The organism is Ramlibacter sp. (genome assembly GCF_029866045.1).
GTDB lineage: Bacteria > Pseudomonadota > Gammaproteobacteria > Burkholderiales > Burkholderiaceae_C > Ramlibacter.
In genome coordinates, this window is the sequence record NZ_JARXAB010000054.1 from 1 (window position 1) to 44,955 (window position 44,955).

Here is a 44,955-nt window from a genome sequence, read left to right on the forward strand (position 1 = left end):
ACCACCCCGTAGGGCCGGGCGAGTACCCGCAACCGGTGCACGTCGATCAGGGTCTGGGCCTGCGCCGGCAGCTTGCCGAAGCGGTCGACGATTTCTTCGAGCAGACCATCGATCTGGTCAGGGTTCTTGGCGGTGGCCAGCTTCTTGTAGAACGACAGCCGCAGGTGCACGTCGCCGCAGTAGTCGTTGGGGAGCAGGGCGGGGGCGTGCAGGTTGATGTCGGTGGCGGCCGCGAGCGGTGCCAGCAGGTCGGGTTCCTTGCCTGCCTTCAAAGAGCGCACCGCTTCCGAGAGCATCTCGTTGTACATCTGGAAGCCCACCTCTAGCATGTTGCCGCTCTGGTTCTCCCCCAGCACCTCGCCAGCGCCGCGGATTTCGAGGTCGTGCATCGCCAGGTAGAAGCCCGAGCCGAGTTCTTCCATCTGCTGGATGGCGTCCAGGCGTTGCGAGGCCTGCTTGGTCAGGCCCTCGATCTCGGGCACTAGCAGGTAGGCGTAGGCCAGGTGGTGGCTGCGACCGACCCGCCCCAGCAGCAGGTGCAGCTGCGCCAGGCCAAACTTGTCGGCGCGTGACATCACGATGGTGTTGGCGGTGGGCACGTCGATGCCCGTCTCGATGATGGTCGAACACACGAGCATGTTGAAGCGCTGGTGCACAAAGTCGCGCATCACCCGCTCCAGGTCACGCTCGGGCATCTGCCCGTGGGCCACCGCGATGCGGGCCTCAGGCAGCAGCTCCTGCAGCCGCTCGCGCCGGTTCTCGATGGTTTCCACCTCGTTGTGCAGAAAGTAAATCTGCCCACCGCGCTTCAACTCACGCAGCACCGCCTCGCGGATGATCCCGTTACCCTCGTTGCGTACAAAGGTTTTGATGGCCAGACGCCGCTGCGGCGCGGTGGCGATGACCGATAGGTCACGCAGACCCTCGAGCGCCATGCCCAGAGTGCGGGGAATGGGCGTCGCGGTGAGCGTGAGTACGTCGACCTCGGCGCGCATGGCCTTCATCGCCTCTTTGTGACGCACGCCAAAGCGGTGCTCTTCGTCGATGATCAGAAGACCTAAGTCCTTGAACTTCACGCTTTCCGAAAGCAGCTTGTGGGTGCCCACGACGATGTCGATGGTGCCCTCGGCCAGCCCCTTGGCCGCAGCGGTAATTTCCTTGCCTGAGCGAAAGCGGCTCATCTCGGCCACCTTCACCGGCCATTTGGCGAAGCGGTCTACCAGCGTCTGGTAATGCTGCTCGGCCAGCAAAGTGGTTGGCGCGAGAAAGGCCACCTGCTTGCCGCCGGTCACCGCGACGAAGGCGGCGCGCAGGGCGACCTCGGTCTTGCCAAAGCCCACGTCGCCGCAGACCAGACGGTCCATCGGCTGGGGCGAGATCAGGTCCTGGATGACGGCGTGGATGGCAGCGCGCTGGTCGGCCGTCTCCTCGAAGCCGAAGTCCTTGGCGAAGACCTCGTAGTCGCCCGCCGAAAAGCGGAAGGCGTGGCCGGTGCGGGCCGCGCGCCGGGCGTAAATATTTAAGAGCTCCGCGGCGGTGTCGCGCACCTGCTCGGCGGCGCGGCGCTTAGCCTTTTCCCACTGCCCGGAGCCAAGCTTGTGCAGCGGCGCCTCGTCGGCGGAGACGCCGGTGTAGCGGCTGATCTGGTGCAGCTGGCTCACCGGCACATAAAGCGTGGCCTTGTCGGCGTACTCCAGGTGCAGCATCTCCTGCAGCAGGGGCTTGCCCTCGGCGTCAGTCCCTTGGCCCAGGTCCATGTTCACCAGGCCCCGGTAGCGGCCGATACCGTGCTGAGCGTGCACCACCGGGTCGCCCACGTTCAATTCGGACAGGTCCTTGATCAGGGCCTCGACGTCGCTGACCTGCTCCTGCTTGCGGCGCTTGCGCACGCTGGCGCCCGCAGCAAAGAGTTCGGTCTCGGTGACCAGGTCGATGCCGGCTTCCAGCCAGGCAAAACCCTGCACCAGGGGTGCGGTGGCAATACCCAGTGGTTCCTCGCTGGCCTCAAACTCGGCGAGAGAGTCAAAGGCGGGCGGTGACAGCTGGCTGGCGCGCAGGAAGTCCAGCAGGCTCTCGCGCCTACCGTCGCTCTCGGCCAGCACCAGGGCGCGGCGGCCCTGGGCACGTGCCTGAATCAGGAAGTCCTTGAAGCGGGCCAGGGGCTCGTCGGCGCCGCGCGCGGCGGAGATGCCAGGCAGGGGCTCGGCCAAGCCATCGGGCACGGCCTCAGTGGCAGCGGCCACTGCATCTGTCTCCAGCCCCGTGGCTGAAGGACGGATGGCCAACTGCGGCAGGGCGTTGGCGCGGGCGTAAAACTGTTCCTCCGAGAGAAACAGTGCCGCAGGCGGTAGCACGGGTCGCTCCGGGTCGCCCTGCACCAGGCGATGACGGTCGCGGGTGTCCTGCCAGAAGCGGCCGAACGCCGGGCTCAGGTCGCCGTGCAGCACCAGGGTTGCGGCCTCGCCCAGGTAGTCGAAAACGGTGGCGGTGTCCTCGAAGAAGAGGGGCAGGTAGTACTCGATGCCGGCAGTGGCTACGCCGTTGCCCATGTCCTTGTAGATGCGGCTGCGAGTTGGGTCCCCGTCGAGCAGCTCGCGCCAGCGGCTGCGAAAGCGCGCGCGGGCATCGTCGTCCATCGGGAACTCGCGCCCCGGCAAGAGGCGCACCTCTGGCACCGGGTAGAGGCTGCGCTGGCTGTCCGGGTCGAAGGTACGGATGGAGTCGATCTCGTCGTCGAACAGGTCCACCCGGTAAGGCACCGGCGATCCCATGGGGAAAAGGTCGATCAGGCCGCCGCGTACCGCGTACTCCCCCGGGCTCACCACCTGGGTGACATGGCTGTAACCCGCCAAGGTGAGCTGCGCCTTGAGCTTGCTGTCCTCAAGCTTTTGCTTGACCCGAAAGTGGAAGGTGTAGCCCGCCAGGAAGGAGGGTGGGGCCAGGCGGTAGAGGGCGGTGGTGGCCGGCACCAGCACCAGGTCGGCTTCCCCCTGCGAGATGCGCCACAGCGTGGCCAGGCGCTCGGAAATCAGGTCCTGGTGCGGCGAGAAGCTGTCATAGGGCAGGGTTTCCCAGTCGGGGAACAGACAGGTGCGCAGATCGGGGGCGAAAAAGGCAATTTCGTCGAGCAGGCGCTGGGCGTCGGTCGCGTCGCTGGTGACGATGGCGGTGCGCCGGCCGGCAGCGCGCTCCCGCTCGGCCAAGCGGGCGAGCAGCAGGGCGTCGGCCGAGCCGGTGGGCCGGGGGAGGGTGAAGCGCTTGCCAGCGGAGAGCTTGGGCAGATCCATGAATAGGGCAGGAAATGTTGCGGTGAACGTCTACGGTGACTTGGGGCGCTGGGAAGGGGCGGCGTGCGGGACGGGGTTTGCGAGCTCAAATGGCAAACACCCCGCGCGGACCGGCGCGGGGTGTGAACCAAGAGATTCTAGAATGGTCGGCAGCGCGTAAGGCTGTCTGCGGATGGCCCGACCCGAACGCTGCCACCGCCAAATCTCCCCATGCCCTCTGCCTCGACCTCCGCTCCCCGCCTGCACGCTCTGGTGCCCTGTGCCGGCAGTGGCAGTCGCGCCGGCACCGCCAGCCCGAAGCAATACCAGCCGCTGGCGGGGCAACCCCTGGTGCAGCACACCTTGCTGGCCCTGGGCGCGGTCCGTCGCCTGTCCACCGTCCTGGTGGCAGTGGCCCCAGGGGATCGCACGTTGGAAGGCATGGCGGGCTTGCGGGGCCTACCGAGGCTGGTGCGCGCCGAGTGCGGCGGCCCCACCCGTGCCGCTACCGTCACCGCCGGCCTGCGGGCCTTGCGCGAGCACGGTGCCTTGGACAGTGATTGGGTGCTGGTGCACGACGCCGCCCGCTGCCTGGTCACCGCCGAACTGGTGGATCGTCTGATTGACGCCTGCCTGCCCGACCCGGTGGGCGGCCTGCTGGCCCAGCCCGTTGCCGACACCCTCAAGCGCGGCTTGGACGGCCGCGCCGAGGCCACCGTGCCGCGCGATCACCTTTGGCAGGCCCAAACCCCGCAGATGTTCCGCCTCGGCCCGCTGCTGCAGGCCCTGGAGGCTGCCGGTAACGCCGTCACTGACGAGGCCAGTGCGATGGAGGCCGCCGGCCACCGCCCGCGTCTGGTGCCCTCGTCGGCGCTCAATTTCAAGGTCACCTGGCCGGAGGATTTCCGCCTGGCCGAGGCCGTGCTCTCGCAACGCCAGGAGGTATCCGCATGAACATCCGCATCGGCGAGGGTTGGGACGTGCACGCCCTGGTGGAGGGGCGTCCTCTGATTCTCGGTGGGGTTCACATCCCCTACGAAAAAGGCTTGTTGGGTCACTCGGACGCAGACGCGCTGCTGCACGCCATCATCGACGCCCTGCTGGGCGCAGCCAGCCTGGGTGATATTGGCCGGCACTTCCCCGACACCGACCCGCAGTTTCGCGGCGCTGATTCCGCCGTACTGCTGGCCGAGGCGCTGCGGCGGGTTCAGGCAGCCGGCTGGCGTCTGGTCAATGTCGACTCGACCATCATCGCCCAGGCGCCCAAGCTCGCCCCGCACATCGAGGCCATTCGCGCCCGCGTCGCTGCCATCCTGGGGGTGGATGCTGGCTGCGTGAACGTCAAAGCCAAGACGGCCGAGAAGATGGGGCCGGTGGGCGAGGGCCGCAGCATCGAGGCGCGGGCGGTGGTGCTTTTGCAGGCTACTTGAGGCAAGCCACCTTTCCCGCGCAAGACTGACGGCGTCGTGGCCCTGGCCCACAAGGGTGTGGGTTCAGTAGTTGAATTCGCTCCGAACTCCCGGAGCGGCGCACATGCCACAGGACGACCATTCACCTCAGGGCCGGGCCATCCCGGCGGACTATGGCGGAGTCCATGCGGACATCGTTTCTTTGCTGGAGGCCGCACGCCGTGCCAGCGTCCGCAGTGTCAATGCGGTGATGACTGCGACCTATTGGCAAATTGGACGGCGGATTGTCGAATTCGAGCAGTGTGGGCAGAGCCGAGCAGACTATGGGCGGGAACTCGTCGCGCGGCTGGCAGAAGACCTGTCCTGCAGATTTGGCCGTGGCTTTGGTCGCCGGAACCTCTGGCAGATGCGGCAGTTCTACCTGTGCCGGCCAGAAGAGCAGATTCTGCAGACAGCGTCTGCAGAATCTGCTGAAGGGAAACCCAGGCACACCTCGCCTTCCCTGGAAGCGCTGACTCGGGTCTTTCCCTTGCCTTGGTCCGCCTACGTTTGTCTTCTCTCAGTGAAGAATCCTGCCGCTCGAGCTTTCTACGAAACCGAAGCCCTGCGCTGCGGCTGGTCGGTCCGTCAACTCGATCGTCAGATCAGTAGCCTGTTCTACGAGCGCACCGCGCTGTCCCGTGACAAGGTCCGCATGCTCGAGCGTGGCCAACAGCCTGAACCCGGCGACCTGATGACGCCAGAGCAAGCCATCAAAGACCCCTTCGTCCTCGAATTCCTCAACCTGAAGGACGAATACTCGGAATCAGAACTTGAAGAGGCCATGATCCATCGCCTGGCCGACTTCCTCCTGGAGCTCGGCGACGACTTCGCCTTTGTCGGAAGGCAGCGCCGCTTGCGGCTGGACGACAACTGGTTTCGCGTCGACCTGCTGCTCTTTCACCGGCGGCTACGGTGCCTTGTCATCATCGACCTCAAGGCCGGCCGGTTCAGCCATGCCGATGCGGGCCAGATGCACATGTACCTGAACTACGCCCGCGAGCACTGGACGAAGCCAGACGAAAATCCGCCTGTAGGGCTGATTCTCTGCACCGAAAAAGGCGCTGCAGAGGCTCGCTACGCGCTGGAGGGTCTACCCAACCAGATTTTGGCCGCTCAGTATCAGACCGTCCTGCCCGACGTGGCGATGCTGGCCAACGCGATGGACACCAGCCGCCGGGAGCTTGAGGCCCGGCGGATCGGGCGCCCTCAGGCGCGAGAGGCCGACTGAGGCCCCGCTTCAGGCCCGAAAAGCCACGACTTCCTGCCGCTGGGCGCCCAGGCCTTGGATTCCCAGGGTCATCACGTCGCCCTTCTTCAGGAAGCGGGGCGGCTTCATGCCCATGCCCACGCCGGGGGGCGTACCGGTGGTGATGACGTCCCCCGGGTACAGAGTCATGAATTTGCTCACGTAGCTCACCAGCTCGGCGGCGCCAAAGACCATCGTTCGGCTGTTGCCGGTCTGCATCCGCTGGCCGTTTAATTCGAGCCACATGTCCAAACGCTGCGGGTTGGGCACTTCGTCCGTCGTGACCAGCCAAGGTCCGATGGGCCCGAAGGTGTCGCAGCTCTTGCCCTTGTCCCATTGCGGGCCGCGTTCGAGCTGATACTCCCGCTCGCTCACATCGTTGACGACGCAGTAGCCGGCCACATACGAGAGGGCGTCCTTGCGCGTCACATAGCGCGCAGTGCTGCCGATCACGATGCCCAGCTCCACCTCCCAGTCGCTCTTGACCGAGCCCTTGGGCAGCATCACCGCATCGTCGGGGCCTTGGATGCAGCTGCTGGCCTTCATGAAGATGATGGGCTCTTTGGGAATCGGCATGCCGGCCTCGGCCGCGTGGTCGGAGTAGTTGAGGCCAATGGCCACAAACTTGCCGATTCCGGTGAGGGGGCATCCCATGCGCGGCTTGCCACGGACGGCCGGGGCCTTGCGCGCCGCGCGCCGAATCTTTTCCAGCGCGGTCGGCGAGAGTTGGGCCGGACCGATGTCCGCCACGACAGCGCTCAGGTCGCGCAGCACACCCGCTTCATCAATCAGGCCGGGCTTTTCTTTGCCTGGGCGTCCGTAGCGAACCAGCTTCATGTTTGTCTTCCTTGTTTTGTTTTGTTTTGAATGAATGGAGAGCCGTCTGCCCCGCCGGTCAGGCCGCGACCTGCAGGACGACATTCCCGATGACCTGACCGCTTTCGATGGCTTCATGCGCGCTCACGATATCTTTCAGAGAAAACCGGGCCGCGATGTTGTGCTGCAAGACACCGCGCTCCAGCATCCGCGTCAGCGTGGCGACCGCGCGGGCGCGGTCGCTGGGGGACAGGTGGTACACGATGAAAAACTTCAGCTGGATGTTGCTGTGAAGCAGGCGAGAGAAGGGCAACTCGAGTTTGTCCATCCCGTTGCCGTAGATGACGCACTCACCGCCCGTCTTGAGCATGTCGAGATTAGCCCCCACGTTCGCGCCGATATCGACCTCAATCACCCGGTCGACTCCCTCGCCCTGCGTGATGTCGAGCACCCGCTTCGCGAGCGGCTCCGATTTGTAGAGAACTACCTCGTCCGCCCCAGCCTGGCGGGCAAGTTCGGCCTTCGCAGGGCTGCTGACGCTGGCGATCACCCGCGCCGCGCCGAGCAGGCTGGCAAACTGCACGGCGTAGTGCCCGACCGCCCCGGCGCCACCGGCCACTACCACCGTCTTTCCAGCCACACCCCCGTCCATCAGAACCGCATGCAAGGCGGTGAGGGCCGGAATGCCCATGCAGGCGCCAGCCTCGAAGCTGGTCTGCTCGGGGAGGGCCACGGCCTGCTCAGAGGGCAGACACAGGAACTCGCAGGCGGTGCCGTGTGGACGCCCCCGGGCGGCATTCCACACCCATACCCGCTGGCCCAAGCGATGCGTTGAAACGCCCGCGCCCACAGCATCGATCACGCCCGCGCCGTCGCTGTGGGGAATCACCCGCGGAAAGGGCATCTCCGTGACCCGCCGTCCCATACGGGTTTTCACGTCGGAGGGGTTGATCCCGGAACTCTCGACGCGCACACGCACCTCGCCGGGAGCAGGTTCGGGCAGGGGCAGATCCTCTAACCGTAGGACGTCTCTCGCGGGTCCCAAGCGTTCGTAGAAGGCGGCTCTCATGTCTTTGGGTTGTTTGGAGTCGTAGCGGCAGGCCGCAGCCGCCGCCACAGCCTCACTGAACCTTGATGTTGCCCGTCTCCACCACCCGCTTCCAGCGGACGATGTCGTCGCGCACGATCTGCAGCATTTGCTCGGGGGTGCCGCCAACGGGCGTTGTACCCTCAGTCGAGAACTTTTCCTGCACGCCCCGATGCGCCAGCACCGCATTGAGCTCGGTGTTCAGGTAGGCAACGATTTCCGGCGGGATGCCGCGCGGGCCGGCAATCGCCTTCCAGTCCACCACGTTGTAGCCGGGGGTTCCCTGCTCTTCGAAGGTAGGCACATCCGGCATGGCAGGCGAGCGTTGCGCGCCGGCAATGCCCAGCGCGCGCACACGCCCCGAGCGGATAAAGGGCGCGGCGTAGGTGGCGCTTGTGAGCATCATGTCCAGGCTGCCCCCCATCAGGTCGCTCATGGCTTGCGAGGAGCCCTTGTACGGAATGTGAACGAGCTTCAGGCCCATGAGAAAGGCCAGTTCTTCCATGCCCAGGTGCGCGATCGAGCCGACGCCCGCAGACCCGTGCGTGAGCTTGTCGGGCGTGCGCTTGGCCTCCGCGATCAGGTCGCGGGCATTGCGAAGCTTGGAGTTCGTGTTGACGATCAGCACGACGGGGTCGCGCGAGACCATCATGATCGGCTGCATGTCGCGGATCGGGTCGAAGGGCAGGGGCCCCACGGCGGCCTGGATCGGGTAGGTGCTGGACATGTTCAGCAGGGTGTAGCCGTCCGGGGCGGACTTCATGACGAAGTCTGCGCCGATATTGCCCCCTGCGCCGACCCTGTTCTCAACCACCACCTGGATATTCGAGCGCTCAGTCATTCGCTGGGCCAGCATCCGCGCCACGGTGTCGCCACCGCCGCCCGCAGCGAAGGGGACGACGAACCTGATGGGTTTAGCCGGGTACTTAGCCGGTTGTGCGCCAGCCTGCATGGCCCAAGGCGTGAGCGCAGTGGCAAGCGTGAATTGACCAAATGTGCGTCTTTTCATGGTTTGTCTCCGTGGTTTTTCCCGATGGTATGTGAGTCTCGGCGTCGGGCTCAGCGCGATATTAGCGCGCAATTTTCAGCGCGCGAGACTCGTTCGGTAGTACACCTCGCCCTTGAACAGCCTGCGGGCGGTTCGATAGGCCGACGCATGGCGGGCTTGGAGGGTCTCGCCCTGGCGCTCCACATGCGCCGCCACGACGATCACGCCTGAGGGGTGTCCGATGCGGATGTCTGGGTCTGCGCCGGTGGTGGCGACCACCTGCGCCGGCAGGCTGCCGGGAACGCGGCAGGCCACGGCCAGGCACAGCGCGCCGGTCAGGGGCACTGCGCGATGTGGCTGCCCTGTCGACATCATGCGCACCAGGATGTCGGTTTTTGCCGCGCTCTGGACAGCGCCCGACAACAGCGGAGCGTCGGCGGGTGATGCGACCAGCGCCACGAGTGGCAGCGACGCCTTCAGGCCCGCCGCTTCGGCGTCCGGCGCCAGTCCCATTGCGACCGATGCCGCACGCCGCACCGCCTCGAGCTTGCGCAGCAGCTCCGGGTTGCTCTCGATCTCCCCGGGCAGTTCGATGCCGGTGGCGCCCAAGGCCCGAGCCTCGACGAAGACGCAGGGGTTGGCCGCGTCGATCAGGCTGGCGTTGACCGGTCCGAGGCCGGGTACGTCAAGCGTGTCGCACGCATGGCCGGTAGGCAGCAGTCGGCCGGTGCTCGGCCCGCCAGGGTGGAGGAAGTCCAGCCGGATGGGGGAGCCGGTTCCAGCCACGCCGTCCAGGCTCATTTCGCCGTCGACCGCTGCAGCGCCACCCTGCACGTTGAATTGCGCGTGGATGATCTTGCGGGTGTTGGTGTTGTGGATCCGGACCGTGGTCGGGCCGTCTGGCGGGCAGGGCACCAGACCTTCGTCGATCGCGAACGGACCGATGGCGGAGGTCATGTTGCCGCAGATCGCCGAAAAGTCCACCCGGTCGTCCTTCACCGATACCTGCGCGAAGGTGTAGTCGACGTCCGCATCCGGGTGGGTGGAGGGGCCGACGATGCAGATCTTAGAGACCGAGGAGACACCGCCGCCCATCCCGTCAAGCTGGCGAGCGTAGGGGTCGGGCGAACCCATCACCGCGCGGAAGATCGGCGCCCAGCTTGCCTGGTCTGCCGGGAGGTCTTCACGATGGAACATCACGGCCTTGGAGGTGCCGCCTCGCATGAAGACGGCGCGAAGTCTGGACTGCTGCACGTTCACCTCGATTCAGCCGCGGAGTTGGGCCACGCGTTCGTTGAAACCTTTGAGAACTTGCTCGTAATCGTCTACCACGCCCCAGTTGGCGCGCTTGAAAATCTCAGCACCGGCTTCGGTGTTGATCGCCACCACCATCTTGGCGCCGGTGATGCCCGCCAGGTGCTGCGGCGCGCCGGAGATGCCTACCGCGATGTACAACTCAGGCGCCACCGTGGTTCCCGACAAGCCCACCTGATGCCGGGAGGGGACCCAGCCAGAGTCGGCCACCGGACGCGAGCAGGCCACCGAGGCGCCTAGGGCGGCAGCGGTCTCCTCGATGCGGTGCCAGTGCTGCGGGCCGCCCACGCCACGGCCGCCGGCCACGATCTTCTTGGCGTCCTTCAGACGGACACCCTCGGCGCTTTGCACCTCTTCGCTGAGGACCTGCACCGGTGCATCAGGCAGCGCCGTCACTTCGAGGTGACTAGGCGTCACCGCCTGGCCCGTGGGCAGAGGTTCAAAGTCGCCCGCGCTCACAGTCACGATGCGCAAATCGCCAAGCACTTCAAATTGCGCAAGGACGCTGCCACCGTTGACCGGCTTGGTGGCCAGCAGCTGGCCGTCTTCCACCGAGACGGCGCAGCAGTTCATTACCAACGCCGCCTGCAGGCGAGCGGCCAGAATCGGCGCCCACTCGCGTGCCACACCGCCGTGGGGGATGACCACGGTGGAGGCACCGCTGGCTTCAATCGCCGCTTGGGCGGCCCGCACATAGGCGTCCGCTGTGTAGGGCGCGAACTGCGTGCCTTCGGCCAGATAGAGGGCCGACAGGCCGCATTGCATTGCCTCTGCGGCTGCGGACAGGCTCGGGCCGATCAGGGCGCCCATGAGGGGAGCGCCCATGGCATTCGCCAAAGGTGCGGCTGCACCTGCGGCTTGAAGCAGGGAGCGGTCAAACTCGCCTTCAGTGAGGCCGCCCAGTACGAGTACGCCAGCCATCAGAGTAACCCCGCTTCGTGCAAGCGATCGGCCAGCGCGGCGCCCTTGGCTGCCGCGGTGTCGCCCTCGATCAGGCGCGCCGAGGAGGTACGCAACTGGATGTCCTGCTTTCGCATTTTGAGTTTGGGCTGGACCGGCGGGAGGGCGAGGTCACTCGCCGTCCACGTGGGGGCCAAGGCCCTCGACGCGATCATCGTGCCCTTCATGGAAGGCGCGCGGGGGTCGTTCATCTCGCTGGATACGCCGAGCACCGCCGGCAGACGGACGCGGACCCGCTGGTAACCGTCGTCAAGCAGGCGATGCACCAGCAGCGCTTCTTCGCCGCTTTCTTCCACCCGAGCCACAGGGCAGACGGCAGGCATGCCCAGTTCCTGGGCGATCCAGAACAGAACCTGCCCGGCGTCGGTGTCGGATGCCTGGCGGCCGCACAGAACCAGGTTCACATCACCGATGCGGCGGATGGCGGCGGCCAGCACACGGCCTGTCCCCGCGCTGTCCAGATCGGCCCAGGCCGGGTCGGACAGCAGCACCACCGCGTCTGCGCCCATCGCATGGGCCCGCTTGAGTGTGTTGCGGCTGGCACCGTCACCCAGGCAGATGACGGTGACCTTGCCGCCATGGGCTTCGCGCAGCTTGAGCGCGGCCTCCAGTGCGTTCGCGTCGTAGCCATTCATCACCGGCGGCAGGCCATAGGTGGAGACGATGCGCTGGCTGGCCGGATCGACGCTGATGAAATCGGCCGGCAGGTTGGGGTCGACCACCTGCTTGACGGTCACGACGATGTTCATCGTGGACTCAGGCTTTGTCTGCCAGTACCGCCAGGGCTGCGCTGCTGCCGGCCAGGCGGCCGAAGGTCGAGCCCGCCATCATTCCCGAGCCGGAGGCATAGTTGCCGACCCACAGGCCGCCCACCATCTCGCCGGCGGTGTAGAGGCCCGGAATGCCCCAGCCCGCGTTGTGCTGCACCTGCGAAGTTTCCGGGTCGACCCGCAGGCCGCCGAAGGCGAAGGTCATGCCGCAGCGCACCGCCCAGCCCTCGAAGGGGCCCTCGGAGACCGACAGCGCGTAGTTGCTCTTGTTCACGCGCAATCCCTTCGTGCCTTTGCCGTCGACCTTGTGCCGGTTCGGGTTGAAGTCGCCAGGTTGGATGGCGGAATTGAACTCGGACACGGTCCTCACGAAGTTGTCGGGCTGGATTCCCAGCTCCTGCGCCAGCCCTTCGAGGGTGTTCGATTTGGCACCCGTCGCCCCGGCGTAGTTGGTCGGGTAGAGATTCATCTTGCGCGCCTTCGCGTCCAGGATCTGGAACGCAATGCCGCCGGGCTGGGCGAGGATGGCCCGGCCCATCTTGGCGTAGGTGCGGCCGCGGGTGTCCTCACCCTCGTCGACAAAGCGCTCGCCGTTGGTGTTGACCATGATCGAGTACGGATACACGTAGCGATCGGTGCTGTCGCCACCCGAGAGCGCGTGTTGCGAGGGCAGGGTGTGCTCGCTGATGTTGATGTCCTGCGGCGAGGCGTGGCAGGTGGTCCAGCTGCCATGGGCCATGCCACCGATGTCCATGGCCATTTGCAGACCCTCGCCCGTGTTGTAAGGCACGCCGCGGATGCGGACCGTGTCCCACCCGGAGCCCAGGTAGCGCGCGCGCATCTCTGGGTTGGCCTCGAAGCTGCCGCAAGCCAGGATCACGGCGCTGGCGGTGAACTTCACCATCCCGGTCGGGGTGCGGGCCCAGACCCCGCAGACCTTGCCGCCTTCCAAAATGAGTTCTGCCGCGGCATGCTGGTAGTGGATGGGGACACCCGCCTTGTCGAGCGCCGCGTAATAGCGCTGCTGCATGCCGTAGCCGCCGCCGTTCATGATCAGGATGTTGTCGCCCAGGGCTTGCATGCCCGTGGCGGGGACCCAGTCCTGCCCCTTGGATGCCAGCCACTGCATGGTGTTGCGCGACTGGGTGACATGCACGCGCAGCAGCTCAGGGTCGCACTGCCCCGAGGTGACACGCATCACCTCGTCCCACGAATCGTCCTCGGTCCGCCGCGGGAGGCGGTCGATCAGGCCCTGCAGCTCTTCTTCGTTGGTGTTTTTCACTAGGGGGCGCAGATCGTCGATGCCCTGAAACACAAAGCGCATGTGCCCGGTGAGTGCGCTGTTGCCCCCCCGATCCTGCTTAGGCGCCTTTTCCAGCATGCCCACGCGCACATTCTTCTCGAGCGCTGAGAGGGCGGCGCAGCAGGCCGCGTTTCCGGTACCGACGATCAGTACATCGTAGTGAATGGAGTTGTTCGACATCGTGGAAAAGGTGAGTGGTCTAAGGGTGAACCCGCGGTTCGCGTTTCGTGGTTTGACAGGGGCGAGGCATTGCCCTAAATTAATTCTGCATTAGTTTTTGCATGCAAACAAGAGAAAGATTCCAAGCCATGTCGCTTTCCCCCAGCAAGGAGCTGCGCCGTATCTTCGTCCCGGGCGCGGGTCTGGTGATGCCCGGTGCGGGCAATGCGTTGACGGCGCGCGTGATTGAAGCAACCGGTCACAAGGTCATGCTGGTGAGCGGGGCGGCGATCGCCAACAACTACCTGGGTCAGCCAGACATCGGACTGACCTCACTCAATGAGCTGGTCAATCACGTGGCCAATATGCGCAACGTGGTCAACATTCCCCTGATCGTCGACTGTGACACCGGCTTTGGCAACGCGATCAGCGTCCGCCAGACCGTGCGTGCCGTCGAGCGCGCAGGCGGTAATGCGGTGCTGATTGAAGACCAGAGTTTTCCCAAGCGCTGCGGCCACTTCAACAACCACGAGATCATCAGCAAGGATGAAATGGTGCAGAAGGTCAAGGCGGCTGTTGATGCGCGAATCGACGGTGACCTGATGATCGGCGCGCGCACCGATGCGCGCGGGATCGACGGTCTCGAAGCCGCATTCGATCGCGCATGTGCCTACAAGGAAGCCGGAGCAGACTTCCTCTTCATCGAGGCGCCGCAGTCGGCGGACGAGTTGGCTGCGATCACGCGCGAGGTGCCCGGCCTGCATCTGTGCAATATGGTCATTGGTGGCAAAACCCCGCTGCTGCATCGCGACCAGCTCGGCGCCATGGGTTACGGCATCGTGGCCTATGCCAATGCAGCGCTCCAGGCCGCCTTGCTGGGGATGCAGTATGTGCTTCAGCACCTCAATGACAAAGGGTCGATTGAAGGCGCCGAAGAAAAGATCATGATGTTCAAGGAGCGTCAGGCGCTCTTGAACGGCGACTTCTATGCCGACCTGGCCACGCGCTACGGCGGGAGGCCCCAGCAATGAGCGGCTCTCACGTACAGCCGCAGACCTTCTTCGACAAAGTCTGGGACGAACATGTCGTCACCATGCTCGGTCAGGACACGGCGCTGGTGCAGATCGACCGCCTGGTCCTGCATGAATTGAGCGGAAGCCAGGCGGTGCGCGCCTTGGACGAGGCCCACCGCACGCCCGACAGCCGCGCCCAGGTCTTCACCGTCATCGAGCACCTGATTTCCACCCGCCCGGGGCGTGGCCCCCTCGACTCCGTCTCGGTGAGCGGGCCGGCCATGATCGGCGGCACGCGCGCGGCGTCCAAAAAATGGGGCTTTCACTTCATCGACTACGACGATCCTCGCCAAGGCATCGCCCATGTGGTGGCCCTCGAGTTGGGCATTGCCTTGCCTGGATCGACCTACGTCTGCTGCGACAGCCATACGTCGACGGTAGGCGCCATTGGTGCGGTGGCCTGGGGCATCGGCGCATCGGAGGCCGAGCACTGCCTGGCGACCCAGACGCTGGCACAGGCCAAGCCGCAAAGGATGCGGGTGAATTTCGAAGGCGAGTTGCCCCTGGGTGTCTATGCCAAGGACATGATTCTTGCGCTGATTGGCAAGATCGGAGCCAATGGCGGCATTGGTTACGCGGTCGAGTACGCCGGCAGCACGGTGCGCTCGCTGCCCATGGACGGTCGTGCCACGCTGTGCAATATGGCGATCGAGTTCCAAGCCAAGTACGGATTCGTGGCGCCCGATGACATCACGATCGAGTACCTCAAGGGCCGCGACTACGCGCCACAAGGGGCTCTGTGGGACCAGGCGGCCGTGCATTGGCTTTCGATGCGCAGCGACGAGGGCGCCAGCTTCGACAAGGAAGTCCATATTGACTGCTCGCAACTCAAGCCGCAGGTGACCTGGGGCACCAGCCCCGAGCAGGTGATGCAGATCGACGCACTGGTGCCCGACCCCTCACTACAGCCCGATGCGCAGTCGCGCCTGGAAGCCGAGCGTGCCCTGGAGTACATGCAGCTCAAGCCAGGCATGTCCCTACTGGGGCTGCCGATTGACGTGGCCTACATCGGCTCCTGCACCAATGCCCGCCTGTCAGACCTGCGGGCTGCGGCGGAGATCCTCAAGGGCCGCACGATCAGTCCCAACGTACAGGCCATTTGTGTGCCGGGCTCGACGCCCGTCAAGCGCGCCGCCGAGGCCGAGGGGCTTGACCGCATCTTCATCGACGCGGGCTTTGAATGGCATGAATCCGCATGCGGAAACTGCGGTCATATCGGCGACAACCGCTTTGCCAATCTGCGCACGATCAGCACCACCAACCGCAATTTCAAGGGGCGCCAGGGGCCCAGCACCCGTACCCACCTGGCGAGCCCGGCCACCGTCGCAGCGTCGGCGCTCGCGGGCCGTATCACCGACGCAGTCAAGGACTGACCATGGAGCAATTCGTTTCTGTCCGGGGCATCGCGGCGCCGCTGATGCAGATCAACATCGACACCGACCAGATCATCCCCGCCCTCTATCTGGGCGGCACGGATGCCAAGGGCTACGGTGCGCACCTCTTTGCCAACTGGCGCTTCAAAAGCGATGGCAGTCCCAACCCGGACTTCATCCTGAACCAGGAGCCCTATACCCAGTCGGCGGTCTTGCTGGCGGACCGCAACTTCGGCTGTGGCTCTTCGCGTGAGCGTGCGCCCAAGGCCTTGCGCGAGTTCGGCATCCGGGTGGTGATTGCGCCCTCGTTCGGTGGCATCTTCTTCAACAATTGCTTCCGCAACGGCATGGTGCCAGTGAACCTGCCCATCGAGCAGGTTCGCGAAATCGTCGCCCTGGTTGAGGCCAGCAGCGGGCAGGCGCAAATCGTCGTGGACCTTGAGCGCAAGGTGGTCGAGTTGCCCGATGGACGGCAGTTCCCCTTTGACGTGCCAGAGACGCTGCGCCAGATGCTTTTGCTGGGTGTCGACGAGATCGACCAAACCAAGTCTCATCAGCCCACCATCGATGCCTACCGCGAACGCGACCGCGCGCGCCGCCCCTGGATCTACATCGACCCGGCGCCCCAGCCCGGAGCGCGCTGAGTCGTACGCCGGCGCAAATTGACAGCATTGAAACCACTGACCCCACTGGCCCCGCTCACCCGTTGAGCCAACATGCAGGAGAAAGAGTGATGAAAAACGATCCGCAACACGGTCGCCGTTCCGCCCTTGCGGCGATGCTCGCGGGCATTGGAGGCGTGGGGTCTGGTTTGGCCCTGCCTGTACTGGCACAGGGCACCGGGAGCAAGGCTGCTCCGGCTCCAGCCGCAGGCCCAGCCTGGCCTGTGGTGGAGGCCGCCGGCAAGAAGGAAGCGAAGGTCGTTTTCTATCACAACATCACGCCCCCCGGCGGCGAGCTGGTGGTCAGGGAATTCCGCAAGGAGTTCCCGGGCATCGAGGTGGAGGCCACCCGTTTTGCCAGCGCGGCGCTGATCGAGCGTTTCTCGACCGAGTTCTCGGCCGGGCGCCATCTGGCCGACGTGGTGCTCACCGTGCCAGACGAACGCATTTTCGATGGCACCAAGACCGGCTGGATGGCGAGTTGGGTGCCGCCCGAGGCCAAGAACTATCCTGCGAGCGTGAACTGGAACAGCCGCAACATGCTGTTTCACATTGACACGGCGCGCGAAGCCATCATCTGGAACAAGCGGCGGGTCCGTCCCGCCGACGCACCCAAAGATTGGACAGACCTCTTCGACCCGAAGTGGAAGGGCCGTATCGGCATGAATCCGCCCTGGCGCTCTGTCGGGCCCCAGGCCGTGGTCGCGCTCTGGGAGAAACTCGGCTACGGTGACACGGCGGCCAAGCTCAAGGCCAACGATGTCCGCTTCTTCGAAGGTTCCGGTGGGCTGCTTCAGGCGGTGCTTCGCGGCGACATCGATGTGGCGCAAATTTCCGACCTGCCGCTCAATGTGGCGTTGCAAGATGGCGCGCCGCTCGGGTTTGTCTACTCCCCCACCGCGAACGTGATGTCGCTGGGCTGGGCCTATGTGGCGGCCAAGGCGGCGAGGCCCAATGCGGCCAAGGTGTTTGTCAACTGGCTGCTGTCAGCGCGTGGGCAGATCATGATCCAGGCCTATGCCGGTCTGCCAGGCTCGCGCCCTGGGATTCCGCCGCTGTCCCACTTGCCGCCGACGGCCAACCTCGCCAACCCCATCGACGGGCTCACGCTGATCCCGCCGGCCAAGCAAAAGCAAATCGTCGACCACTGGCGCTCCACCTTCGGGGTGCTGTGATGCACAGCGGGGAAATGTCGTTGTGTGGCTGCGAGTTTTCCCCACCTGTCCATGGATCCGCCCCCGCCGCCGGGCCCAATGTAATTTTGAGGTGACGTTTTGAAGGCAATCACCGTGACGAACCCTATTGCGATGGCAGGCCGGCCGGTCTCGCTGGGAGAACGCCTGTTTGGCTCTGGCAAGGTGCTGGGGACCCTATACCTAGCCTGTTTTGTCGTCGTTGCACTTCTCGTATTGATCCCGCTGGTCGCCCTGGTGATTGGCAGTCTGCGAGATGCGGCGCCTGGGCTCCCAGGCAGTTGGACGCTGGCCAACTGGGCGGGGTTGATGTCAAAGGGCGTGATCGGTACGTTTGCGACGACCATTGGCATTGGTCTGGCTTCCAGTATTGCGTCGGCGGTTGTTGGCACCGCCATCGCTTTCATTCTGCATCGCACCGACATGCGTCTGGCCAGGTTGCTTGCCGCGCTTGTGAGCCTGAGTTTCTTCTTGCCCTCATTCATCTTGGCGATGGCCTGGATCATCATCGGTTCTCCCGGCGGACTGATCAACGGTCTGCTGCAGGACGTGCTCGGGATCGAGAGCTTCAAGGTCGACGCTTATTCCCATTTCGGCATCGTCTTCGTGATGGCGCTGCACCAGGTGCCCTTTGTTTACCTGATGATGCGAGGCCCCATCATCGGCATGGATGCGAGCTTCGAAGAGGCTGCCCGCGCCGCGGGCGCGTCCCAGTTGTCGGTGCTGCGGCGGGTGACGCTTCCTTTGCTTTCGTATTCGCTCACCTCGAGCGTGGTGCTGTCCTTCATTCTGGCGATCGAGCAGTTCGCCATTCCCGCCCTCATGGGAATTCCCGGCCACATCACGGTGCTGGCGACCCAGCTGTACCTGCTCGTACGCTTCCCTCCGCCCAACTACGGTCTCGCTGCTGCCCTTGGGCTGTCGCTGTCGATGCTGACCGCCTTGGCGCTCTGGTTGCAGCGGCGCATCGCGCGCAAGAATCGCTTGGCCGTGACGACCGGGAAGGCCGGGCGACTGGCGCCGGTTCCGCTGGGACGCTGGCGCTGGTTGGCGAGCCTCTTTTGCTGGAGCTATGTGATGCTGGCACTCATTCTGCCGGTCATCATCCTGGGCTATGTGTCGGTGATCAAGTACTTCAACGCCAACCCGTTCGAGGCTGCTTACACCCTGCGCAATTACCTGTTCCTGCTGGATTCGAGCGCGACGATGCGCTCGTTCTGGAATACGTTGGTCGTCTCTGGTTTCGGCGCTTTGCTCGGGGTGGTACTTGCCACCTTGATCAGCTATTTCACCCTCCGACTCAAGCCGCCGGGTCATACCGCGCTGGATATGGCGGCTAATCTGCCGTTTGGCGTGCCGGGTGTCGTGCTGGGCTTGGGTCTGCTGTGGGCCTACGCCTATCTGCCGGTGCCCATCTACGGCACCGTCACCATCCTGGTGATTGCCTTCATTACCCGTTTCCTGGCCTACGCCACCGAAACCATTGGTGGTCGCCTGGTGCAGATCGACAAGAGCCTCGAGGAGGCCGCCTGGACCGCCGGCGCAACCCGGCTCGAGGGCATCCGCAGGGTGCTGCTGCCACTGGCCGTGCCGTCGCTGCAGGGTGCCTACTTCCTCTTGTTCATGGCTTTCTTCCGCGAAATTGCCTCCGCCGTGCTCCTGTACACGGCCTCGTCTAATGTGCTTTCGACCTCGATCTGGTCTTCGTTCGAGCAGGCCAACTGGGGCCTGGCATCGGCGTTGTCCCTGGTCGGGATGATTGCCGTCTTCATCTTCATGTACGCACTGATGCTGCTGACCCGCGGCAGCCGCAAGGGTGAGAAGTCCGGCATGTTGCCGGGCGTCTAGACCCCCATCCCATTCCACCAATTACTGCGAGCATCATGGGCATCCGCATATCCAATCTGGTCAAGATCTACGGGTCGACCCTCATCGTCGATCAAATCTCGTTTGACGTCGCCGACGGTGAATTCGTGACGCTCCTGGGCCCCAGTGGCTGTGGCAAAACGACGACCCTGCGGTGCATCGCGGGGCTGGAGCGAGCCGATGGTGGCAGCATCGAGATCGACGGCACGGTGGTGTCGGACGGATCTCTTGGCATCCATGTGGGGACCCATGAGCGAAACCTGGGCATGGTGTTTCAGTCTTACGCCATCTGGCCGCATATGACGGTGGCGCGCAACGTCGCTTTCCCGCTTCAGGTGCGAGGAGCCACCCCCAGTGCTGCGATCGACGAGGCGGTGCGCTGGGCACTGGACGTCGTGGGCCTGGGCGCGCTGTCTCACCGGCATCCCTCCGAGCTCTCTGGCGGGCAGCAGCAGCGCGTGGCGCTGGCCCGTGCCATTGTGGGCAAGCCCAAGGTGCTGCTGTTCGACGAGCCCCTGTCCAACCTGGATGCGCGGCTGCGTGACCGCACCCGTTCTGAAATCAGCCGTATTCAGAAGGAACTGGCCATTCCGGCGGTCTACGTGACCCACGACCAGGCCGAGGCCCTGTCCATGTCAGACCGGGTGATCGTGATGAATGGCGGTGTGACCGTCGAGGAGGGTGCGCCGCGCAACCTGTACCAGCGGCCACGCAAGCGCTTTACTGCCGAATTCATCGGCGCGGCTAACTTTATCGGCATGACCTGGGACGGCCAGTTGTGGAAGACCGCGGACGGCGCCTCTGTGGCGATCCCGGGGCATTCCGCGGCAGGAGCTGGCGATACGCGGCAGGCGGTCCTTCGCTCTGAAGTGCTGCATGTCGAGCCGGCCGACGCACCGCTTAGCGCGGGCTTCGCCGCCCTGCGGGGGACGGTGCTGGGCCACCAGTACATGGGTCCCTATACCGAGTATTCGATCGATGTCGCGGGCACCGCCATCATGGCCCACAGCGCTGCGGAGTTCCCGGTTGGCAGCCCTGTGCATGTCACCTTCCGGCCGCAGGACATTCACCTGCTGCCCCCGGATGCCTGACGACAAACATTGGCTCGGAGCACTATGAACGACAACACCAAAGCGCACCTCCTGGAGCCGGCCATCGCGGCCCGGCTGGCCGACAAGATTTGCAGCATCACCTCCGACCAGGTGAGCCCAGAGGCCCTGCAATGGGCGGTGATTGCCGTCGTGGACACCCTGGCGGTGACCTATCTCGGCGCGCCAGAGCCTTGCACCGCCTTGCTGCTGGACACTCCCGGCATCGGTGATGCGCCTGGGCCTGCACTTTTCTTCGGGACTTCCAGGCGGGGGAGCATGCTGGACGCTGCGCTGGTGAATGGCACCGCCGCCCACGCCCTGGATTACGACGATGTCAGTGGGACGGTCGGCGGGCACCCGTCCGCGCCGATGGTTGCGCCCCTTTTCGCCATCGCAGAAGCCGAGCACCGTTCAGGGCGGGACCTGCTGGTGGCCTTCATGGTCGGCGTGGAGGTGCAGCACCGCATTGGGCGAGGCGTTAACTTTCATCACTACACCAAGGGCTGGCACCCGACGGCGACCTTGGGCATTTTTGGTACCACTGCGGCTGCCGCTCACCTGCTGCGTCTCGACCGCCAGCAGGTCGCGGTGGCGCTTGCTATTGCGGCCTCTTTCGCGGCCGGCATCAAGGCCAACTTCGGGACCATGACCAAGCCTCTGCATGTGGGGCACACCGCCCGCAGCGGTCTGCTCGCGGCCCTGCTCGCCCAGCGCGGTTACACGGCCAACCCCGCCGCCATCGAGCACAAGCAAGGCTTTCTCGAGGTGTTCAACGGGCAGGGCACCTATGACATCGACAAGATGTTCACCGACATCGACGCGCCGATCGGGCTGGACCCCTCACTGGGTCTCAAGCAGTTCCCCTGCTGCGGAAGCACACACCCGGCCATCACCATGATGCTGCGTCTGGTGAAGGAGGAGGGGATTACCGCCGCAGATACAGCCAGGATTGAGATCTTGGCCCAACGCAACCGACTGCCGCATACCAATAACCCTGATCCGCGCAGCGGGCTCGAGGCGAAGTTCAGCATTCAGTACACCACGGCCCGTGCGCTGGCTGATGGTGCAGTGCGTCTGGAGCATTTTGAGGTCGAGGCGCATCTGGACCCGCACGTGCGGGCACTGATGGCGATTACCGACACGCGCGAGCACCCGGACATGCCGGCCGACGGCCCCAACCAGTTTGGCTCGGAAGTGATCGTCACCACGCGGGACGGAAGGCGGCTCGCGCGGCGCATCGACCATCTGGTCGGGCGGGGACCGGACAACCCCATGTCCCGCGAAGAGCTCCGCGAGAAATTCACCGATTGCGCCAAGCGGGTGCTAGCGCCCAGCCAGTGTGGTGCGCTGTTTGAGGCGCTCATGGATCTGGACGCCGTCGACGACATCGCCACTTTGTCACGCGCCTTGGAAGTGCACTGACCGCGCAGGCGGACAGTTACCTCCCAGGCCACCTTTCACGAAAATCCAAAAGGAGATCCCTCATGCAATGCAAACCCCGAGCACTTTCATCTGGGAAGGGACGGCGCGCCCTCCTGTCAGCGTCGATCGCCCTGGCGGCTGGATTCGGCGCTCTCCTGCCAGCTGCGTCCTGGGCCCAGGGGGCAGCCCCCGCCTGGTCCACCGTGACCGCTGCTGCCGCCAAGGAAGGCAAGGTGGTCCTGTATCACAACCTCAGCCCCGACGGGATGGAGGTGCTGGCCCGGGAGTTCCGCAAGGATGTGCCCGGTGTCGAGGTAGAACTGGTTCGCCTTGGCAGCGCCGCCCTCTCGCAGCGCTTCTCGACGGAATACAGTGCGCAGCGTCACATCGCGGATGTGGTGGTGACCACGGTGGATCCGAGCATCTTTGCGGGCATCGCTGGTGGCTGGGCCGCGGCCTGGACGCCCCCCGAGCTTGCGGCCTATCCCAAAGAGGTCAACTACAAGGGTCAGAACATGCTTTTTCATGTTCTGACGGTGCGGGATGCCATCGTCTGGAACAAGCAGCGTGTCCGTGAGGCTGATGCGCCCAAGGAATGGGCCGATCTGTTCGACCCGAAGTGGAAGGGCAAGGTGGGCATGAACCCCCCGTGGCGTTCGGTGACCCAACAGGCCATCATCGCCTACTGGGACAAGTTGGCGCTGGGTGATACCGCTGCGCGGATGAAGGCCAACGACGTCCGCTTTTTCGAGGGTTCCGGTGGCGTGCTGCAGGCCGTCATTCGAGGCGACGTGATGGTGGCCCAGATGCTCGACCTGCCACTGAATTCGGCCATCGCCGATGGCGCCCCGATCGGTTTTGCCTACCCGAAATCGGGGACGACCGTGTCGCAGGTCTCGACCTTCGTCTCGTCCAAGGCGCCGCGGCCAAACGCCGCACGGGTTCTGACCAATTGGCTGCTCTCGGTCAAGGGCCAGACCAACCTGCAAATTAACGGTGGCCTCGCGGGCACTCGCCCGGGCATCCCGCGCATGGCGCACCTGCCCCCGACCTCCACGCTCTCGAACGTGGTGGACAGCCTTGACCTCACGCCTCCTGCCAAGCAGAAGGAAATCGTGGAGCATTGGCGCAAAACTTTTGGCGTGCAGTAAGCCCGTTCCTTCTCCTATTTCCTCACTGAGGAAGCCACCATGGCCTCACTGACGCTCGCACCCAACCCGACGCTTCCCGACCCCGCCGGGCCGACCATCGCCCAGCAGCTGTCGGCATTTGCCTGTGGCTTCAGCTACGAGGGCATCCCCGAGCGGGTGCGCGAATCGGCGAAGGACTTCATCCTCGACGCTGTGGGCTGCGCGCTCGCATCGTCGGGGTACGACTTTTCCCACCGGATCCTGGCGGGTCTGCGCGGGATCGACGAAGCAGGTACCTGCACCGTCATCGGCTTTCCGGACAGGCTGCCCATGCGCGACGCCGCGCTCATGAACGGCACCTTGATTCACGGCCTTGACTACGACGACTCTCACCTGGAGGCAGTGCTTCACCCGGGTGTGACCTCGCTGGCCTGTGCGCTGGCACTCGGTGAGAAAACTAACCGCAGCGGCCGTGACCTGCTGGCCGCCTATGTGCTCGGGGTGGAAAACGTCATTCGCATCTCCCGGGCCTCGCGCGGCGGCTTTCATCATTTTGGCTACCACCCGACGGGCCTGATCGCGCACTTTTCTTGCGCGATCGAGGCGGCCTGGATGCTCGGGCTGTCTGAGCGGCAGATGACCATGGCGCAGGGCTTGGCCGGTAGCACGGCCGCGGCCACCCAGGAGTTTCTGGCCGAAGGCGCATGGAACAAGCGGCTGCACCCGGGCTGGGCGGCAGCCGCCGGCATCACTGCGGCTTCACTGGCCCGTGGCGGCACGATCGGCCCCACCAAACCCTATGAGGGGAGGCTGGGCATCTACAACACCCACCTGCACCATCTGGCAGAAAAGGTCGACTACAACCTCATCACCCGGGGCCTGGGCGTCGAGTGGGAACTGCTCGAGATTGCCGTCAAGCCCTTCCCGGTCTGCCACTTCGTTCATGCCTGCGGTGACGCGGCCTTGACCCTGCGCGAGAAGCATCACATCGACCCCGATCAGATCGAGCGGATCACCGCCTACCTGGCCGAGCCGACGATGCACATCGTCGCGGAGCCCGTCGGGATCAAGCGCCGTCCGGCCAATGACTATGATGCGAAGTTCAGCGTTCACTATTTTGTGGCGGCCTGCTTGGTGCGGGGGGAGTTCGGGCTTGCGGAGCTCAAGGATGACTCCCTGCGAGACCCCAAGATCCTGGCGCTTGCCGAACGCGTGGACGCAGTTGTCGATCCAAAAACGCTTTATCCCAAGTACATTTCCGGCGGTGTCACCATCCACATGAAAGACGGAACGCAGCATGTTCACTACGACGCCGTCAACCGCGGCGCAGGCGACCGGGCTTTGACCCGGGCCGAGGTCGAGGCGAAGTTTTTCGCCAACGCCAAGCTGGCGGTGACGCCTGTGCGTGCGCGTGAAATCCGTGATGCGGTGTATGGACTCGAGGACCTGAACGCGCGTGAATTCGGCGCGGTATTGGCAGGCCGATAGCCTTGAGATGGCCCTTGAAATAGCCCTTGATATAGCCCTTGAGATAGCCCTTGAGATAGCCCCGATATCCCTCTGAGTCAAACCCTTCGCTCCATCGCCCCGATGCCCTTGCTGTGACCCCCCGAAAGCCAATCAATTCACTGGCGGGCGACGAACTGGACGTCTTGGTGCAGTCGGCTTATCAGCAGATCAAGGACGCGATCCTCGACAACCGGCTGCGCCCCGGCACCAAGCTGACCCACCAGGCGCTGGCCGAGATGCTGGGTGTTTCGCGCACGCCGGTGCGGGAATCGCTGGAGCGCCTGTACCAGGAAGGCTACGTCAGCCGGATCGCCAACCGCGGGCATTACGTGGCAGAGATCAACTCGGCCGACGTCCGCGACCTTTACGAGACCCGCGAGGCGCTCGAGACCTTTGCGGTGCAGCTCTTGTTTGTCAAGGGCAAGGTAGAGGCCGCCGCCAAGCGCTTGGCCGCCATCAACAAGGAATACCGCAAGACCTGCGAGGCCAAGCTCACCCGGGAGCGGCTGCAGTTGGACCGCGAGTTTCACCTCACGCTGGCCGGGGAAACCGGCAATGACTACCTGGTCAAGATGCTCGCTGGCGTGTTCGACCGCCTGATTCTCAAGCGCAGGATCGAGGGCTTCCAGGACCTGCGCGGCATGGACCCCTACGACGAGCATGTCCGATTGGTATCGGCCCTTGGCAAGAAGGACGAGGCCGCCGCGCGGGCGGTGCTCAATAGCCATATCGGCAGCTCATGCGAGCGCTTTGCGAACTATCTCGAGGTCGAGCGGGGGGCGAACCCGGGTCTTTCCGGCCTGGTGGTCAAGCGCCTCGCCTGAACCCTGAAGCAGGCCATTCGCTCGGCCCTTGATCGCCCCACAGCCGTTCGTGAGGCGGGACAATCTCGTTTTGTTGCCCCCCTTCCACCCAAAGGAGTCGCCCTGTGGCCTGGCCTGTCCTCGTCTTTGACATTGAATCCATCCCCGACCTTGCCGGCCTGCGCAGCCTGCGCGATGACCCGCCCGAGTGGAGTGACGATCAGGTCTATGAAGCCTGGGTGAAAGAGCGCGCCGAAAAGGGGCAGGGCGACTTCATGCCGCTGCACCTGCAGCGGGTGCTGGTCATCAGTGTGGTGTTTCGCAACAGCGAAGGACTGAAGGTGCACTCCTTCGTCGATCGCGATGGCGCCAGCGAGGGCAAGGTCATCCAGCAGTTCTTCGGCACCCTCGAGAAGCACGAACCTCAGCTCGTGAGCTGGAACGGCGGGGGCTTTGACCTGCCGGTGCTCAATTACCGCGGCCTGCGTCACGGGGTGGTGGCGTCCAAGTACTGGGACCAGGGCGAGGACGAGCGCGAGTACAAGTTCAACAACTACATCAACCGTTACCACAACCGCCACACCGACCTCATGGACGTGCTGGCCATGTTCCAGGCCCGCGCCAACGCGCCTCTGGACGCTTTGGCCAAGCTGTGCGGCTTTCCGGGTAAGTTGGGGATGGACGGCTCCAAGGTGTTTGACGCGTTCAAGAACGGAGGCCTGGACGACATCCGCCGCTATTGCGAGACCGATGTGATGAACACCTATCTCGTCTATTGCCGCTTCCAGAAGATGCGCGGCGGCTTCACCGAGGCCGAGTACGAGCAGGAGATGGCCATGGTGCGTGGCTCCCTGGAGGCGCTGGCGCCCCAAGAGACCCACTGGCGGGAGTATTTGGACGCCTGGGCCTGAACGCCACACCCCGGGTCTTGCCAGGCGCGCTGAGGCCCCGGTCTCGGTTCATGGCGGGTCCAGCCTGAGACAATCGGGCCATGTCAACGGAGATCCAACAACAAGCGGCCGACGGGCAAGCCCCGGCCCCTGTGCCTGACCGTCCCCCGCGTCCCCAAGGCGTGCCGGAAGATGCCCTGCATGTCGACGCCCTGGACATTGAGGCCCAGGGCGTGGCGCGCCGCGACGACGGCAAGGTCGTCTTCATCGAGGGCGCCTTGCCTGGTGAATGGGTGTCGGCCAATGTCCATCGCAAGAAGAACAACTGGGAGGCGGCCAGCCTTCGTGCTGTCTACCGCGCTTCCTCCCAACGGGTGCAGCCCGGCTGCGCGCACTTCGGCTTGCACGAGGGCGCCTGCGGCGGCTGCAAGATGCAGCACCTCGACGCCAGCGCCCAGGTCGCCATCAAGCAGCGGGTGCTCGAGGACAACCTCTGGCACCTGGCCAAGGTCCGGCCCGACACGGTGCTGCGCCCCATTCACGGCCCCACCTGGGGCTACCGCTGGCGCGCGCGCTTCTCGGTGCGCCATGTGCACAAGAAGGGCGTGGTGCTGGTTGGCTTTCACGAGCGCAAGAGCCGCTATGTGGCCGACATCCGCGCCTGCGAGGTGGTGCCCCGGCATGTGAGCGACCTGCTGCTGCCCCTGCGTGGGTTGATCGGCAGCATGGACGCGATCGAGACCTGCCCGCAGATCGAGCTGGCCTGCGGCGTCGACGCGGCCGCCCCCTCCCGGCCAGTCATTGCCCTGGTGCTGCGGCACCTGGAGCCGCTTTCCGCGGGTGATCAGGACAAGCTGCGCGCCTTCGCTGTCGCCCATGATGGCGTGCAGTGGTGGCTGCAGCCCAAGGGGCCGGACACGGTGCACCTGATGGACCCCGGGCCGCAACTGTCCTATGTGTTGCCGGAGTTCGGCATCACCATGCCCTTCAAGCCGACCGACTTCACCCAGGTCAACCCCTTCATCAACCAGGTGCTGGTCGCTCAGGCCCTGTCGCTGCTCCAGCCCGGGCGTAGCGAGCGGGTGATCGACTGGTTCTGCGGCCTGGGCAATTTCACCCTGCCCATCGCCACCCGCGCCGGTGAGGTGCTGGGCATCGAGGGCAGCGAAGTCCTGGTGGCCCGCTCGCGGACCAATCTGGCGCTGAACCAGCCCCAGGCCAGCGCACCCACCCGCTTCGTCGCCCGCAACCTGTTTGAGATCACGCCCACCACGCTGGTCTCGGACGGCGTGGCCGATAAGTGGTTGGTGGATCCGCCGCGAGAAGGCGCCTTCGCATTGGTCAAGGCCCTGGCCGATATTCACCAAGACCCTTCGCTCGCCCCGGGCTGGACGCCCCCTGCGCGCATCGTCTATGTGAGCTGCAACCCGGCCACCCTGGCGCGTGACGCCGGGTTGCTGGTGCACCAGGCCGGTTATCTCTGCACCCACGCGGGCGTGGTGAACATGTTCCCGCACACCGCCCATGTGGAGTCGATGGCGGTGTTCGAGCGGGCCGACTGAGCGCGCTTTTCAGGGGCTGCGCTCGGTCACCCGGCCATCGTCATTCACCCCAGCGGGCGGGTAGACGATCACCCGCTGGCCGGCCGACAGGCCGGACTTCACCCAGCCCACTCGGCTGTTGCGCCCACCGAGTTCCACCGGCTGCAATCGGGCGCGCCCGCCGTCGAGCTGGTACACCGCCATGCCGCCCTCAGGCCGTGGGAACAGCGCGCCAATGGGCACCAGCAGCACCCCGTCCGCCGAGGTGGTGACCACCCGCACCAAGACCCGAAAGCCATCCCCCATCTGCTTCCAGGCGTCGGGGGTGGGCGTCATTTCCAGCAGCACATTGACCCGCTGCTCCTCCACCCCCAGCGCCGAGACCTTGGTGAAGGCGGCCGGCTCCACCCGCCGTACCCGGGCGGGCAGAGGAGGGCCGCCCCAGCCTTCGATCACCGCAGCGCCGCCCGCTTGGGCCTGCACTGCATCGGTGGTGAGCAGTTGGGCCAGGATTTCCATCTGGCGCGTGTCGCCGAGCGTCATCACCACCGCACCTGCAGCCACCGACGCCTCGCTCGGCTGGGGCACCTTGAGCACCACGCCGCCCGCCGGCGCACGCAGCGCCAGCGGGGCAGCGCCTGGCTTCCCGCCGGCAGCTCCCGGCGACTGCAAGGCCGCCGCGGCCTGGGCGCGCTCCTGCCTAGCCACCTCTCGCTGGCTGGCGGCCGTATCCCGCTCGCGCTGGGCCGCGTCGACCGCCAGCCGGTCGTCGTCGAGCGCCGCGTTGGAGATAAAGCCCTGCTGGGCGAGCCCCTCGCTGCGCGCCAGCTTGTGGCGGGCCTGAGCCACTGCCACCCCGCTGCGATCGAGGCGGGCCTGGGCGACGGCCACCCCCGCATCGGCCGCCTGCAAGCGCGCCCGGCCTTCGGCGACGGTACGCGCGTCCTGCAGCGAGGGCAGCTGCGGCGAGAGCAGGGCCAGCACCTGGCCGGCCGTCACCACGTCGCCCTCGCGCAAGGTGATGCGCGCGAGCCTGCCAGCCAAGGGGGCTGAGACGGTGAAGCTGTCTCGGATGCGTGTGCGGCCTTCCTCCTCGATCGCCGCCTCGAACCGCCCGATTTCCACTGCCGCCGTTTCCACCGGCACCGGCTTGGGCGCAAAAGCCCAGGCCAGGGCGGCCAGGGCAGCGACGGTGGTGGCGGCCAGAATCCAGCGCGTGTTGCGTTTCATCGTCATTCCCTTGTCTTGAGTGCCGACACCATGTCGAGCTGGTCGATACGCCGGCGCACCACCGCAGCACTGGCGATGCCGGCGGTGACCACCGCGACTGCCGCCCACGCATAGGTACGGGCCTGGATCACCACCGGAAACTGAAACTGGTCGGAGGCGACCAGACCCACGATCAGGTGGGTGAGGCCCCATCCCAGAAAGAACCCGAGCGGCAGCGCCAGGGCGATGGACAGGGCCAGCTCTCCAAGCAGCAGCGCAGAGACCTCGGCCCGGGTGAAACCCAGCACCCGCAGGCTGGCCAGCTCCCAGGTGCGCTCGGCGAGGGCGATGCGGGCGTTGTTGTAGACGACTCCTACCGCGATCACGGTAGCGAACAGGGTGAGGATGGTGCTCATGATCAGCACATTTCGGGCGCTGACCTCTTGCATATTGCGCAGCATGTTGGCCTTGCTGAAGGCGCCGGCCACCCGAGGCAGCCCCTGGGTAGCCTCCAGCACACGGTCCACCTGGCCCCGTTCAGCCGCCAGCGCGAAGTTGTTGGCAAGGTCGCCCTCGCCCAGCAGCCGGTTGAGGTCAGACCGCTCCATGTAGGCGTTGAGGCCGAACATGTCGCTCACCGTGCGCTCGAGTACCACCTCATGGACCCCGCGGCGGCCCTCGCGCACCTCGATCTGCACCCGCTCCCCCGGCAAGAGACCCAGCTTGTGCGCGAGCCGGTCGGTCATGACCAGGCCGTGGCTGCCCACCGGCACCTGGCGCAGGTCGGCGTCGATGAGGCGTTGCAGCACCGCCTGCGGCTCGCGCCCCATGATGCTGCCTTTCTCGCTTTGCGCGCCGTGGACGAAGCGCACGGCCACGCGCCTGGCCGGCTCCACCTGGGTCACGCCGGGCAGGCGCGCCAGCTCGCGGCCGGTGGCGGCGCTCACCGGGTCGGTCGTCCAGACCATCACGTCGCCGCGCAGGACCAGGTTGAACTGGGTGTCGACGATGGCCTCGATCGCGTCGCGGAAGAAGTTGCCCATGATGACGATGGCCACCGCACTGGCGATGCCCACCACGGTGATCCCTGCGCGTAGCGGCCGCCGTTCCAGGTTTCGCAGGATCATGCGAAGCGAGGGCGCCAGACGCAGCCAGCGCAGACGCTCTATCAGTGCGCGCCGGTAGTAGCCCGGTGCCGGTGGGCGCATCGCCTGCGCAGGTGACAGTCGCACTGTGGCCTGAATCGCCACCAGCGTGCCGGCCACCGCCGTGAGGAGCGCCAGACCCAGCGCGATCAGCGCCAGCTGCGGATCCAGGTGGTAGTCGAAGCGGGGAAAGCGAAACAGATCGGCATACAGCCCCATCATTCCCCGGCCGAGGGCACGACCCAGAAGCAGGCCAAGTGCGTAGCCGCCGAGCACCATGGGCGCGACCAGCTTCAGGTAATGCAAGGCAATGGCCCGATTGGGGTAGCCCAGGGCCTTGAGTGTGGCCACCTGTTCTCGCTGCGTGACAACCAATCGGGCGGTGACCATGTGCAGCAGAAAGCCGGCCACCGCCAGGAAGATGGCGGGCAGCACCGAACCCATGACCTGTTGCTCGGTGATCTCGTTGGCGAGCATCGCGTGGGAGGCCTGCTCGTCGCGGCCATAGGCCGCCTGTCCACCGTAGGGCGCGAGTTGGCGGGTGAGTGCGTCCTGCACCGTGGCCGGTGAGGCGCCAGGCGCCAACTTGATCGCCACCTGGGTGAAGGCACCGGTCATGTCGGTGGCGGCGGCCAGCTCCGCGCGGTCCAGCCAGAACACGCCAAACGACCGCAGGTCGGGTGCACCCAGCATGCCACCGAAGATGTACTCGGGTGAGAGCGCAACCCCCACCAGGCGCAGTGGCCGGCGTTTGCCATTGACCAATGCGCTCACCCGGTCTCCCATCTTTAGGTGGTGAGCCAGCACGAAGCCCTCGCTGGCGACGGCCTCCAACTCGCCGCCCGCCAGGCGCCCTGGCTCCGGCCAGCGACCGGCGCGCAATTGCACCCGGTTCAGGCGCTGGGGCGTGCGGGCGTCCCACCCGATCAGGCGTCCCACGATCGGGTCGGTGCTGCCCGCCACGCTCACACGGGCGTTGGCCTCCACCGTGCCCTGCACATCGACCACGCCTGGCCAACTGCGGACCGGATCCAGCACCGAGTTCGGCGCGCGACGTACGCTGGCGAAGACGTCGGCGAAGGCACCGCTGGCGTAGAAGCCGTCCCGCGCCCGGGCCAGGGAATCCACCGCCGAGAGCGTGGCCAAAAAGCCGCCGATGCCGCTGGCGACCACCAGGGCAATGGTGAGCGCCTGGCTCCACAGCAGCCGCAGCTCGCGGAGCACCTTGCGGTCCAGCGCGCCCAGTCGGCTGCGCGGCCTTTTCGCGAGGGTGGGCGGCAGTTCCCCTGCCGGGTCTGGGGTTGCAGGCGGGGAGGGCGTGTCCTGGCTCATGCGCTCACCAGGACAATTCGGCCGGCGACAGCCGCCGGGGCGGCCTGTCGATCCGGTCGATGCGGCCGTCGACCAGGCGCATCACCCGGTCGGCCATCCCGGAGATGGCGGCGTTGTGCGTGATCACCACCGTGGTCGTGCCCAACTCCTGGTTGATACGGGCAATAACCTCCAGCACCCGCTTGCCGGTGGCGTAGTCGAGCGCGCCGGTGGGTTCGTCGCACAGCAGAAGTTGCGGCCGCTTGGCGATGGCGCGTGCGATGGCCACCCGCTGCTGCTCGCCACCAGACAACTGGGAGGGGAAATGGTCACGGCGCGGCATGAGCGCCACCAGCGCGAGTGCCTCGTCCACCGTCATGGGCTTGTCGGCGATGTCGGTCACCAGGGCTACGTTCTCGGCCACCGTGAGGCTGGGGATCAGGTTGTAGAACTGGAAGACAAAGCCCATATGCGCGCGCCGGTAGCGGGTCAGCGTGTCTTCGTCGGCGTTGCTGAGGCAGTGATCCTCGAACCAGAGCTCACCGCTGCTGGGCCGGTCGAGCCCACCCAGAAGGTTGAGTAAGGTCGACTTGCCGCTGCCTGATGCGCCCAGCAGTACGATGAACTCACCGCGCGCCACATCGAGGTCTACCTCCCACAGGGCCCGGACTTCGGTGTCGCCAGTCCGGTAGACGCGGCACAGTCTCCGCGCGCGCAGCACGGCCTGTGCAGGCGGATCATTCGCCGGGGCGGCCTCCGCGCCAGTCCTCGGGCCTTCCACCGGGCTATCCGCCAGGCCATCCGCCGCGTCGTCCACCGACCCATCCGTTGGACCTGGTGACGATGGGGCAGAGGTCGATGCGGGCATGCCGGCAATCTACCCCTGTGCGGCGCAGACACATTGACCTGTCGCAAGAGCGCGCACACTCTTTGGCGCTAGGCCATGAAAAAGGGGCCCGAAGGCCCCTTTGGATTGGTGCGGGTACGCGCTCAGTCGCGCTCGCCGCCCATGATGCCCAGCATGGCCAGCAGGCCCTGGAACACGTTGACGATGTCCAGATACAGCGCCAGGGTGGCAGAGATGTAGTTGGTCTCGCCGCCGTCGATGATGCGGCGAATGTCGTACAGCATGAAGGCGCTGAAGATCATGACCGACAGGGCACTGATCACCAGCATGCCAGTGGTCGAGCCGACGAAGGCATTGATCACGCTGGCCACCAGCAGGCCGATCACGCCCACGAACAGGAACTTGCCCATGCCCGACAGGTCACGCTTGACCACGGTGGCCAAGCTGGCCATGGCGAAGAAGACGCCGGCAGTTCCGCCAAAGGCGGTCATCACCAAGCTCGCGCCGTTGGAGAAGCCCAGCACCGAGGCAATCAGCCGCGACAGCATCAGGCCCATGAAGAAGGTGAACGCCAGCAGGACGGGGACACCGGCGGCTGAGTTCTTGGTCTTCTCGATCGCGAAGATGAAGCCGAAGATGCCCGCCAGGAAAAGCACCAAGCCCATGATGCCACCCATGTACTGGGTGATGCCGGTGGCCACGCCGATCCAGGCGCCGAGCACCGTGGGCAGCAGGCTCAGTGCCAGCAGCCAGTAGGTGTTGCGCAGCACGCGATTGCGCTGTGCAGCGGGCAGGGCATGGTCCCAAGTTTGGGTGTGCAGGGAATCGTTCATGAACAGGCCTCCTGTGGTAAGCGGATGGTCCGCAGATGGGCGCATTCTAGGGTTCTTCAAGGTCAGGAGAAATATTCCGGAATGCCCTTGCGGGGCCCGGGCGTATTCGGGCTCTTCTGCAGCGGAAACAGCCTCCGGTGGGCGGTTATGCTCACGGGCATGAAAACCACGCATTCTCTGGATCTGGCCGACATCAAGGCCATCGCCGCTGCGGCCGAGGCCGAGGCGCTCAAGAACAAATGGGCGGTCACCATCGCCGTCGTCGACGCCGGCGGCCATCTGCTGTGGCTGCAGCGCCTCGACGGCGCGCCGGCCATTTCCGCGCACATCGGCCCGGCCAAGGCGCATACCGCGGCGCTCGGCTGCCGCGAGAGCAAGGTCTACGAAGACATCATCAATGGCGGTCGCTACGCCTTCCTCACCGCCCCCACGGTCGAGGGCATGCTCGAGGGCGGCGTCCCCATCATGAAGGACGGCCAATGCATCGGTGCGGTTGGCGTGAGCGGCGTCAAGTCCAACGAGGACGCCCAGATCGCCAAGGCTGGTATCGCCGCGCTCGGCCTCTGAGCGGTCTGATCAGCGGCCAGGCCGGTCGCCCGGCGCCCTCTGAACGGCCCCCAGGCGGCCATAGGAGGCCATAGGAGGCCATAGCGGCCCTAGCCCACTGCCAGGCGGTTTACAGGCGGGCCCCCACTAGGGGATCCTGATCTGCCTCGATGCGGGTCGGTCTGGACCGCCTGAGGGCGGCAATTACAACGTGAACTCGATCGGGACGATGAACCACATCGCCTCGGGGACACCGCCGCGCTTGCCAGGGCGGTAGCGCCACTTCAAGGCGGTGTTTAGGGCGGCCTGGTCAAGGCGCTGGAAGCCACTGGTCTGGCTGATCTCGGCCTTGAGCGCAAGCCCGTCTGCGCCGATCAGGACGCGGACCTGCACCTTGCCCTGCTCACGCAGTCTCTGGCTGAGGAGCGGGTAGGCCGGCTTGGGGTTGTTCAAGTACTCGGCGTCGGTTGAGGGCGGCTCGATCCGGGCCTGCGCCGCGGGCACAGGCCTTTCCGGTATGGCGGTGACAGTCGGTGCAGGTGCGGCGGCAGGCGCTACGGCTATGACTGCGGCAGGAACAGCGGCTGTGCCTGTGGCAGAAGCAGCGGCAGTAGTGGCGGCAGGAGTTAGGGTTGCAGCCGGAGCGGCGGGTCCGTTCGAAACGGTGGCCGCTGCGCGCCCGACGGACTGACTGGGTAGGGCCGCAGGCGTCGGCGAAGTGCCCGGCGAAGTGCTCGGCGCGGTACCAGGCGTGGCGACAGACGCGGTACCCGTCGAAGGGACTGACGCTGGGACTGGCGCAGGGACTGCCGCGGGCGCTGGGGTTGCCCCCCGAGTGGCTGCCTGGATCGACTGTGCTGCGGTCACGGTTGCAACTGCGGCGGGCGCCGCAGGTTCTGCTGCAGGCGCAGGGGCTGGCACCGGTGGACGGACTGTTGGTGCCCCTAAGGATGGGGCCGCCAGCGCTGGAGGCACTGCCGGAGCAGGTGCAGGTGCAGGAGCAGGAGCAGGAGCAGGAGCAGGAGCAGGAGCAGGAGCAGGAGCAGGAGCAGGAGCAGGAGCAGGAGCAGGAGCAGGAGCCGCGGCAACTGTTGCAAGGGGTTGCTGCGGCGGCACGGGCGGTGACACCTGCTCACGGACCGGCTTAGGCTGCACAGAAACAGGTGCAGGCGCGCCCTGAGAGGCCTGCGTCGGCACCGTCTTCAGCAAGTCTCTCATCAGCACCTGCGGCTCCGCCGCTTCCCGAGGGCTGCGCAGCGTGCCGCCACCCAGCGCCCAGAGGGCGACCAGGTGCAGCATCAGCACGATGGGGACGAGAAGCAGCAGGCGGCGGTGAGGGAACAAGGGACGGGGCTTGCGCGGCGTTCAAGACGCGTCAGTGTAGGACGGGTCCTGCGGCGGCATGCGAGGGCCGTCCCTAGGTAGCCGCGTCCATCTGGGTCTGCAAATAGTTGGGCAGGCCCACTTTGCCCAGCAGGTCGATCTGGGTCTCCAGGAAGTCGATGTGCGCCTCGGTGTCGTTCAGCACGTCCTGCAGGAGGCCCCGTGAGACATAGTCGCGGGCCGCCTCGCAGGCGGCAATGCCCTCCTTGACGGTGACCTGGGCGGCGCGCTCGAGGCGCAGGTCGCAGTCCAGGATATCGGGTACATCCTCGCCGATCAGCAACTTGCCCAGATCCTGCAGGTGGGGGAGGCCGTCCAGGGTGAGGATGCGGGCCATCAGCCGGTCGGCATGCTTCATTTCGCCCATCGACTCCTCGTACTCCTTCTTGGCCAGCTTGCCCAGCCCCCAATGCTGGAGGACGCGGTAGTGCAGAAGATACTGGCTGGTGGCCGTGAGCTCGTTGCGCAACTGCGCCTGGAGGTGGTGGATGATCTTCGGATCGCCTTGCATGCCTGCACTCCCGTGACGCCAATAGAAAGGGGCCGCATTGTCACGCGAAAGCGTGCGCTGCGGCCCCGGCGGAGGGCAGATTTGCCAGACTCAGGCGGTTACCAACTCCGGCACCTGGGCCGGCGCCGCCACTGGTACGGCGTCGCTCGGGGCGCTGCTGCGGATCAGGTGGTCAAACGCACCCAGCGCGGCCTTGGCCCCTTCGCCTGCCGCCACGATGATCTGTTTGTACGGCACCGTGGTGGCGTCGCCCGCGGCGAACACGCCGGGCAGCGAGGTCTGGCCCTTGGCGTCGACCACGATCTCGCCGTGCCTGGACAACTCCAGCGTGCCCTGGAGCCACTCCGTGTTGGGCGCCAACCCGATCTGCACGAACACCCCGGCCAGGTCCACACGGTGCTCCTGGCCGGTAGCCCGGTCTTGGTAGCGCAGGCCGTCGACCTTTTGGCCGTCGCCGGTGACCTCGGTCGTTTGCGCGTTGGTGATCATGGTCACATTGGCCAGGCTGGCCGCCTTGCGTTGCAGCACTGCGTCGGCGCGCAGCTCGGTGCCGAACTCGATCAGCGTCACGTGCTGGGCGATGCCGGCCAGGTCAATGGCTGCTTCCACGCCGGAATTGCCGCCGCCGATCACCGCCACCCGCTTGCTTTTGTACAGCGGTCCGTCGCAGTGCGGGCAGTAGGCCACGCCCTTGTTCTTGTATTCGGCCTCACCCGGCACACCCAGGTTGCGCCAGCGCGCGCCGGTGGCCAGGATCACTGCCCGTGCCTTCAGGGAGGCGCCGCTGTCGAACTGCACCTCGACCAGCCCGCCGGCGTCAGCCGCCGGCACCAGACCCTTGGCACGCTGCATGTTCATGATGTCCACGTCGTAGTGGCGGACATGCTCCTCGAGAGCCAGCGCAAAGCGCGGTCCTTCGGTTTCCTTGATCGAGATGAAGTTCTCGATGCCCAGCGTATCCAGCACCTGGCCGCCAAAGCGTTCGGAGGCGACCCCGGTACGGATGCCCTTGCGTGCGGCATAGACGGAAGCCGCCGCGCCCGCCGGTCCACCGCCCACGATCAGCACGTCAAACGGCGCCTTGGCGTTGAGCTTTTGCGCCTCACGGGCCTGGGCGCCGGTGTCCACTTTGGCCAAGATCTCCTCGAGGGTCATCCGGCCGGTGCCAAACAGGGTGCCATTGAGGTACACCGAGGGCACGCCCATGATCTTGCGCTCTTCGATCTCGGCCTGGAACAGGCTGCCCTCGATCATGGTCGCCTTGATTCGGGGGTTTTGCACCGCCATGAGGTTGAGGGCCTGAACCACGTCCGGGCAGTTGTGGCAGGTGAGGCTCATGTAGACCTCGAAGTTGAAGTCCCCTTCGAGCGCAGCGATCTGCTCGATCACCTCAGGCTCGACCTTGGGCGGGTGGCCGCCCGTCCACAAAAGGGCCAGCACCAGCGAGGTGAATTCATGGCCCAGGGGCAGGCCCGCAAAGCGCAGGCTGTTGGCAGCACCCACGCGCTGCAGGCTGAACGAGGGCTTGCGCGCGTCGTTGCCGTCGGTGCGCAGCGTGATCTTGTCGCTGCGCAGCGATTGGATGGTCGTCAGCAACTCGCGCATGTCGCGCGCAGTCTCGCTGTCGTCCAGGGATGCCACCAGCTCAAACGGCTGCTGCACGCGCTCCAGGTAGGCGGAAAGCTGGGTCTTGAGTTGTTCGTCGAGCATGGTGGTGTCCTTTGAATTTCGATTTATAGGTTGGGGGCTGGGGCCGCTTTTGGCAACCCTGAAGCCGCAACGGAGCCTGAGAAAAGGCGGAATACGGCGAAGTACGGGCGTAAAAAAGCCGGACGGCATGGCGCACAGGCACCATGACGCTGTCCGGCTGGGGAGCCCCACGCAAGGGGCTCTGCCGAATCGGTGGCAGCTTAGATCTTGCCGACCAGGTCCAGCGAGGGGGCCAGGGTCTTGGCGCCTTCGTTCCACTTGGCGGGGCACACTTGGCCGGGGTTGGCGGCGGTGTACTGGGCAGCCTTGAGCTTGCGCACGGTTTCCTTCACATCGCGGGCGATTTCGTTGGAGTGGATTTCGGCCGTCTTGATGATGCCGTCGGGGTTGATCACGAACGTGCCGCGCAGTGCAAGACCTTCTTCAGGGATGTGCACGCCAAAAGCATTGGTCAGCTGGTGCGTTGGGTCGCCAACCAGGGGGAACTTGGCCTTGCCCACGGCGGGGCTGGTTTCGTGCCAGACCTTGTGCGAGAAATGCGTGTCGGTCGTGACGATGTAGACCTCGGTACCGGCCTTCTGGAATTCTGCGTAGTGCTCAGCAGCGTCTTCGATTTCAGTGGGGCAGTTGAAGGTGAAGGCGGCAGGCATGAAGATCAGCACGGACCACTTGCCCTTCAGGTCGGCTTCGGTCAGATCGATGAATTCACCCTTGCCATTGCGGTTGACGAAAGCGGTTGTCTTGAAAGGCTGAACGGGAGTGTTGATCAGGGACATTGCTGTTTCCTTTAGGTTGGTTGGTTAACTGAACAGGGCTGAAGTCTAGGCCCTTTGAGACCATGAATCCAATCAATTGATTTAATTAAATCAATTGTCATGAACTATAAATGGACGCTTCCGCACCGCAGCGGAGGCAGTAAGCAGTAGGCAAGTGCATCAGTGCTTCCCTCTGTGGACATCAAATACTCAAATAAAACAGATTCTCGACCGTGCACCTGCACCTGCACCTGCTGATGCCACTGCGTACGGGCGTGGCGACGACTGCCCTGCTCCCGCTCGTACTGGAGCGGCGCGGTTGTGCGGGTGCCGATGCGCATAGAGCCGCTGGCGTCAACACTGTGGGATAGCCACGCGTTCGGGCCAGACCACACGGGTTAGTTATTGCTGGACAGCCCAGCCATCGCCTTGTTTACATCCACGCTCAGGATGCGTGGGTCCCGTTGGGCAAACAACTTTTCAAGCTGGGGCCTGGTGATGACAAGGTGCACCAGCCCCATGTGGGCATCGACCTCTGATAGCACGGGCAACGCCCCCACACCGGCGGCTTTGAGAATCTCGCCTAGCGCGCGCGTGTTGGCATCCATCTGGTAAATGCGTGCCTTGGGACTTTGGCGAGGCAAGTGCGTGTAAGTCACGCCACCTCGCAAGAGGATATGGATTTCCGCACGACCTTCACGCGCCGCGACCCGCAAAGCGTCCTCATGCCAGATGGCCGACGGCTGGCGCACAAAGCCACGCGGCCGCACCGCCCGCACATGCACGCTTTCCACCAATCCAAAAAACGCCACCCGATCAATTTTGGCCTGCACCACGGGCGCGAGTTGGGGGTTTTGGCTTCGATCGATGCCCTGGATGTGCTGCGCAAACGGCTCGGCAAGCAGGCGGTCCAGCACTTCGTTCACTTCCGAGGGGCCATCAAAGCGGGTGCTGCCATCGGGTAGCAGGGTATACGGCGGCTCGTCAGTGGCCAGCACCAAATCCACCTCCACGGTGGGTGAGGCAATGAGCGCATCGTCGATAGCCTCAAAGCTACCATCCCCCGCCCGTTCACGCCCCCAGCTTCTGGTCGTCGAATCCATGGAAAACTTCTCGGCCAACGCGGTGCGAGAAAGCATGGCGATGCCCGCTGAGTCGGTGAAAAACCCAATCCACCCAAATCCGCGGTTCGTGCGGCCCGTGGGAAAAGCGGAATCGCCTAGTTCCGCATACAGCCGGTCGGCCAGGGCCTGCAGCCGCAATGTCTGTTCTTCCGACCGAGTGCGCCAGGCGTTGCGATCCAAAGTCACCAAGACCCTAACCCAACCCGTACGCTGAACTTGCTGCTGCAGCGTTGCGAGTTCATGGGGATGAATCTCCGCGGAATTGGATTGAAAAGCCACTGCGGCCAAGGCCAATAACAGGCTTGCGCCGCGCACCCACATGCGGGTCACGCCAACTGGAGGTAAATGGAGGAAGGGGATTGGCTGTGCCATGGTGTGCTCTGAAGTTGCGCCGCGCGCTCAGCGCCGCATACGTTGAATGACGTTGCAGCTTGCAAATGGGCCACGTTTACCCCGCCGCGACAACCATTTTTTGGCCATTGGGTGCGGGCATACAGGTGGACACCATGAGTCTGCCTGAACGCGAACACAACTCAACATCAAACGCAGCCAGTGCGCGAAAACATGGGATTGCGTTGCACGGGTTGACGGGGGTCACGACAATCGGGGCGGCATCAGCACTACACAACACAACAAGGAGTCCCCATGAAAGGCGACGCACAAGTCATCGGCCATCTGCAGGCGCAGCTCAAGAACGAACTCACAGCCATCAACCAGTACTTCCTGCACTACCGCATGCTCAAGCACTGGGGCTTCGACAAGCTGGCCAAGAAAGAGTATTCGGAATCCATAGGCGAGATGAAGCACGCCGACTGGCTCATGGACCGCATCTTCACGCTGGACGGCCTGCCCAACCTGCAGGACCTGGCCAAGCTGCAAGTGGGCGAGGATGTGCCCGAGATCCTGGCCTGTGATCTGCGCTCCGAACAAGGCGCGCAGGCCACCATCAAGGAAGGCATTGCCCACTGCGAATCCGTGCGCGACTATGTTTCGCGCGACCTGCTGCAAAAGATCCTGGACGACACCGAAGAGCACATCGACTTCCTCGAAACCCAGATTGACCTGATCGACAAGGTCGGCCTGCAGAATTACCTGCAGTCGCAGATGGGCGACGCGGACTGATCCTCAAAGATTTCCAGAGCGCTCCACGAAAAAAGCAAAGAAGAAATCAAAAAAACGGGCCAAGGCCCGTTTTTTTGTGCCCGCGCACAACCCTCGCGCATACCCAGCCCGAGGCCACCATGCCCCCAGCTGTCACGGGTTGTTGCAAGTGCACATCAAAGGCAGAAAATTCCCGCATCCATAAATGCGAATGCTTCTCAACAAAAGTAGAATGCATGCCTACGATCCGCGGCCGGATTCTGTGACCACCTGATTCCCGCGCCCGCCAGCAAGCCAGTCAGCCCCGGCCCCGCCGCCAGCTGCAGCCAGCGTTTGTGCGTTTTTTGCACCCACACACACCTGCCTGGAGCCTCTTTGCTGATGCTGCGCCACACCGCCCGCCCCTGCCTTGCAGGGACGCTGCCCCTTTCCTCTCGCCCTTCCACGCCCGGCGCCACCCGGGCTCGGCCATGAAAACCGCCTGCGCCGATTGGCGCTACCGGCTGGCAGTCACCTCGCGCGCCGTGGCTGCGGTGGGGGGCGGCTATGCGCTGGCAGCAGGCTTCACGGCGGCGATGTCGCTGCTGCTTGCGCAGTGCATGCCACGTGTGGAGGCCGTGATCACCGCCACCATGCTCGCCTGGCTGGTGTATGCCGCTGCCGCAGGCTGGGCTTTTTATGCGCGCACCGCCTGGGGGGCGTGGGGTGGCACGCTGCTGCCCGCACTGGTACTGGGCGCCTGCGCCATAGCACCGCAATGGATGAAGGCGGCGGCATGAGCACCACCACACTGACACCCGACGCCGTGCCAGAGCGCGCCCCTGACAACGCGGCTTCCGACACCCCCAGCAAGGCCAGAGTCCCCAAGGCCCCCAACGACCGCGAAGGTTTTCGCCAGGCCATGTCGTGGCTGCATACCTGGGCCGGGCTCATCCTGGGCTGGCTGCTGTTTGCGATCTTCCTCACCGGCACGCTCTCCTTCTTCAAGAACGAGTTCAACCTGTGGATGCGCCCCGAGATGCATGGCCTGCAGCCGGTGGATGCCAGCGAGCCGCAGGTGGCGCAAACGGCGCAAAAGGCCCTGGACGCACTGGTGCGCAAGCTGCCCAACGTCACGCAGTGGATCATGCACCTGCCCGACGACCGCGACCCCGCCGTCAACATCCTGTGGCGCGACACTGGTAACGGCCGCTTCGAGACGATGCGCATGAACCCGCAGACCGGCGAGGCCATCGACACCCGCCAGACCATGGGTGGCGACTTCTTCTACCGCTTCCACTTCGAGCTGCGCACGGCGCAGAAAGGGCGCTGGACACTCGAAGGCCGCTGGGTGGTGGGCGTGGCCACCATGCTGATGTTTGTGGCACTGATCACTGGCGTGATCACGCACCGCCGCATCTTCAAGGACTTCTTCACCTTCCGCCCCACCAAGGGCGGACAGCGCGCCTGGCTGGACGCACACAACGTCACCGGCGTGCTGGTGTTGCCGTTCTATCTGATGATCACCTTCAGCGGGCTGATGATCTTCCACTCGCTGTACATGCCTTCCGGCATTGCCACGGCCTACAAGGGCGAGAAGGGCGTGGACTCCAACGCGTACTTTGCCGACCTGCAGGGCGACAAAGCCGAAAACCGCGCCCGCCGTGGCGCTGCCGACAAGGTAGAACCCCTGCCCGCCATAACGCTCCCGCCCATCCTGAACGAGGCCCGCACCCGCTGGGACGGCGGGCGCATCGGCAGCGTGCAGGCACGCCGCGACGCCAAGGGCCGCGCCGTGGTCGAGGTCACCCGCCACGAAGGCGACCGCCTGCAATACCGCCCGCCGCGCTTGCTGTTTGACGCCACCACCGGCCAGTGGCTGGACCAGGCCGACGCCACCGGCCCCGCGGTCAAGACCTATGGCGTGCTGGTGGGCCTACATGTGGCGCGGTTTGCCGACACCGGCCTGCGCTGGGCGCTGTTTGGCTTTGGCCTTCTGGGCTGCCTGATGATCGCCACGGGCATGGTGCTGTGGTCGGTCAAGCGCAGCGCCAAGTCGCTGACACAGGCCAGCCGCAAAGGCGCCACAAACGCAGCGGATGCAGCCACGCCCAAGGCACCCTTTGGCGAGCGCCTGGTGGCTGCCATCAACATCGCAACCCTGGCGGGCCTGCCGCTGGCCTGCGGCGTGTACATCGCATCAAACCGACTGATCCCGCTGGGCACCGAAGGCCGGGCCGATGTGGAACTGGCGTGGTTCTTCAGCGCCTGGGGCCTGGCACTGCTGTGGGCGCTGGGTTGCGCCGTGGTGCGGCCCAGCCGCGTGGGCTGGTCGGTGCCACTGGGCGTGGCAGGGCTGGTGTGGGCGCTGCTCCCGGTCGTCAATGCGCTGACCACACACACCCACCTGGGCATCACGCTGCCTGCGGGTGAATGGGTGTGGGCCAGCATGGACCTGGCCTTCCTGACCACCGGGCTGCTGCTGGGCTGGCTGTCATGGCGGCTGCGCCCGGGCCGAGTAACCAACGGCAAAGCGGCTGCGGCCAAGGCACCACGCACGCCCCCTGCTGCCGCATCGCCTGCGACACCCGACGTGTCCGTTTCGACCTCGGGAGCCTGAGCACCATGTCCGCTTTTCTGCTGTGTTTTGCGGCCTGGTCGGCCATTGCGCTGGGCATGGATCGCCACCACGAAGACGCCACAGGCCGCGAAGGTGCGGCCCGCCACCTGCAACAGCTGCGCCGGGCCGGGTGGCTGCTGCTGCTGCTGTCGCTGTGGCTGGCAGCCCGCCCGACAGGTAGTACGCCTGCCTCGCTGGGCGTAGCGGCCTGGGCGGTGGCCTTGTCGGTGGCTGCCGTGGCCGTGACGGCCACCGTGACCTGGCAGCCCCGGCGCGCGCCGTTGCTGGCAGGGGTGGCCCTGGCAGCTGGCCTCGCCGCCTGGGCATGGGGGTGGTGAGCGCAAAGGATGTAGCGCCCCTGCGGACCCGCACCACCTTCTGATCCGCGTCCCTCTCCAGATTTCGTTTTCTCTCGCTCTCTGCGCCCCTCCCAGCCATCGGCCCCACGGGCCTGCGCCAGGTCCGGTGCCTGCGGAGCCGTTTTCAACCGCGTTGTGCACACACCAAGGACAAACCATGCACGCATCTCTGCACCACTCCCTCCAACGCCCCTTCCGCCACCCCCAGGCCCTGCACCCGCTGGCCGCCGCCGTCCTGGCCGCGTTCTGCGGCACCGCGCTGGCACAAGCCACACCGCCCTCTGCGCCCACCCAGACACTGGGCGAGGTCACCGTGCAATCCACCAGCGGTGACGACGGCTACGCCCCCGCCGCCAGCACATCGGCCACCAAGGGCAGCGCGCCGCTGCGCGATGTGCCCCAGGCCGTGAACGTGGTGCCCGAGCAGCTTCTGCGCGACCAAGGCGCCCGGTCAATGGAAGACGCACTGCGCAATGTGCCCGGCGTAGCCATGAGCCATGGCGACGGCCAGCGCGACCAGGTGGTGATCCGGGGCTTCACCGCGATTGCCGACCAGTTTGTGGATGGCGTGCGCGACGACGCGCTGTACTTCCGCGATCTGGCCGACATCGAGCGTGTGGAAGTGCTCAAGGGCCCCGCCGCCGTGCTGTACGGGCGCGGATCTTCGGGTGGCCTGATCAACCGCGTGACCAAGAAGCCCAAGTTTGGCGAGACATCGGGCGAGGCCAGCTTGGGCCTGGGCAATTTCGACTACCGCCGCGCCACAGCCGACGTGAACGTGGGCATCAGCGACACCGCAGCGCTGCGCATCAACGCCGCCGTCGAAGACTCCGGCAGCTACCGCGACCAGCAGTTCGTCAAACGCCACAACTTCGCACCCTCGCTCGCGCTCAAGCTCGCCGCGCAGACCGACCTGCTGCTGCAATACACCAACGTGCGCGACAAGCGCCTCACGGACTTCGGCATCCCCGCGCTCAATGGTCGCCCCGTCAACGTGCCTGCGGGCACCTACTACGGCTCTCGCAACGCCGCGCAGGATGACACCACCACCAGCACCATGCAGTCGCTGGCAGCCACGCTGAACCACCGCTTCAACGACGACTGGTCGGTGCGCAACGTCACTCGCGTGTACGACTACACGCTGGACCGCTACAACACCCTGCCCGGCGGCACCACCAACCCCGTGGACATGAGCGTGGGGCGCACCCGCTCGTTCATCCTGCGCGATGAAAAAGGCTTCTTCAACCAGACCGACGTGACTTGGCGCAACCAGCTGGGCGGCTTGAAGCAAGAGTGGCTGATGGGCGTGGAGCTGGGCCAGCAAAAGAAGCGCGCTGAATCCGTCTCGGGTGGCGCCGACCGCGTGCCCATCCTCAACCCCGGCAACCGCCCGGCCCCCACCATCCCGGCGGCCAGCTACAGCGCCGACAGCGCCATCCCCAGCCACACCACACAAGACACGGCCGCGCTGTACTGGCAAAACCAGATCACGCTGGCCCCGCAGTGGAAGGCGCTGGTGGGCGCGCGCTACGACGTGTTCGGGCAAGAAACCACGTTTGACCGCAAGCTGAGCACGCTGTCGCGCACCGACAAAAAGTTCAGCCCGCGC

The 44,955-nt window shown here is 65.3% G+C and carries 39 protein-coding genes; 22 read left to right on the forward strand and 17 right to left on the reverse strand.

Annotation, left to right across the window (positions count from 1 at the left end):
- Nucleotides 1–3,287, reverse strand: a 3,287-nt coding sequence (mfd, locus tag QE494_RS06235) for a transcription-repair coupling factor (protein WP_300042050.1), incomplete at its 3' end; no start/stop codon positions are given.
- A gap of 210 nt (nt 3,288–3,497) precedes the next feature.
- Here mfd and ispD point away from each other — a divergent pair.
- The 3 genes from ispD (at nt 3,498) to QE494_RS06250 (ending at nt 5,945) form a co-directional block, all read left to right on the forward strand.
- Nucleotides 3,498–4,220 carry a 2-C-methyl-D-erythritol 4-phosphate cytidylyltransferase gene (gene ispD / locus QE494_RS06240; protein ID WP_300042051.1) on the forward strand — a complete coding sequence of 241 codons (723 nt, stop codon included), beginning with the start codon at nt 3,498–3,500 and terminating at the stop codon, nt 4,218–4,220.
- Nucleotides 4,217–4,696 carry a 2-C-methyl-D-erythritol 2,4-cyclodiphosphate synthase gene (ispF, locus tag QE494_RS06245; RefSeq protein WP_300042052.1) on the forward strand — a complete coding sequence of 160 codons (480 nt, stop codon included), beginning with the start codon at nt 4,217–4,219 and terminating at the stop codon, nt 4,694–4,696. Before ispD ends, ispF begins: the two co-directional genes overlap by 4 nt.
- Before the next feature lie 103 nt (nt 4,697–4,799).
- Complete coding sequence (locus QE494_RS06250; RefSeq protein WP_300042053.1) at nt 4,800–5,945, forward strand: YhcG family protein; 1,146 nt, start codon at nt 4,800–4,802, stop codon at nt 5,943–5,945.
- A gap of 9 nt (nt 5,946–5,954) precedes the next feature.
- Here the strand turns inward: QE494_RS06250 and QE494_RS06255 are convergent, their stop codons facing one another.
- The 7 genes from QE494_RS06255 to tcuA form a co-directional block, all read right to left on the reverse strand.
- Nucleotides 5,955–6,800: a fumarylacetoacetate hydrolase family protein gene (locus tag QE494_RS06255; RefSeq protein WP_300042054.1), complete on the reverse strand. Its 846-nt coding sequence runs from the start codon at nt 6,798–6,800 to the stop codon at nt 5,955–5,957.
- A 58-nt stretch (nt 6,801–6,858) separates the two neighbouring features.
- Entirely contained in the window at nt 6,859–7,848 is a 990-nt protein-coding gene (locus QE494_RS06260) for an NADPH:quinone reductase (protein WP_300042055.1), read from the reverse strand.
- 52 nt (nt 7,849–7,900) lie between these two features.
- Nucleotides 7,901–8,875 carry a tripartite tricarboxylate transporter substrate binding protein gene (locus tag QE494_RS06265; protein ID WP_300042056.1) on the reverse strand — a complete coding sequence of 325 codons (975 nt, stop codon included), beginning with the start codon at nt 8,873–8,875 and terminating at the stop codon, nt 7,901–7,903.
- A gap of 75 nt (nt 8,876–8,950) precedes the next feature.
- Nucleotides 8,951–10,108 (reverse strand): 2-methylaconitate cis-trans isomerase PrpF family protein, encoded by a 1,158-nt coding sequence (locus QE494_RS06270; protein ID WP_300042057.1) that lies wholly within the window; start codon nt 10,106–10,108, stop codon nt 8,951–8,953.
- Nucleotides 10,109–10,120: 12 nt separating this feature from the next.
- On the reverse strand, nt 10,121–11,089 hold the full coding sequence (locus tag QE494_RS06275) for an electron transfer flavoprotein subunit alpha/FixB family protein (RefSeq protein WP_300042058.1): 969 nt from the start codon (nt 11,087–11,089) through the stop codon (nt 10,121–10,123).
- Nucleotides 11,089–11,877 carry an electron transfer flavoprotein subunit beta/FixA family protein gene (locus QE494_RS06280; RefSeq protein WP_300042059.1) on the reverse strand — a complete coding sequence of 263 codons (789 nt, stop codon included), beginning with the start codon at nt 11,875–11,877 and terminating at the stop codon, nt 11,089–11,091. The genes QE494_RS06275 and QE494_RS06280 overlap by 1 nt, the downstream gene beginning before the upstream one ends.
- 7 nt (nt 11,878–11,884) lie before the next feature.
- On the reverse strand, nt 11,885–13,381 hold the full coding sequence (gene tcuA / locus QE494_RS06285) for an FAD-dependent tricarballylate dehydrogenase TcuA (RefSeq protein WP_300042060.1): 1,497 nt from the start codon (nt 13,379–13,381) through the stop codon (nt 11,885–11,887).
- Nucleotides 13,382–13,509: 128 nt separating this feature from the next.
- On the opposite strand from tcuA, the gene QE494_RS06290 reads away from it, so the two are divergent.
- From QE494_RS06290 to rlmD, 12 genes are all read left to right on the forward strand, one after another.
- Entirely contained in the window at nt 13,510–14,391 is an 882-nt protein-coding gene (locus QE494_RS06290; protein WP_300042061.1) for an oxaloacetate decarboxylase, read from the forward strand.
- On the forward strand, nt 14,388–15,806 hold the full coding sequence (locus QE494_RS06295; RefSeq protein WP_300042062.1) for a 3-isopropylmalate dehydratase large subunit: 1,419 nt from the start codon (nt 14,388–14,390) through the stop codon (nt 15,804–15,806). The genes QE494_RS06290 and QE494_RS06295 overlap by 4 nt, the downstream gene beginning before the upstream one ends.
- A gap of 2 nt (nt 15,807–15,808) precedes the next feature.
- Nucleotides 15,809–16,450 (forward strand): 3-isopropylmalate dehydratase small subunit, encoded by a 642-nt coding sequence (leuD, locus tag QE494_RS06300; protein ID WP_300042063.1) that lies wholly within the window; start codon nt 15,809–15,811, stop codon nt 16,448–16,450.
- Nucleotides 16,451–16,539: 89 nt separating this feature from the next.
- Nucleotides 16,540–17,643, forward strand: a complete 1,104-nt coding sequence (locus tag QE494_RS06305; protein WP_300042064.1) for an ABC transporter substrate-binding protein — start codon at nt 16,540–16,542, stop codon at nt 17,641–17,643.
- A gap of 114 nt (nt 17,644–17,757) precedes the next feature.
- Nucleotides 17,758–19,509 (forward strand): iron ABC transporter permease, encoded by a 1,752-nt coding sequence (locus tag QE494_RS06310; protein WP_300042065.1) that lies wholly within the window; start codon nt 17,758–17,760, stop codon nt 19,507–19,509.
- Between the two features lie 35 nt (nt 19,510–19,544).
- Nucleotides 19,545–20,618 (forward strand): ABC transporter ATP-binding protein, encoded by a 1,074-nt coding sequence (locus QE494_RS06315; RefSeq protein ID WP_300042066.1) that lies wholly within the window; start codon nt 19,545–19,547, stop codon nt 20,616–20,618.
- A gap of 24 nt (nt 20,619–20,642) precedes the next feature.
- Complete coding sequence (locus QE494_RS06320) at nt 20,643–22,040, forward strand: MmgE/PrpD family protein (RefSeq protein ID WP_300042067.1); 1,398 nt, start codon at nt 20,643–20,645, stop codon at nt 22,038–22,040.
- A 203-nt stretch (nt 22,041–22,243) separates the two neighbouring features.
- The gene (locus QE494_RS06325; RefSeq protein ID WP_300042068.1) at nt 22,244–23,191 is read left to right on the forward strand and encodes an ABC transporter substrate-binding protein; all 948 of its coding nucleotides are present in this window, start codon (nt 22,244–22,246) and stop codon (nt 23,189–23,191) included.
- A 39-nt stretch (nt 23,192–23,230) separates the two neighbouring features.
- Nucleotides 23,231–24,658, forward strand: coding sequence for an MmgE/PrpD family protein (locus QE494_RS06330; protein WP_300042069.1), 1,428 nt, complete (start codon nt 23,231–23,233; stop codon nt 24,656–24,658).
- A gap of 113 nt (nt 24,659–24,771) precedes the next feature.
- The gene (locus QE494_RS06335) at nt 24,772–25,503 is read left to right on the forward strand and encodes a GntR family transcriptional regulator (RefSeq protein ID WP_300042070.1); all 732 of its coding nucleotides are present in this window, start codon (nt 24,772–24,774) and stop codon (nt 25,501–25,503) included.
- A 104-nt stretch (nt 25,504–25,607) separates the two neighbouring features.
- Entirely contained in the window at nt 25,608–26,393 is a 786-nt protein-coding gene (locus tag QE494_RS06340) for a 3'-5' exonuclease (RefSeq protein WP_300042071.1), read from the forward strand.
- An 80-nt stretch (nt 26,394–26,473) separates the two neighbouring features.
- Entirely contained in the window at nt 26,474–27,934 is a 1,461-nt protein-coding gene (gene rlmD / locus QE494_RS06345; RefSeq protein ID WP_300042072.1) for a 23S rRNA (uracil(1939)-C(5))-methyltransferase RlmD, read from the forward strand.
- Between the two features lie 9 nt (nt 27,935–27,943).
- On the opposite strand, the gene QE494_RS06350 is transcribed toward rlmD, so the two are convergent.
- From QE494_RS06350 to QE494_RS06365, 4 genes are all read right to left on the reverse strand, one after another.
- Nucleotides 27,944–29,143, reverse strand: coding sequence for an efflux RND transporter periplasmic adaptor subunit (locus tag QE494_RS06350; RefSeq protein WP_300042073.1), 1,200 nt, complete (start codon nt 29,141–29,143; stop codon nt 27,944–27,946).
- Nucleotides 29,144–29,145: 2 nt separating this feature from the next.
- Nucleotides 29,146–31,599: an ABC transporter permease gene (locus tag QE494_RS06355; protein WP_336619425.1), complete on the reverse strand. Its 2,454-nt coding sequence runs from the start codon at nt 31,597–31,599 to the stop codon at nt 29,146–29,148.
- A 4-nt stretch (nt 31,600–31,603) separates the two neighbouring features.
- A complete protein-coding gene (locus QE494_RS06360) occupies nt 31,604–32,446 on the reverse strand; it encodes an ABC transporter ATP-binding protein (RefSeq protein ID WP_300042074.1) in 843 nt (280 codons plus the stop codon).
- A gap of 122 nt (nt 32,447–32,568) precedes the next feature.
- Nucleotides 32,569–33,258, reverse strand: a complete 690-nt coding sequence (locus QE494_RS06365) for a Bax inhibitor-1/YccA family protein (protein WP_300042076.1) — start codon at nt 33,256–33,258, stop codon at nt 32,569–32,571.
- 159 nt (nt 33,259–33,417) lie between these two features.
- On the opposite strand from QE494_RS06365, the gene QE494_RS06370 reads away from it, so the two are divergent.
- On the forward strand, nt 33,418–33,825 hold the full coding sequence (locus QE494_RS06370) for a heme-binding protein (RefSeq protein ID WP_300042077.1): 408 nt from the start codon (nt 33,418–33,420) through the stop codon (nt 33,823–33,825).
- Between the two features lie 183 nt (nt 33,826–34,008).
- On the opposite strand, the gene QE494_RS06375 is transcribed toward QE494_RS06370, so the two are convergent.
- A complete protein-coding gene (locus tag QE494_RS06375; RefSeq protein ID WP_336619426.1) occupies nt 34,009–34,308 on the reverse strand; it encodes an energy transducer TonB in 300 nt (99 codons plus the stop codon).
- Between the two features lie 350 nt (nt 34,309–34,658).
- Here QE494_RS06375 and QE494_RS06380 point away from each other — a divergent pair, with 350 nt between their 5' ends.
- Complete coding sequence (locus tag QE494_RS06380) at nt 34,659–34,952, forward strand: hypothetical protein (RefSeq protein WP_300042078.1); 294 nt, start codon at nt 34,659–34,661, stop codon at nt 34,950–34,952.
- Between the two features lie 269 nt (nt 34,953–35,221).
- Here QE494_RS06380 and bfr (QE494_RS06385) read toward each other — a convergent pair whose 3' ends face one another.
- From bfr (QE494_RS06385) to QE494_RS06400, 4 genes are all read right to left on the reverse strand, one after another.
- The gene (gene bfr, locus QE494_RS06385) at nt 35,222–35,698 is read right to left on the reverse strand and encodes a bacterioferritin (protein ID WP_300042079.1); all 477 of its coding nucleotides are present in this window, start codon (nt 35,696–35,698) and stop codon (nt 35,222–35,224) included.
- Nucleotides 35,699–35,788: 90 nt separating this feature from the next.
- Complete coding sequence (ahpF, locus tag QE494_RS06390) at nt 35,789–37,408, reverse strand: alkyl hydroperoxide reductase subunit F (RefSeq protein WP_300042080.1); 1,620 nt, start codon at nt 37,406–37,408, stop codon at nt 35,789–35,791.
- 200 nt (nt 37,409–37,608) lie between these two features.
- A complete protein-coding gene (ahpC, locus tag QE494_RS06395; RefSeq protein WP_063462036.1) occupies nt 37,609–38,184 on the reverse strand; it encodes an alkyl hydroperoxide reductase subunit C in 576 nt (191 codons plus the stop codon).
- Between the two features lie 377 nt (nt 38,185–38,561).
- Nucleotides 38,562–39,659 (reverse strand): hypothetical protein, encoded by a 1,098-nt coding sequence (locus QE494_RS06400; RefSeq protein WP_300042081.1) that lies wholly within the window; start codon nt 39,657–39,659, stop codon nt 38,562–38,564.
- A 273-nt stretch (nt 39,660–39,932) separates the two neighbouring features.
- Here QE494_RS06400 and bfr (QE494_RS06405) point away from each other — a divergent pair, with 273 nt between their 5' ends.
- The 5 genes from bfr (QE494_RS06405) to QE494_RS06425 form a co-directional block, all read left to right on the forward strand.
- Nucleotides 39,933–40,409, forward strand: coding sequence for a bacterioferritin (bfr, locus tag QE494_RS06405; RefSeq protein WP_108617817.1), 477 nt, complete (start codon nt 39,933–39,935; stop codon nt 40,407–40,409).
- A 449-nt stretch (nt 40,410–40,858) separates the two neighbouring features.
- Nucleotides 40,859–41,167 carry a DUF3649 domain-containing protein gene (locus QE494_RS06410; protein ID WP_300042082.1) on the forward strand — a complete coding sequence of 103 codons (309 nt, stop codon included), beginning with the start codon at nt 40,859–40,861 and terminating at the stop codon, nt 41,165–41,167.
- Nucleotides 41,168–41,289: 122 nt separating this feature from the next.
- Entirely contained in the window at nt 41,290–42,987 is a 1,698-nt protein-coding gene (locus QE494_RS06415; protein ID WP_300042086.1) for a PepSY domain-containing protein, read from the forward strand.
- A 5-nt stretch (nt 42,988–42,992) separates the two neighbouring features.
- Entirely contained in the window at nt 42,993–43,325 is a 333-nt protein-coding gene (locus QE494_RS06420) for a DUF3325 domain-containing protein (RefSeq protein ID WP_300042083.1), read from the forward strand.
- Nucleotides 43,326–43,503: 178 nt separating this feature from the next.
- The coding region (locus QE494_RS06425) for a TonB-dependent siderophore receptor (protein ID WP_300042084.1) at nt 43,504–44,955 on the forward strand (1,452 nt) is incomplete at its 3' end.

Excerpts from the sequence above, each read along its gene's own strand:
- ispD (WP_300042051.1), top strand. The coding sequence starts at position 3,498 with ATGCCCTCTGCCTCGACCTCCGCTCCCCGCCTGCACGCTCTGGTGCCC.
- ispF (WP_300042052.1), top strand. The coding sequence starts at position 4,217 with ATGAACATCCGCATCGGCGAGGGTTGGGACGTGCACGCCCTGGTGGAG.
- QE494_RS06250 (WP_300042053.1), top strand. The coding sequence starts at position 4,800 with ATGCCACAGGACGACCATTCACCTCAGGGCCGGGCCATCCCGGCGGAC.
- QE494_RS06255 (WP_300042054.1), bottom strand. The coding sequence starts at position 6,800 with ATGAAGCTGGTTCGCTACGGACGCCCAGGCAAAGAAAAGCCCGGCCTG.
- QE494_RS06260 (WP_300042055.1), bottom strand. The coding sequence starts at position 7,848 with ATGAGAGCCGCCTTCTACGAACGCTTGGGACCCGCGAGAGACGTCCTA.
- QE494_RS06265 (WP_300042056.1), bottom strand. The coding sequence starts at position 8,875 with ATGAAAAGACGCACATTTGGTCAATTCACGCTTGCCACTGCGCTCACG.
- QE494_RS06275 (WP_300042058.1), bottom strand. The coding sequence starts at position 11,089 with ATGGCTGGCGTACTCGTACTGGGCGGCCTCACTGAAGGCGAGTTTGAC.
- QE494_RS06280 (WP_300042059.1), bottom strand. The coding sequence starts at position 11,877 with ATGAACATCGTCGTGACCGTCAAGCAGGTGGTCGACCCCAACCTGCCG.
- tcuA (WP_300042060.1), bottom strand. The coding sequence starts at position 13,381 with ATGTCGAACAACTCCATTCACTACGATGTACTGATCGTCGGTACCGGA.
- QE494_RS06290 (WP_300042061.1), top strand. The coding sequence starts at position 13,510 with ATGTCGCTTTCCCCCAGCAAGGAGCTGCGCCGTATCTTCGTCCCGGGC.
- QE494_RS06295 (WP_300042062.1), top strand. The coding sequence starts at position 14,388 with ATGAGCGGCTCTCACGTACAGCCGCAGACCTTCTTCGACAAAGTCTGG.
- leuD (WP_300042063.1), top strand. The coding sequence starts at position 15,809 with ATGGAGCAATTCGTTTCTGTCCGGGGCATCGCGGCGCCGCTGATGCAG.
- QE494_RS06305 (WP_300042064.1), top strand. The coding sequence starts at position 16,540 with ATGAAAAACGATCCGCAACACGGTCGCCGTTCCGCCCTTGCGGCGATG.
- QE494_RS06315 (WP_300042066.1), top strand. The coding sequence starts at position 19,545 with ATGGGCATCCGCATATCCAATCTGGTCAAGATCTACGGGTCGACCCTC.
- QE494_RS06320 (WP_300042067.1), top strand. The coding sequence starts at position 20,643 with ATGAACGACAACACCAAAGCGCACCTCCTGGAGCCGGCCATCGCGGCC.
- QE494_RS06330 (WP_300042069.1), top strand. The coding sequence starts at position 23,231 with ATGGCCTCACTGACGCTCGCACCCAACCCGACGCTTCCCGACCCCGCC.
- rlmD (WP_300042072.1), top strand. The coding sequence starts at position 26,474 with ATGTCAACGGAGATCCAACAACAAGCGGCCGACGGGCAAGCCCCGGCC.
- QE494_RS06350 (WP_300042073.1), bottom strand. The coding sequence starts at position 29,143 with ATGAAACGCAACACGCGCTGGATTCTGGCCGCCACCACCGTCGCTGCC.
- QE494_RS06355 (WP_336619425.1), bottom strand. The coding sequence starts at position 31,599 with ATGAGCCAGGACACGCCCTCCCCGCCTGCAACCCCAGACCCGGCAGGG.
- QE494_RS06360 (WP_300042074.1), bottom strand. The coding sequence starts at position 32,446 with ATGCCCGCATCGACCTCTGCCCCATCGTCACCAGGTCCAACGGATGGG.
- QE494_RS06365 (WP_300042076.1), bottom strand. The coding sequence starts at position 33,258 with ATGAACGATTCCCTGCACACCCAAACTTGGGACCATGCCCTGCCCGCT.
- QE494_RS06370 (WP_300042077.1), top strand. The coding sequence starts at position 33,418 with ATGAAAACCACGCATTCTCTGGATCTGGCCGACATCAAGGCCATCGCC.
- bfr (WP_300042079.1), bottom strand. The coding sequence starts at position 35,698 with ATGCAAGGCGATCCGAAGATCATCCACCACCTCCAGGCGCAGTTGCGC.
- ahpF (WP_300042080.1), bottom strand. The coding sequence starts at position 37,408 with ATGCTCGACGAACAACTCAAGACCCAGCTTTCCGCCTACCTGGAGCGC.
- ahpC (WP_063462036.1), bottom strand. The coding sequence starts at position 38,184 with ATGTCCCTGATCAACACTCCCGTTCAGCCTTTCAAGACAACCGCTTTC.
- QE494_RS06400 (WP_300042081.1), bottom strand. The coding sequence starts at position 39,659 with ATGGCACAGCCAATCCCCTTCCTCCATTTACCTCCAGTTGGCGTGACC.
- bfr (WP_108617817.1), top strand. The coding sequence starts at position 39,933 with ATGAAAGGCGACGCACAAGTCATCGGCCATCTGCAGGCGCAGCTCAAG.
- QE494_RS06410 (WP_300042082.1), top strand. The coding sequence starts at position 40,859 with ATGAAAACCGCCTGCGCCGATTGGCGCTACCGGCTGGCAGTCACCTCG.
- QE494_RS06415 (WP_300042086.1), top strand. The coding sequence starts at position 41,290 with ATGTCGTGGCTGCATACCTGGGCCGGGCTCATCCTGGGCTGGCTGCTG.
- QE494_RS06420 (WP_300042083.1), top strand. The coding sequence starts at position 42,993 with ATGTCCGCTTTTCTGCTGTGTTTTGCGGCCTGGTCGGCCATTGCGCTG.